Genomic DNA, 54602 nt, shown 5'->3' with positions numbered 1-54602 from the left:
TTGAGGTAAAGAAGTACATTGATGCGAATCAGCATTTACCTGGGGTTCCCTCAGCTGATCAGGTAGTAAAGGAAGGGGTTGATCTAGTAAAGATAAATGCTACGTTGCTTGAGAAGGTAGAAGAACTGACTCTATATAGTATTCAGCAGGAGAAAGCTAATCTGCTACTCCAGCAACAACAGCAACAGGATCGGCAGGAGTTAAAAGCTATGAAGCAAAAGCAGGCCGAATTAGAACAATTGTTAAAGCAAGTTTTAAACCGGAAGTAGCTAATTCCCTGGGTGGTCAGGGCGGAGGGCTTGGTAATATACTTGGCGGGTTGTTTGGCAGCCACTAAAGTTCGATTTCTATTGGCCGACGACTGTCCTAAATGACTAATCGGCGCTAGCTGCTAATCTAAAATTTGGAAACAGAATTAGCTCCTTCCAGCCGTTTTTGACTCTTTTCTCTATTGAGTCTACTAAGTAACCTAGTGTGAAAGCCCGAAATACCATCTGCTGCTGGGCTTTTTTATGCTCACTGCAACAGGTTGGCATGGCCAATGGAGAAGAGTGCCCAAGTTGAATATTGGTAAACTTGTATAGGCAATTCTAATAAAAAACGGCCTTGCTTCATTACCGTTTTGCGTTTCAAGCAATCACGTGATAATGGCGAATGTCCTGCCTGAACTGCTGTTTCAACAGTTGTAAAGCCATCCGATATCGCGTTTTGACCGTACCCAACGGCAAACAGAGTTGAGCCGCCACCTCTTGTTTAGTGTACTCCCCATAATACACCAGTTCGACGATTTGCCGATATTTGGGCGCTAAGTTGGTCAGTATGGATTGATGCAACATGCCTTCCGAAACAGGAAGGTCGCAAGATTGATTACTGTTTTTATCCAAATACTCGTTAGCTGAATGGCGCACCTTTTGTTTTCTCAATTCATCTAGCGCTACGTTTTTAGTAATAGCTAATAGCCAGGTAAAAAGGCGTCCTTGCTGGGGATCATAACTAGGAATAGTTGACCAAATTTTGATAAACGCATCCTGAAGTAAATCTTCCGCTCGTGCCTGATCTTTTATTAATCGTAAAAGCGTACCTAAAAGTGCCGGAGAATAGGCATCGTATAGCGTAGAAAATGCTGAAGGTAGTTTAGCCTGGAGATCTCGAACCAAGTCGGATTCCGCTTGTAAAGCAGCATTCATGCAACAAAAAGTGGGCTAGTGAACGTTAGAGATTTTAAGCTTAACAAGCCAATATTTAAATTGATATGGGCCATGTGAACGAGCTTTTATAGGTTAGATGAAAATGCTGATAGTGTCAGTATTTTTTGTAAAATTTCTGCTCAATAAGGTCGATTTTGATGATCTAATAGTTCTTGTTTCGTCTTAAACAAACTAGTCTGTAGCGGATCAACCTGCACCTTTACATTGACCCTAGGTAAGCCCACATGTTAGGCCATAGATCGCGCGCTACCACCACTAATTCATGCGTTTCTGATCGCTGTCGAATAAGAGCTGTATTAAGCAAGCTACCATTTAAGATAATTTGCATGATTCCCTGAAAATAGGGGGGATTCATGTGTGGTTCCAAAGGGATGATCGACCCATACGATATCCCCGACCATAAAGGGAACTTCGACGGGGCTAAGCGTAAGTTTCATCTTGTTGAATTTGAAAATGGGAAGACCGATTTGTAAAAATCAGAGTTCATAAATCATTTAACAATGATGGCTATCATCACCTTATATGATGGCTCTCATCCCTTTACATGATGGTTGACAGGTTTATTAGCTTACGTTTGCCACGTAATAATAATGCAGCCAATTAATCGGCTATTGGCAAGTATCATCCTTGACTAATCTAGTTTGTCGAAATAGAAATCGGGTATGGTAACAGTGTGAAACCAGTAGGTTCGTAAGCGGGCGACATAGGATTGCCAGTCAATGTAGGAAAATGGCTTGCTAGTAAATGCATTAGCTCCTCGCCTAAAGGCTTCGGCACGATTTTCCTCTGTTGAGTAAGACGAAAGGATGATGATCGGTAGCAAGGGACCTTGAGGGTGGTGACGCACTAACGATAAGAAATCAAATCCACCGGGTTCGCTCTGTAAGTCCAAGTCGAGAAGTACCAGCTTAGGTCCGCGACCTTTTAAAGCATCCAGATAAGCTATCGCTTCCTTGTAATTGCTGGTGTATATAATATTGGCTTCGGAAAAAGCATTTTTGGCTGCTCGATTTAGAACATCGGCTACATTCGATTCATCATCGACAACAAGAATAGAAAAATGTTCTGCCATAGAAAGGATTGTAACCAAGTGTTACAAATGTAGGCCAATCCCGCATCCTTCCTATCTGTAATGCCGTAGGGCACTTATTTTAATCTCCTTATCCCACTATAATTAAGATCTATCGTGTAAAAGTGCATGTGGCAATCCCACATCCTCATTATCAAATCGTTAGTCAAACATTCTGGTTTATCATATGTAGTAGGGAATCATACCCTAATTAAATATGCTCTTCTTTATAACCATACTGGAACAAGGCGATTTTCGGCATTTTCACTTTGAATACGACGAACTCGAAATTGGTTTTGACGTTTTAAATAGGCTTGTTGCCAAAGGGAATGTTTTAGTCAAAGTGACCATGATCGATGGTAGTAGCGCCATCCACCTCCCAGTAGAGGCCTTTGATGGGCAATGTGGTCAATCAGCCATTAAAGCATTAGAGCACGAGTGGCGCGCCATTTTAATGAGCCCGCTCAATCGAAATAACAATAGAGATTTAGACTATCTATCCTGATTATGTCGTTGCGTCCTTTTGTTTCAATACAGAAAACCTGATGAAAAAAGTATTTTTGTAAGCCTTGATAATCAAGGTGTTGAAATATGAATAGAAGACCTCTCTCTAACGTGGCTTTTTTTAACGTATAATCTTGATGGTACGTTTATAAAACCATCCGCTTAATCAATATTGCTTGTGGCGAGTTAGTAGAATACACACTAATTTCCCCAGTAGTCATGAAAAACGCCCATGATCTCATTAATGCCAATTTTAAAAACGCTAAACTACTCATCGTTGAAGATAATAACGATCAATGGCTAATCATTCAGCAGGCCATGCGCCAATGCATGAGTGAGCTAACAGCAGAGCGCGTATCTACCCTTGAGCAAGCAATGACCTTACTCAACGACTGGCGCTATCAAGAATGGGAAATCCCCAAACTTATTTTGCTGGATCTTTACTTGCCCACTAATGCTGATGGATGGTGGTTGCTCAAGCAGATTAGAGCCATGTCTTCGTCTATTGGTAAGCTTCCGATTGTCATGCTTACCTCCTCGGTTGACCCTATCGACATTAAGGACGCCTATCGCCTGGGGGTTTCGGCTTACGTAGTTAAACCAATCGAGTTCGCTGACTGGCTAACTTGTTTTCGTGAGTTGCGCACCTACTGGTTGGAAACCGTTACGCTCCCATCAATTCAGTATGAATTTTAAGCTGTCTGCCTATAAAGCCCTTTCAGGTATGCATTTTTTCTAGCTGCTCCTCGATAGACGGATGTTCCCTTAGATCAGGCTATTATTTCAATGGTGTACTTTTCTTCTTTAAGTGATAAACGATACCAGAAACTCGACGGCGGGAAATAGGTAACTGAACTTGATCCTGCATCACTACGTAGCTGGGGGAGCTTAGGGTCGAGGCAATCAAAAGCTCAAGCACATAAACCGGATTGATCAGGGAGCGTTTATGAGGACGCAGGAAGACGGGCCATTGTTCTTCAAACCATTTCAAGGTGCGGGCCGCTACAACAACCGTCCCATTCATCAAGTGAACATGACTGTAATTTTCATCCCCGGTCAGGTATAACACGGTCTGGGGATCAAAGTAATTCACCGGCTGTTTTTTAGGTAGTCTTTTTGCCATACACACGAACTTAGTCTGCAACCTAACGAATTGTGCGTGCAAATCACATGATGAGAATTTTAATAAAATACACCTATCTCAGAGACGACATTACCCATTCGTTGCTAAACAATCAACTCCGGCAATCAGGTCAGTGTTAATCGGCTAATAAATGGCTTTCACCTGGGCGAGGATGAGTGGAAAAAGAAGTAAAGCCAAATTAAGGCAAACAACTCATTACCTGCTCTATAGCATGTTTTATTCGATATAACCCTTCCTCATCTCTATTCTGGTCAGCCGCCCGTTTATTGATCGGCTAGAATTAACCATCAATAAGCCAGAGGTTTATTTACTTACAGGCCTGAGTTTACCTATTTCCCGGCGTCGACGGGTACTGCTTCGTCAGCATCTCTCTTTTCAGAAGTTATGAGTGACCCAGAGGCCTGATCCAACACCTATCCTTCATCCTCCAGGTTCTGCTGGTCTTCAACCGCCGGAAAGAGCAAGCCCTTCAGGTACACACAAAACTCGCCTAGTTCCCTGGTAGAAGCAGTAAATAGTACTCTTTGCTGCCAAGTCGTCAACTGCGGGTATAGGTACCGGAACTCCGTCGATCGGGTCAACCTGATCATAGCCCTGACGAGCAGCAACTTAACTGAAACCAGCTTTTTGGGGCCGGAATCAATCCCTGCTCGACCTGGAGAAGCCGCTCAAAGTCACCAGCTTGTTGAGCGTATTTAGCTCCCAGGCCTGTGATAATAAGATGCTCATAGGCACGGGCATAGCTACTTAACTTATCATTATTCATTCGCTGTTCCGTTTGAGGGGAAACCGGCTAAAAGCATAGGCTAGGCCCAAACCAAATAGCTAGAAAAGATTAATTGACAAGTTTATTAAGTGATGGCAAGCCTTCTTAGAAATCCCCAAATGTTATGCTCCTTTATGTACCCCTATCAACCTTGGTAACAATGGGGTTTTCATACCCCACTTGGGGTAACAGGATAGCCAGCAGGTTCAGGCAAAACTGGCCCAATTCCTGACTGGAAGAGGTCTCCAGAATTGTTTGCTGCCAGCCGGTCAGTTGCGGCTGGAACGCCTTGTACCGGGCAGTACGGAGAAGCTCGGTTAGGGCACCGATTAACCTATTTTTTACCCTGGGAAACTTCTTGGTGCCGGTGTACCCAGTCCGCTGATCTAGAATAAGCAGTCCGAGACCCTGGGCCTGGTGGGAAAAGCTGGGGCCAAGGCTTAGGCTAATCAGCTTATAATAGGCCCCGGAAAAAACTAGTAGCTCGTCGTCTCGCATACAGGTATTCTTAGAAAGATGGTGTGTTACCCGAAAGTAGCGACCTATGTCCTTTTTATCAACTTTATGTTTTTATTTGGACAATATAGACCTATTAATTTTGCGTATTGCTCCTCTAGGCGACCAACTGGTGACATAGGAAAGCCAATGGATGGCGTTAGTTGACTTACTTATGCCTGCGTGAACAAAGAGAAAAGCCTATTAACAATCATATAGAGGGCTGATCGCCATCATTGCCAGCCAATTTGGCAATACCCAATTTTACAAAGAGATAGATGATAAATTCTAGATAAGTGGCTCAGCATATGATTATTCAGATTAGTAAGCTCAAGGGGCCAAGTCCAGACTAACTTAATTCAAAATGTACATTTCTACTGGTTTGAGCTTGTTAAAACGCACGCTTACCTTCCTGTTATTTACCACAGAAGGAAAAAAAAATACGAGCGGGATGGTGCTTAGCCACCATCTTTTATAAGATGCTCATTAAGGCCGTCGCTTTTAGCTCATCGGATCGCTTGTGTTACTCTGTACCTGTCAGTAGTACGGGTTCGCTTTGGGATGGGTTTGGAGGCTGGTTAGTTCGGGTATGTTCCGGTTTGCTTATTGAACCCGCCCGTCGCCAATCTCGAATCAATTACGCCCCTTGCCGGATCATACAGCCAGGTAGTGACTTTCTGAGTAGTAACTGCCCCTCTCAATTATGTCTGAATCAGTTGGTAAAAGGGAGCCAATCCGGTCCCTTAGTTATAAACTGCATAAATCCCACGCTTTGAGACTAAAGTCTATACTACGTCAGTCAAGTTGATCAATACAGGTGACCCCTCCTAACAAGTTAGATCCCGATGAAAGTCTCACAAATCGGTACCTCAACATTGGTTACGCTAGTAGCTGCCGCTTTAATAATTGGCTGGCTTGATCCCACCGCTGCAAAGCCTATCCTGGCCCTGCTGGGGATCATTCTACTTTTATTCTACAAATTGGACGTTTATGTAACCAACCAGCACATTAAGTTTGTGTTTGGCATTGGCCTCATTCAACGCAGCATATCCCTCGACCAAGTTGTGGGCGTAAAAGTGGTCAGAAATTCGATATGGTCGGGTTGGGGTATTCGCGTAAGTTCAGCTTTTACACTCTATACAGTATCTGGTTTGGATGCAATTGAGTTGACGCTAAAAGGAAAAGTTCGTACAATACGAATCGGTACTAACGTGCCAGAGCTACTAAGTGCTTATATCAATCAAAAACTAGACATCATCAGCCCCAATTGAGATAAGGACAGGTAATATGCTTAGCCTTCCTAGGGTTGAAGCTGGATGGCAGCTAGGGAGGTAACTTGCGTTAAAAACAATTGAGCGATGGCAATTATGTGATGGCCCAATCGGCTCTGTTCTTCTAAACACAGCTGATCATATTGTAGCTGGCGAACGGGCTCCCATTTGAACAATTCAGTTTTAGCATCATAAATGCCCATTGGAGTACCGCCTTCCCTGATAAAAACCTGTTTAAGATAGTCATTTGCTTCAAGTTGAGTTTGGCAAGCAATATGCCTGTAGGCATCTTGGTGCAAATAGAGTACTATAAATCGATTCATTTTAGATGTTGTTGAGTAAAGACGACCTGTTTACCGTAACCCAGCTTAATCTCTTTAGTTTTAGGGATTCGCCTTGAAACGATGATACTCATTTTAGCCAATCACCTGATTGAACTGTTTTAGGGCTTGCTGGGTGGTTACTGTCGGGAATAGCCCTGGAACTGAGGTCCTCGTTTAAGCGAATCACCAAGTCACAAAGTGAGACAACGGCCAACCCCAGTATTTATAAAATGATTGACCAAATGTATTTTCATTTGCCACTTCGATCCAACAGCCTCAGTATAAGGATAAGTCTGCTGAAAGTTAGTTTGTGACAATCACGACTTCCAGCAAGTAGTAGCTTACCCACTGAACAAGCCTAATCAGAGCGCGTAAAATCGCTATACTAAAACCACGCGTGGTGATTGATCATGGCCAAACAAAAACACAGGATAGCGCATTGACCAAATTAGTTCAGGACGAACTGAAAGACATTTATTAGGCCAAAAAACATTTAGTGAAGAATTTACCTAAACTGGCCAAGGAGGCTACCTTGCCTAAATTAAAAAGTGCCTTTAAGAACCATCTAAGCCAAACGGAAGGTCATGTTAGCCGACTAGAACAGGTTTTTGAGTCCATAGGCGAAACCGCCAGTGCCAAAAAATCCAGGGTATGGATGGGCTGGTGAAAGAAGCAAAAGAACTGCTGGAATACACGAAGGCAGGCAAGATGACACGAGATGTGTCCTTAATTGCTGCGGCTCAGAAGGTAGAGCATTATGAAATTGCGACCTATGGCACGCTACGCACTTTGGCGGGTATATTAGGTTTCTTCAAGGCCGTTAAATTGCTGGAAGCGACCTTAACTGAGGAAAAGCAAACTGATGAATTATTAACCCAAATTGCATAAAGTTCCGTCAATGAACTCGCGTCGGCAGAAACCGAGTAAAATTTCGTTGACTATTTAATCAGGTAGTAGCTGACAAGGTCTAACTTTTACAGGGGATCTTGTCAGTTTTCCATTTAGAGCAATTTTTACCACCATAAATTATTGGATATTTATGGCGATGCGGCTATGATTTTAAGGCTGAAAGCTGCATAAATGTAGAATCTCCATTCATTGAGTGTTTGGTAGTGTCTCTGTTTGAAATATACCTATGCCATTAAAAAAGTGCTTTTGGATTACCAAAATTGGATCAACTGATCATGCTACGAGATATTGAGGAACTAGCAAACAAAATTGACTTATCAGACTTATCTTCGATGATCAGATAAGATTTAAAGACTGGCTAGTCGGACGGCCCCATACCGGAAAGCTTTGACGATCAGCGTTCCGGTGACTTTGAGCCGATTCACTCCGCTCTCCAGTAATTTCCCTTACCTAGACCATTTTCCCCTTGAGTAAGAAAAAGTCAACATCAGAAACACCAGACCAACCCACTCCGGCAGAGACAATTATTGTGGGCATCGGAGCCTCCGCAGGGGGCGTTGAAGCGCTGACCCAATTTTTTAAGCAGGTAACTCCCGATTCAGGTCTAGCCTACGTAGTGATCCTACACTTATCGCCCGATTATGACTCCCAGTTGACCCAAATTCTACAAGGAGTAGCCAGCATTCCTGTCCATAAGGTGGAGCAGCGGGTGCGAGTTATCGCTGATCACGTTTATGTGGTACCGCCCAGTAAGCACCTGCAAATGGAGGATGGGTACCTGATAGTGCTTCCCAATGCCCAGATCGAAGACCGACGGGCACCGGTGGATATTTTCTTTCGAACCCTAGCCGAGTCGCACATGGAGCGGGCAATTGGGGTGATCCTCTCGGGCACGGGAGCTAACGGCTCCATGGGCCTCAAGCGAATCAAGGAGCGGGGTGGTGCAGTCTTCGTGCAGAACCCCCGCCAGGCCGATTACAACGAGATGCCCCGTCATGCCATCGCTACTGATCTGGTGGATGATATACTGCCTGTTGAGGAGATTCCAGCCCGGTTGCGGGCATACGCTCACAACTGGGTCGCCTTGTTTATAGCCGGGGGAATCCAACCTAGTTCTGATGAGCCCCAGCAAGCCTTGCGGGATGTGTTTGCTCAGCTACGCCTGCACACTGGCCACGACTTTACCAATTACAAGCGCCCCACTATGCTCAGGCGAATTGAGCGACGATTAAACGTGCACAATCTGCTTGATCTGCCCACCTATGTCACCTTTCTGCGAGCGCATCCCGAAGAAGTCCAGGCTCTACTAAAAGATTTGTTGATCTCGGTTACCAATTTTTTTCGCGACAGACCCGTATTTACTACTCTGGAGCTGCAGTTAATGCCTTTATTAACTCATGCCAAAACCCAAGACGACACTTTGCGTATCTGGGTGGCTGGTTGTGCCACGGGCGAAGAAGCCTATTCTATTGCGATACTTTGCGCTGAACGGACTCTGGATGTAGTCGATGCCCCAACGGTACAGATCTTCGCCACCGACCTGGATGAGACGGCACTAGCAACCGCCCGCGAAGGGCTCTATACCCTCAATGATGCCGCCGACATATCGCCCGAACGACTTCGTCGCTTTTTTACCAAGGAAGGGGAGGTGTATCGCGTTCGCCCCGAGATTCGGGATATGGTATTATTTGCCCACCATAATGTGCTTAAAGATCCGCCATTTTCCCGACTAAATCTGGTGAGCTGCCGAAATTTGCTCATTTACTTTAATCAGACGGCCCAGCAGCGGGCGCTAGAGACGTTTCACTTTGCCCTTAATCCTGGGGGCTATCTGCTGTTGGGTCTTGCCGAAACCACCGAAGGAAAAGGGGATCTGTATGCCCCCCTCAACCGGGAGCATCACCTGTTCCAGAGTCGATCTGTGGTCAACCGCGCTTACCCCGTACCCGAGATTAGCGCTGGGATAGGCGCCATCCAAAAACGGGTGCCGGGAGTCAGCCAGGCCAATGAAAGTCCGGCGCACGGACGGCTGAGTTATGGCGAGCTGCATTACCAGCTTCTTGAGCAGTATGGTCCCCCCTCGATTCTGGTTAATGAGACTTTCGACATCCTCCACGTGTCTGAGCGGGCGGGACGATACCTGCAGATTGGCGGGGGCGAGCCGTCCAAAAATCTACTTCAACTCATCCAGCCCGACCTGCGGCTGGAACTTCGAGCGGCCTTTTACCAGGCCGTTCAACAGCGAACCCCTGTGGTGGTACCTTTCCTCTCAGTACGCTTAGCAGATCAGCCTCATCTTATTACCCTCCATGTTCGTCCCGTATTAGGTGAGGGGAACCCCGCCCGCGGGTTTATGTTGGTTCTTTTTGAGCCAACCCTTGAAGAAGCGGTCGAGCCAACCCGTGAGCGCCCTGCGGTTGAGCCCATGGTCCATCAGCTAGAAGAAGAATTGATTCGAGTTAAGGCGCAGTTAAAGCTGGCCAACGAGCAGCATGAACTGCAAGCGGAGGAATTGAAAGCGGCCAACGAAGAGTTACAGGCTATTAATGAAGAATTGCGCTCATCGGCCGAAGAGTTGGAGACCAGTAAGGAAGAACTCCAGTCAATCAACGAAGAACTCACTACGATCAACCAGGAATTAAAAATAAAAGTAGAGGAGCTATTGCTGGCTAGCAACAATCTGCAGAACCTGATTAATGCCACTGACATTGCTACCCTATTTCTGGATCGGAGTCTACGAGTCAACCTGTTTACGCCAGCGACACGGACTATTTTTAATTTGATCGCCACCGATGTAGGGCGGCCTCTAAGTGATATTACTGGTCGACTTGACTATACGCAGTGGCAAGCCGATGCCGAATCAGTACTGGCTACACTCCAACCCATCGAGCGAGAGGTAGGTACCACGGACGGGCGCATGTTTATGGGGCGCATGATACCTTACCGCACGGCTGACGACCGAATCAACGGCCTAGTGCTGACCTTTGTTGATATCACCCAGCGTAAGAAGTCTGAAGAAGCTAACTATTTTCTGGCCTCAATTGTCGAATCATCGCAGGACTCAATAATAACAACCAATTTTAGAGGTCTGATCACCAGTTGGAACCAAGCTGCTGAAGCGCTTTACGGTTACCCGGCACAGGAAGTCATCGGCCAACCGCTGACCCTGCTGTCTCTACCTCAAGATCTGGCCCATATACTAAACAATACAGAGAAAATAAAACAGGCTCAGCAGGTTGAAACCTATGAAACCGTCCAGATCACCAAAGCCGGGCAGATCTTGAACCTGGAAGTGGCGCTCTCGCCCGTAAAGGATGCTTTCGGGCAGGTCATCGGTGTCTCTACAGTGGCCCGGGATATTACCCGACGTAAGGCTACCGAAGAAATCCTGCGGGAGTCGGATCGACGAAAAGACGAATTTTTGGCTATGCTCGCCCATGAATTGCGTAATCCACTGGCCCCCATTCGTCATGCGTTGCAACTGCTGACGCTAAATGCAGAACAAAATGAGCCGATGCGTTCAGTTCTCGACTTGATGAGTCGCCAGGCAGATCATCTGGTTCGGCTGGTGGATGACTTACTGGATGTGAGCCGCATCAATCAGGGAAAAATTGTGCTGCAGCCAGCGCTGCTGGATATGGGAACACTAGTGGCTCAGGCTGTCGATAGTGTACAGTCTCTCTATGAGTCCCTTTCCCGTGAGTTATCGGTTTCTTTGCCAACCGAACCCTTGCATATAATTGGCGATGCCACTCGCTTGACACAAGTGATCACCAATCTACTCACCAATGGTGCCCGGTACACACTGGAAGGGGGCCAGGTTTGGGTTGATCTGGATTTAGTCAACAACCAAGTCCGCTTACGAGTGCGTGATAATGGCATTGGCCTGGCAGCTGACCAGCAGGAACGGATCTTCGAATTGTTTGCGCAGGTCGACAATTCCCTAGCTCGTTCTAAGGGTGGATTGGGTCTGGGACTGACGCTCGTCAAACGCCTGGTTGAGCTGCACGGTGGGCGAGTGGAGGTTCGAAGTGAGGGGTTGGGTAAAGGGAGTGAGTTCCTGGTTTACCTTCCTGGTTCAACGGGTTCTAGTCAAGGGCTGCCACTTACCCCTGAACAGAGCCTGTTAAGCACACCTGGTCGTCGGATTTTAGTGGTCGATGATAATCCTGATGCGGCTGATACCTTCGCCTTGCTATTGGAGATGAGTGGTTACCAAGTCGATGTTCGCTATAATGGCCAGCAAGCGTTGGAAGCGGCTGAGCATCTACAGCCCGAGGTGATCTTGCTCGATATTGGCATGTCTGGTCTAGACGGCTATGAAACGGCCCGCCTGATTCGTCAGCAACCTTGGGGTCGTGATCTGATTTTAATTGCCTTGACGGGTTATGGGCAAGCTGACGACAAACGCCGGAGTCGGGAAGCTGGTTTTACTGGACACCTGGTCAAGCCCGTTGGGCTGGAAGCGGTAACTGAGTTACTGGATTCGTTGTTGTCACTCTGAGAGTTGGATTGGTTGTGCTTATTAGCAGGTAACTAACTTTCATTCTATGGCTCGTGGTTCGGTTCAAACTGGCTATCCATTAGTTACGATCAGTTCTATTCTCTACCGTATCGATGTGGCAACCATCCAAGCCTCCTGTTAGTACATGTTATTTACATGCTACTAAATAAATTGATTTATTCCGTGTAATTATGAGATAATATTAGGAAAATAAACTTTATTGGTTAACCTTTAATGGGTCAATTCATCATTCTACTCGACTAGGTTGCCGATGAAACAGAAGCAAGCGCCCTTTTCTTTAGACTCGGCGGATGAAGAAAATTACAGGAAAATTCTGACGGAGTGGCTCCAGGCGATTGAGCAACTGGGTCACGGCTACCAGCAGGTAGATCTATTGTTAGCTGTGCGCTATTCGCCCATTTTTTCGTCGTCCCAACCAGTTCGACTCCAGTTAAGTCCCCAAATAGAATCTGATTTAAAGCAACTCCAACGAGAAGCTTGTGTGCTTCTAGACGAATTAAGTGCCCATATCCAAGGGCCAGATTATTCTCCTACTGTGCCACTTACGATTGGCCAACTTCGCCAACATACGGCGCTTCTAAATGATTGGAACCAGCGCATTCAAGCTACCCTCTGCCTCATCACGCCGTCCTACTCAGCGAACCGATGTGACCTTAATTAAAGCGCATCAATTCCATGGAAAAAACCACGAATACGTTTGAAACGCTGCTAGATAAGTATTTATTTAGGGTAGCTTCTGCCGTCATTGATCAGTTCGACTCCGCTCATCAGGACAAACTCATTCACTTGATGTTGACCTGCAATAAAAGCCGTATCGTTTCGCCCCCCCTGACGGCCGAGTTTGAACACCAGCAGACTACTAAGCACGCTAAGAAAATAAGGAACCAATCGGTTGAGGATAGCCTACGGGCGCAATGGCAGTCGGCTGTGAGCCTTCCCGGTAGGGGTTATGTAGCTTATCAACAGCGTCAGCTCGTTATTTATCAGACCCATATTGATTTAATGCTGCACTATATTGCACATCTGGGAAAACTACTTGAGCAGGCAACAGGAAAAGAAGAGGCTCAACCTAGTGAGTTGATCCGACTAATCCAGTATCAAACCCTTCAGGATCGGTACATTGTTAAGGTGGCCAAGTTGCGAGCCGAACAACAAAAAGTAGATGTCCAATTGAATTTATATTATGAATCTATTGCCCTAGAAACTGGTACTTCTCCAATTTAGCATCTATAGATTCTTTGGTTCCTATCGATTGTAATGTATTGATAAGCAGATTAAATAGAGTTAGTAAAATCTGTAAAATCCTCTTCGTTAATCTGGCTATTAGCCGTACCGCAAAGGCGGATATGTTCAGTCTCAAACTTTGAAGTTAACTAATAGTTGGTTTAGTAAGTGAGTGGCAACGTTCACGTTCCGCTGTAGCATGTCCACGTATTTTGCCCGATCATCGGTTTTGAGCGGTTTTTGTAACAAGCTTGCTGCTGTGGAGAGAATGCCGAAGGTACTGCGCAGATCATGTGCAGCCTTCAGCAGATGGTCAACGTGCTGGATAGCTAATTGGGGGTGGGTATCCAGCGTTTGTTGATGCATTTGTGGCTGCTGTTCTGCTCTGGTTTGCTGCAATTCATTAGCATACCAGATATAGGCGCTATTGACCTGCTGCGACAGTTGGAACAGTTGACTATATACTTGGGTGATTACCCGGGGCTGCGTTTGGGGATAGAGTTCAAGGAACTGCTGGAACTGTTCATTCAAGACGTCATAGAAATTAGCTACGGCTATAACCCATTCTGACAGGGAGTAGCCATCCTGCCAGTGATGAAGTTGACTGGCTCGTTCACTCAGATTTCTTGTCTGGAATCCGCCCATTATATGCTGGATGAAGCGGGAGAGTAGAACCCGTATTGCTTCCGTAAATTCCTTGCGGGAAAGACGGTTAAAAAAGAGAAGCGCTTCATCTTGTAAGCATTTCATTCGCCACCGCTCTACGATTGTCTCCTGTTGTACTGATAAATGGTTGGCCAACAGTCTAAGTTGCGTTTTGTCGTCTTCGGTTAGGGAACCCATAAGTTGGTCAGATTAATCAATGAGTCATTTAGGTATATGGATATTTGTTCATGTACAACGCAAAAGTTCCTCCAGGAGAAAGCCTTGTACAAAACGTATCTATTAGACGCTTTATAGCTACTCGCGGCCTCAATTCTATATATAACCTGATATATCAGTCCTCCACATATCCAGCGCCTGCTAGTCAATAACACTGACCAGCCCAACCAATGTAAGCTTTCTATCAACAGGTATAGTCCAGTGTGTAGTACTGGCTAACCCTACTCAACTATTATGTGTCACTAGTCTGATTTTGATGCGCTAACGGCTGGATTTTCGTCGTAAATAAACTAGTCTGGAGGGGAATAAGCTGAACGTTTAATTGTAAACCTAGTTCTTCTGTCTTAGTATTGGTAATGAGTCAATTAGGTTTCGTGCTTGGAGGAACCCCTAATCGTTTCAGGAGTTGGTAATGAGAAACCAACGCAGACTGAAAAGTTAGGTTCTCTATATATGGCAGGCCAAATTCACTAGCTGTCTGTTTGACGATAGGCGCAATAGCCGGATAGTGAATGTGACATATTTTGGGAAACAAATGGTGTTCAATCTGTCGGTTTAGGCCACCGCAAAAAAAGGTAACCAACCGGCTTTGTGGCGCGAAATTGGCCGTCGTTTGTAATTGGTGAATGGCCCAGGATTCATCAATGGTACCTTTTGAAGTCGGTATCGGAAAAGAGGTTCCTTCTACAATGTGGGCCAGTTGAAAGACCAGCCCTAATGCTAGTCCTTCCGTTAGGTGCATAGCCATGAAACCTATTAGAACTTGCCACCAGGAAATGTCAAGCACAACGATTGGTAACACCAGGAAAAATACATAATAAGCTGCTTTGTAAACAAACAAGCTAATATACTCCGTTTGGGGGTGGTGTTTGTTGTCAAGCGGGCCAATCTTCGCCTGAAAAAATTTAACGTAATCCTTACGAAATACCCAGGACAGGGAAGCAAGTCCGTAGAGGAAAAAGGCATAAATATGCTGAAAGCGTTGCCATGGTCGGTGCGGTTCATCCTTATGCAGCCGAACTAAACCCGGTGCCAGTTCAATATCTTCGTCATGTCCGGCAATATTGGTATATGTATGATGAACGACATTATGTGTTAGCTTCCATAGGTACGGGTTAGCTCCTAATAGATAAAAACTTTTACTAAGCAGCTGGTTGATCCAGCCCTTATTGGAGAACGCGCCATGAATGGCATCGTGGGATACGTTGAAGCCTACTCCGGCGGCACAAAGTCCCAGTAGCAGCGCCAAACCAAGCATCGCAAGTCCACTAAATTGATTAGACAGGATCAATCCATACAGCAGGCAATACGTGAGCAGAAAAAAAAAGGCTTTTTGCCACATGGCCCGGTTGGCGTGGGGAGACAGATTCCGTTGGGCAAAGTACTTATCGACCCGACTTCGGGCGGTGGCAAAGAATAGAGACTGCTGAACAGGACTGAATTTAAGCGCTGTTTTCGGTTGAGTAGCGACATGAATCATAGTGACAAAATTGCCCGGTTAAACCGATGCAACCAATGAGCTAAACCAGGCAAAGAAAGATAAATAATAGCCTGACTTCTGACGAATGTCACCCGAGGAGTTGACAATGGATGGACTGACTTGAGTCAGGCAGTGTAAGCAAACTTTAGATGGGTTTAGGTAAAAAAGCCTCTGAACCAGGTCCTCAACTCTTCGTCTTTATTCTAGTCAACAAGCCCTCTGTTGGCAGACCTTCTGTGTAAGCCAATCCGATTAGCCAGGTTAGAACATGTTTTTTAGCCGGCCAGGGTGGGTTAGGTTGCTGCCACGCTTTTGTCATTGTGCGCATCAGGATCGTTTCGGATCTTGAGGCCGATAGATTAGCTAACTTAATAAGGCCCCATAGCTTGGGCGCGTACTGATCATAAAAGAGTCTAAAGCCCTGAAGGTCCTTAATCGTTGGTTTGGGCGGATATAGATTCATGACTACCTTACATAGATGCCACAAAGATCGCCGAACTGGGTCGTAGCAACTAGGATAATGAGTAGACTCGACGAAGATAAAAGACAGGCCCAGGGATGATGACCATCAGATTCGGACATGCGTACTGTTAGGTATTCAGCGTTTTAAAGTAACCAGTTTGTCCATATCGAGTAGGGTGATCTGGCTGCCATTGATCTCGATCAACCCTTCAGTCCGTAAATCACCCAAAATACGAATGACTGTTTCGGTGGAGGCTCCTACTAGATCTGCCCAGTTCTCGCGCGACAAGCTCATTGGTAGGGACTGGTTATGGGGCCTATCACCGGTCGCGTAGCCTTCTGAGAACCGGGCATCGGGTTGGGAATAAAAGGTTCGCTCAACCAGCAGCAAGGCTTCGGCCATCCGTTTACGAACCGACTGATAGGCTCCCTTTAAGAGTTTATCCTGTAAGTTAGCGACTTCGCTGGCCAGCATCTGGCTAAACTGATTCGCCACGACTGGCTGATGATCAATCAGGGATTTAATGTCGATGGATGGAATAGTACAGACCAACGAATCCTCCAACAGTTCGGCCGTATCGGTGTAAGGCCCCTGAGTTAATAGGGCCTGGTAACCCACAAAATCTCCCGAGCCAATTAACCCCGTGATGAATTGATTGCCGGCCGCATCGACTTTAACCAGTTTGCCTTTCCCCTGGCTTATAAAATACACGACCGTCGGCCAGCTTCCAGCTATATACAGGCGGTGCTTTCGGTTATATTGCGTGGTTGGGTACTGATCACATAGGGAATAACGGGCGTTGTTCTCCTCCAGAATAGCTTGTCGCAGCTTCGTCAGGCGGTCGGGGTTCGCGGTCGGATCGGCTGATATAACGGGTCCTTTTTTTAGTCGGAGTTCTACCGCGCCCAGCAGGCTTATATCATCGAAAGGCTTAGTTAGGTAGTCGTCTGCCCCCAAGTTCATACCCACTCGAAAATCAGCGGCTTCAGCTAATGCCGTTAGAAAAATAAACGGAACCGTGGCTAAGTCGGGATCTTTGCGAAGGATATGGAGCACGCCGTATCCATCCAGGTCAGGCATCCGGATATCGCACAGGATTAGATCTGGTCTGGTTTGGCGGGCTTGTTCGATGCCTTCTTTGCCATTGGCCGCTTGTACCACCTGGTAAGGAGCCAGCTGGAGAATTTCAGCAATATTGGCCCGCATGGTCGGCGTATCTTCGATGACTAGAATGGTTTTCATGGGAGAGGAGGGGAAAGTGGAAGTTGAACGGTAAAAACTGTTCCTACATCAAGTTTGCTGAAGGTGATCCGTCCGCCCAGCAAATCGACGCAGCGTTTAACTGCGTATAAACCCAGACCTATCCCGTCGACGTGATTGACATTGCGAGCTCGGAAAAAATTTATAAATAGCTTGTCTTTATCCGCATCGGGAATGCCAATGCCTTCGTCCTTGACCGCTAGGCTCAGTTGATTGTCCTTAACGCTTGTAGTAAGCTCAATTTGTTTGTTATCCGACGAGTATTTACTAGCGTTGCTCAGCAGATTAATTAGGACTTGTTTAAGTAATTGTCCGTCGAGCGACATAGTTGGCGCGCCTGATTGATGGGAATAGATAATGCGCTGATCAGGTTTGATCATGGACCGCATATGGTCGACGACTTCCTGGCAAAAGGTGATGATATTCATTGGGTGCGGGTTGGTACGTTGGCTTGACTGTTCTAGCTGACTCAAGGAGAGAAAATTCGTTAACAAGCCAGTCAGGCTTTGCACGGCCAGTTTAATGTGCTGCACATGGCGTTCCCGTTTTTCTCCATCATCTGGCCCGTTATAACGTCCGATCAGGGAAGCCGAGGAGAGAATCAAACCCATAGGCGTACGAAATTCATGGGAGGCCAGGGTGATAAAGTTTGACTTTAGCTCATTAAGCTGTCGCTCCCGGATGAGTAACTGCTCCGTTTTCTGGCGGGCAATTACCCGTTCCGTGACGTCGGTACACACCACTAAGATGCGATCAAGGTTCCCCTTTGCGTTGATCAGAGGTTCATATACAAAATCAAAATAGCTTGTACTGAGCTGGCTGTTGCGCAGAAGTTGCGTGGGAACTTCTCTGCCTTCATAGGTTTGTTTTGTCCGGCACACACCCTCTAATAGGGTTTCAAATCCCTGACCAGCTAATTCGGGTACTGCCTCAAGCAGCGGCTTCCCGATGAGTTGGTCCCCAGTTCGACTCGTGATAGCGCAGAAGAGTAGATTGGCCAGTTCAAAACGAAAATCCGGCCCTTCACCAAGAATGGCTATGGCTACGGGTGCCCGTTCAAATAGAGTTTGGAGCCGGGTAGCGTTTTCGGCCATAAGCTGTCGTTCTTCCCTAGCTTTGGTTACCTCCGTGGCCACGACCATAATGCGGTCAACATCCCCCCCTGGACTGCGGAGGGGCTCATAAACAAAGTCGAAGTAGACCGTTTTCAACTGCCCATTACGGTAAAGTAGCGCGGGCTGATCGGTCCCCGTAACTGCTACGCCGGTCTGGCGCACGGTATTCAGCATGGCCTCGAAACCCTGCCCTTTGGATTCAGGAGAGGCCACAAACAGGGGCTTTCCCAATAGTTCGTCCGGGGTATGATTCCAGAGTTGACACAACACTGGATTAGCTCTTTCTATAATATAGTCTGGTCCGTACCAAATACCCACACCCAAGGGTGTTTGCCGGAACATAGCGTCTAACACCCGCTCATTGGTCTCAATCTGCTGACGGGCTCGTACCATCGTGGTGATGTCGGTGAGAATAACGACAACCCCTGTAATGGTCTCTATACCAGTGGACTGATCGGTTGTCCGACGCGGCTGATAAATCTTGTCTACATAAATCGTTTCTTGCTGGCCGCTTCGAATTAGCACCACGGGCATTTCACGATTCACATAGGGTACCCCACTCTTTAGCACCTGCATGACTACCTCCTGGATGCCTTGTTCACCCAGCTCAGGCATCGCATCCAGCAGTGGTTTGCCAATTAAACAATCGGAGAGTCGGCCTACTAGGTCGCAATAGAATGGATTGGCCATTTCAAGGATAAAATTGGGTGCTGGTCCAATGATAGCTATCCCAACGGAGGCTTGCTCAAATAAAGTAGCCAGATTTCGTTCGTGTTCCCGCCCGGCCCAAATCAGCTCCCCTTTTTGCCGCTCAGCCAATTTGGTGTCGGTTGTCTCAGTAACCAGGCAAAAAACGCCCCCGATGCCGCCTGTTTCGTTATAAATCGGGCTATGAGAAAAACTAAAATAGGCTGTCTGGAGAACGCCGTCTCGATTGATCATCAACCGTTGATTAGTTGACCCTTTGGTCTGGCCCCCAGTGCATATGGCATTCAGCGTAGGGCCCAGGGTAGCCCATAATTCTGGCCATACAGCCTGGGCTTTACTTCCCAGCGCCTGAGGGTGTTTTTCGCCCAGTATGAGTCGGTAGGCGTCATTGTAGAGCATAATCAGGTCATCTCCCCAGCAGATTAGAATCGGGGAAGGCATGTTCAGGCATATACCTAAGGTTGACTGTAGGCTCTGGGGCCATTGCTCGGGTGAACCAAGATTGGTATTGGACCAGTCTTGGGTACGAATACGTTCACCCAGCTCTCCGCCCCCAGCCAGAAAGGCAGGCGTAGTGGATTTTTTTGCTCCCATTGTCCTTCATTAATCAGCTTACCAACTAGGCCAGGGGCCACACCTTTTCTTAAATTCGTCACCTAGTGACCCTATGTAAACATACACAAATCCACATATAATTGGTTTGAGTAATTATCGATTGATTACTCGGTTGCTGAAGCTAAAAACAGCTACGAATCGTCCGGGCAATCTGATCCAGGCCTGAATAGGAGACCGGCTTTTCCAGATAACGGCTGGCACCGGCCTTGTACGCAGTCACTATTTGTGCCGGTTGGGCGTCAGTAGAAAGGATGACCGCTGGAATGTGTCGAAGTAACGGATTAGCCTTTAAGGCCGTCAGGGTCTCCAGGCCGTTTAGTTTGGGCATATTCATATCCAGAAGGATTACCTGAATCGGTTGGGCTTTGGGGACCCGACTCCAGTTACCCAGCAACTCCAATAGTTCAGCCCCGTCGATGGCTTCAACAATAGTCACTGAGGGATAGACGTGCTGGAGGGACTGGCGCATAAAATATCGGTCATCAGCATCGTCGTCGGCCATATAGATCACGATGTTTGCTTCGTTCATCAGGAAAGCTCATTATGCGGTAAAGGAACGTCAGCCAAAGTTGGTTAAGCGCGAATGGATTACCTATGACGATGGATAGGTACGGACATGATTGTTTAAGGCCTAGTAACTAATGTTGGTGATGGGGACGATTTGGGTAAGTGTCATATTGCAAATAGATGATTGCCAGAAACAACTGGTGCCTGGCCTTGTATCTGGTCCGAAAATTATTCAGACGTTTAACTGAACAGTGGCCAGAGAGGAGAGAAGTGTCCCAAAATAGCCTTTTTCGCGTTCAATAAAAGCGCTCACTTTACTGATGCAGCGCTTTGTATTTGTCGTAGCTTTTCTAGGCGATTGCTGCCAATTCCTCAGAATGGGCTATGAGCTTAATCGCTTATCATTTCATCATAGCGACAGCGTGGCCCTCTTTTTACTTTCAGCTGAAAATGTACAATTATAAGAAAGCGATAAATTGATCGAGTAATCAGATGGCTGTTTAGGCTAGACTCCGATGCTTTTGCTCCATCAGGGTTGCCCATCGCCATGTTATCATCACGAGTTGACGTCGTGTCGGCCGGAACGGGTATAGAAGGTTGCTTACATTGGTCGAGTGAAATGACCAGCATCAGCCCAATAAAGAGACGGGAGAAATGACGCATCCTCAGCTATTAGATTTGATTGGAGCCATTGACGCTCGTTAAAGCAAAAAGACGGTTTGTGTAAACCAGAGTGTAAACCAACAAAAAAGCAGCTACGATTTTTAACGTAACTGCTTGATTATTAAGTGACCCCGGACAGGTTCGAACTGTCGACCCATTGATTAAGAGTCAATTGCTCTACCAGCTGAGCTACGGAGTCAAATTCGTGATGGAATAACTATAGGCGTTAGGTGAAAAGTTTCACCGCCTGGTAAAAAGAACGCTATTCATTTTCGTGCTTCTTGACCAATTGTACGACTTTCCCGTTCTCAACAAGTTTGGTTTTGAGAATAGTCTGTTTCGGAATCGCAAATAGTAACATCGGCTGACTCGTGAATGACTGTGGATTATGCGTTAATGTAGTATCAGCTATACGAATGTATCGAACAGTTAAAATGGAATCCTGTACAAATACTTTGCTAACAGAAAGCTTTGGGGGCTTGTTCGTTGGCGAAAGGGCAACCCCTATTACCATTTCTTTCGCGAAATTTATTACATCGGGTCGTTTATTCGTGGCGGCTGGTTTAACTACCTGATCAAATGTTTCGGCCTGCTCGAATACAAATAAAGTAGGCTTTCCTTTGTTGATAGGAGCATCGTTACTCAGAAAATAGCCATTGAGTAAACGGTACGTTAAATTAACCTGAGCAAGCGTAACTAAACTTAAAATCAAGCTAATTGTAAAGAAGACAGATACGCGTATACGACGATTAACAGAAGAAAAAAGAGACATAATCAAACATAAACTATATAGAAATACGATTCTTTAGTAACGTCTGATTGTTGAATTCGGTACGTATATGAACAGAAAAAGATAAGTACCTAATTGACTATAATGAGGCTCTTATACGATTTATAGCCAGATTAACTTTAGAAAGTGTCTTGGTCGATGATCAAACGGAGTTGGTTTGAATCGTTTTTTGCGAGGTAGGTACCGATAATACGTTGAGCCAACTCGAAGTGTAGTTTCTCTAGATAGAGTGCTGGGAATGAGATCATCTTCCAGGGTATGTAAGCTTCCTTGAGTATGACTGGCAATGGTATAATAATCAGACTGAAAGGCCAATGTTGTGTCGCTGCCTGTGGTTCCGCAAAGCACGACATGAACAGGCTTATGAAGCTTATTGAGCAATGCCATATCTTTAACGGTGCTGATGTTGTCGGCCATCAGAATTAGATGTTTCGCTTCTGGGAATGTTTGCTGAGCAACCAGTAGTGCTTCTACATCATTTTCGGCATCATCGTCATTATGAAGCGTATTGCGGGCAGCATCCACCATAATCGGTAAGGCATTTGCTAAGTTAAGGTCGCTAGTGACAAACATGCGACCTGCTGGTCCACCGGCTCGGGTTTGTTGACCCAGGCTATCGCAATCTGTAAAAAATACTATGCCTTTAATAGTTGGATTACGTGCATTTTTTCTGAACCAGGCAAACAATTGTGTACTGTAAGGATACATGCTTGTAGTAAGGTCGCAGATGATTACCGCATCGGGCCACGAGCGTAGATTGCGAGCCAATGTTTGGTAAGAGGTTGAATCCGAACCAAAATCGCCGGTTAGCATTTGTTGCTTTATAGTCGTTTCTTCTGGGCTAAACGCAACACGTTGAGATTGCTGAAGTTGTTCGGTTAGATAGGTTGGCAAGAGCTGTAGCTCATTACGAATAGATAGTAAAGCAAGTGAGGATATTGCGGCTGGCTCAGTTGCCTGAACTGAACGAAATGGGTTAGCCTCCGATACTATTGACAATGGTTTAGACTTACCCAGATTGTTCAGTAAGCGACCGGATATTGGTGAATTAGTCTTCTTTATAGAATCAGTATGATCTGTAGATTCTATCTTGCTAATCAGCCTATTTGCGTACACCACTTTATCGTCCTGTTGACGAACGGCAAACCAACTGAGGAAGCCCAGCAACAATAGCCCCACACCTCCCCAGGCTCCCCGGCGCTTCCACCGACGGCGACGTAGGGTACGCTGCAGTTGCACCCAATCGGTCGGATTATAGTCGGGGCGATAGGTATCCATTGACTGACGTACCCAGTCATGGAGTGGTTTATCGACTTGCTCGCTCATGATTAGTGGGAAGTTGGGAGGTCAGGGCTTGTCGTAATAATCGGTTTGCTTCAGATAGGTGCGCACGCGATGTACTTTCGGCGATGCCGAGTTGGTCAGCAATTTCGCGGTGTGCATAACCTTCCAGTACATACAAGCTGAAAACCATACGGTATGGAACGGGTAATTGATGCAACACAGTCAGAATATGCTCCACCGAAAGTTGTGCAAAAATAGCTTCGTCATTCAGGTATGGTTCTTCAAGGCTATACTCAACAGATTCAGTTGACGTTTCCAGGGCCCGCTTCCGGTTTCGGCGGTAATAGTCAATAGCGGTATTGACCATAATTCGCCGTAGCCACGGTACGACAACTGCTTCATTTTTGAGTTCATCCATATGTCGAAATGCTTTCAGAAAACCATCATTGAGCATTTCACGGGCGTCTTCGCGATCGCTGGCATAAGCCAGACATACAGACAGGGCATAGCTGTAGAAGCGTTCATAAAACGCTTGCATCGCAGCCTCCCTACCCCGGCGGCAATCTTTGAGAATATCAGTTAATGGGCGTTCTGTCAAGTTGAAAGAACCGTTGAGTATGAATTACTGGCAACCTGAATCCCTAGACGTATACTGCCCAATCCGACAACTGCTTTGTGGATTAGCTGCGACTACAAACTCAATCAGCCGATGAATACACTGATTACAAACGCATCTAAAAAATGGAGAATTGTTTTCATAATGCTTTAAGTTGTTACCAAAGACAATCTCTTTTCCTGACTGGCTGTAAAGTCATAGACGAACAATGCGTAGAAAACGCTGGCGGGAAATGTATTTTTTTGAATGCGATCCTTATAAATAGAAAATCGGGTTAGTTTGAATAAGCTAACCCGATCTTGAAGGAAAATATAGCCTCGACGTTAGTTCTGAGCAGCTGTTGAGCTAATTGGGTTGTGGATATTCATTCCGGCTACATTAAAGCAGGAATTTTGATTATCACTTTTACACTCAAATAAATCGAAAGATTCAACCCCCTTATCCAACCGCTCGAAGTAAAGAATGAAAGGAACTTTCTCATCATTCTTGATCTCGCGGGACTCGGGTGTCATGGGAATGCCTTCTGTTTTAATGAGGGCATAGGTCTTTTTCCCATCCGACGAAGCCAGCACCGCTTTTGGATTAAATGATATGCTACTAGTGCCGAAATAATTGTTGTCTCGTCCGTTTCGATCTTTGCCAAATGTTAGGTATAAAACCGTGTAGCTGGCTGTCAATTTAATATCAGTTACCCGGATATCGGGGTCTTGTGAGTGGCCGAGCCCCCCTTGTGGATCAGGATAAAGACGTGGCTGCACAGCCGCCAATGGCTGATAAGGCTGATAGTATTCAGCACCATCGGCTGGGGCATTAATTGCCGATGGCCGGTTCGATACACAAGCAGAAACAAGCAGGAGAAGGGCGTAGAAGGCTTTCATACAGGTAAATTACTGGCTTTCGACCTAATAACCAAGAACTCACTTCATCTGTTTTTCGACTGATTCAACCGATAGTGCATCCCAAATTCGATCATATACATCAATGGCCGACAGGGACTTACCTACATTTTTGCTACTGACAAATACTGGATGGTGTTCGGGGGCAGTGCCAATGCGTCCGTGTGATCCCTTGACGAGTGTAGCATCCAACGAAATTACATTCATCAGATAGCGGAAGCCCAATAACTTGCGACCTAGTTTATAGCCTGCTTTGAGTTTGATGAGTGGATTAGTCTGATCCATAAACATCTCTACTGGGTCGTAGCCGGGCTTTTGGTGAATAGCTACCAACCGGGCATAATCCGGAGCGCGGGCATCATCGAGCCAATAGTAGTATGTAAACCAGCTTTCAGCGTCAGCTACCACAACAAGGTCGCCAGAGCGTTCGTGGTCGATGTGGTATTTCTTCTGTTGCTCTTTATCCAGAACCAGTTCAATTCCCGGCGTCTTCTCCAACAATGATCGAACCTTATCGAAAACCGACGGGTCGTTGATATACACATGAGCAATCTGGTGATCGGGTGTGGCGAAAGCGGGGGAGGCTCCACCATCGAACATTTCCAGACCGCGCTCTTCCCGATACCGGATCATACCCGCTTCGCGTAGAATTCGGTTGATGTGAATCGGCTTGCTCACGTTCGTAATCCCGTATTCTGATAGTACGATTACTTCGGCGTTTTGCTGTTCATAATACTGGATCAGATCACGGCAAACGTCGTCGATCTCGCGCAGGTCATTCGCAATTTTCGAAAAATCCTGCCCCAACTTTTGCAGACAATAATCCAGATGCGGCAGGTAAATAAGCGTCAGCGTTGGGTTATGCCACTTATCGACAAGCATAGACGCATCGGCAATCCAGCGCGACGATTTGATCGTTGTAGCAGGCCCCCAGAACTGGAACAACGGGAACGTACCAAGCTCTTTCTGAAGTCTATCGCGAAGATCACCAGGATGAGTATAGCAATCGGGAATTTTCAGACCATCTGACGGGTATTGGGGTCTAGGTGTGGCAGAAAAATCGGCAGTAGAATACATATTGTACCACCAGAACATCTTGGAAACGGTGAAATTTGGGTCCAGTTTTTTTGCGCGTTCCCAGATTTTTTCACCTGCAACCAGCTTGTTCGACTGCTTCCAGAACTTCACTTCCGAATCGGTACGATCATACCAGCCATTGCCAACAATGCCCGTTTCGCTCGGCCACTTCCCGGTCACATAGGTAGACTGCACCGATGTGGTTAGTGCCGGAAGCATAGGATCGATGGTAGCCTGGTGTTTATTGGCAAACCATTGTTTAAGAAAGGGCGTGTGTTCGCCAATCAGCGAATACGACAGGCCAACAACATCAATGACGACAGTTTTTTTCATAAAAAGAGGTTTAGTTTAACCGCAAAGAGCGCAAAGGCTAACGCAAAGAACGCTAAGCAATTATTTTTGCGCTCTTTGCGAAACCTTCGCGCCCTTAGCGGTTAAGTTGGTTAATTTTTTAAAACCCACTTCATTTCGCGTTCAATCGAATCAACTATGTCTTTCTTTAAATCCGTTGGCAAAACATCCCAGGTATAGGTTTCTACCTCCATCTGATTCGTAAATTTGCTGGTGGCCTGTAACTTACGAATGGCAAGAATATCGTCTTGTGTCGATTTGAGCACACCGTATTCGGAAATAAATATCGGGACATGGAAATGGGCACGCCATTCCACATGGTTGTCGTCGAAGGCGGCTAGTGCATCGGGCAGATCTGCAAAACGTAACAAGTCTCCCGATCGTGTACGTGCTACTACCTGATGTAGATACGTAGGTTCATTGAACTGGGCAAATGCCTGCTTTACAGTTTCGCGCCCTTCAGGATCGTCTGGAAACTCAGCTTTCAGTGCGGCACTGATCTGTACTTTACCAACGCGCAGTCCATATTCTTTCAATTTGGCGAGTACTTCGGCTGGTTCTTCGTAACCAATCGCAAAATGACACACATCGTAACACAGTCGAACGTGTTCGCAGATTGCGTTTTCGGCCTGCTCGTCGGTCAGCCCAAACTGTTCACTGATTTGCTCTATGCCCATCGGGAGCAAGTAGTCTGTAAACCAGGCAATGAACTCATCGGTTGTTTCTAGTAAGCCGTCGGGTTCAGGTTCCAGATCAAGATGCATCAACCGGTCTGTCTGTTGCCGTAGCCGCATCAGATCAGCCACCACTTCGAGCACGTTTTGAGTCGTTTGCGAAAAAATATAATCGCGGGCAGCAGGTTGACTCCACTCAAACCAGAGACGATAGGAGAGGGGTGAGGTTGAAACTCCTCCCTGAATCGCGTTACCTAATTCATTAACCGGCAGTAGAACGGATAAAATCCGAAATAGCCGTTTCGTGTATTCCACCCGCGCTTCAGTTGTCCAGTCAGGTGTGTGCACCTGATCTTTAACAACAGTATGGTGAAATCCGCCAAACGGAAAGCCATTCATCGTGAACACGTAGCAGTCGTTACTGGCTAGCCAGCGCTGAAAGGCTATTAGGTTTTCTGGCAATTCCAGTTCTTCACTGGCTATGTTAGACAGGCGCAAACCGATACCAAAAGGCTCATCTGGCGACAGCCGCTGCTTTAGTTCGGGAATGGCCTGTTGCAAAGCCGCAAAGTGATCGGTCCACGTTTCGCCCGCATGGATATTGGTGCAATAGCCAAGATGGCCAAGAGCAAGGTTGTTCATACGAGTTGTGCCTGTTGTTCCTGCGCTTTAAGCGTAGCAATCGCCTGCCGAATGAGATCTGGATTCATTTCATGTACTTCAACGCCTTTTCCAATAGCTTCCAATAGCATAATGGTAAGCTGCCCACCTAAATGTTCACGAAATTCGGCGAGGCCTTTCAATACACCAGTGCTGTCGTTGGCGTCAAGCATAGGTTGATAGAGCGAGAAACCAAGCGTTCGTAACGTAGCCAGAATACGGTTTGTGTCAGGTTCGGTAAGCCAGCCGAGTTGATGCGAATACAGGCTATCCATAGCAATTCCAATAGCAACAGCCTCGCCATGCCGAAGTTCAAAATTGGTCAATTGTTCGAGCTTATGCGCGCTCCAGTGCCCAAAATCTAACGGGCGTGAAGAGCCCATTTCGAAGGGATCACCGCCAGAAATATGGTCCAGGTGCATCTGGGCACAGCGGTGGATCAGGTAATCCATTGCCACCGAATCGCGCGTTGCTAACGCCTGCGCATTGGCTTCGATCCAGTTGAAAAAGCTAGCGTCTTTGATAAGGGCTACTTTAACCGCTTCTGCAATTCCGGACCGCCAGTCCCGGTCATCGAGCGTCGCCAGGAAAGCACTATCATTAAAAACTGCTACGGGAGGAACAAACGTACCCAAGAAGTTTTTCTTTCCCCGATAGTTGACGCCGTTCTTTACGCCCACGCCCGAATCATTTTGCGACAATACAGTTGTTGGAATGCGGACATGACGAATACCCCGATGCGAAATAGCAGCCGCATAGCCAACTAAATCCAGGATTGATCCACCGCCAATGGCCACTATGTATGAATGCCGATCAATGCCATACTTATCCACAGCATCCACAATTTTCTCCACAAAAACTGGCTCATTCTTGGCTGTTTCGCCACCGGGAATAATCAGTAAGTCAGGGATAAATTCAACAATGTCAGTATGTTGGGCGAAATAGGTACTAATGTCAGATTGAAGATCAGGATGGGCATCAATAACCCCTGAATCAATGACGAAGAGAAGCTTTTTCTGGACATCGTTGGTAGACTGCTGTCTGAAAAAATCGGATAGCAGTGAGTTGGCCTTCTTGAAAAGCTGACTGGTAAAGAAAACAGTGTATGTGAACCGAACACTGAACGACTGATGCAAATGATCCATGAACTAATAAAGACAGCTGAGTAACACTGTCTTTATCTATCAAAAATACAATCGAATCGTTAATGGTTCCTTATAAACAGCCTTGTAATGGAGAAAATAAGCGATGATGCAGGGTGCAAGGGGCATGGAGCAGGGCTATGCGTAAGAGTTTTCTATGCTCCAGGCCCCATGCTCCATGCTTACAAGTAAAGCACCCTATATTTAAATGCTCCATAAAGCCGCCAGTACACGGATAGAAATGGGGTGGCCAGAGCTGTTATTACGACGTGTTTAATCGTTGCCCCCGTCAGGGGATCTGGGGGTAAATGCCGTATAATTAAGTCTGCCGACAGGATGGCCCAAATACTCAGACCAATCATGGCCATAGCTCCATGACCCATTACCAGCCCTGCTAAACCCATGCCAATGCTGATAACCGAGATATAATACTGGAGCACCTGCCGCCGGAAAGACGGGATTCGTTCCCGAAACAAATTGGGATGTCGTTTATAGAGCAATGCATCGTAACTGTTGTTTCGCTCATCGCGTAACAAGCCATACCACGGACACGGTCGAATGTGGTGCACAACTACGGCTTCGGTACATTTCCCAATCGGAATACCCGCCCGAATGAATTTGAATTGTAGATCGCTGTCTTCGCGCCAGGCTGTGTCAAACGCTTCTTCGAAACCACCCACGCGCTCTAGGCTTGACTTTCGACAAAAGCAGTTGGCCGACATAAACTCGGCTCTTTTTAAAATCGTGGCTGTTCTGTCGAGAGAAGTAGGTTGATTCGGTAAGTAAACACGTAAGTGTCCACTCATTACCTGCGCTCCGCGCTGAAAATAGGGCAGTGCCGATGCTAGCCATTCGGTTTCGGGTAGGCAATCGTCGTCTGTAAAGGCAATAATGTGCCCACGAGCTGCCCGCCAACCCCGATTTCGGGCAGCTGCCAGACCGCGTCGCTCAGGTTGTCTGAGATAGCGTACTTCGAGCGGGCCACCGTCGCGGGCCACCTGTTTTGCAAAAAGCTGAACGGCCATTTCAGTCTCGGGCGAGTTGCCCTCGTCCACCACAATAATTTCGAACTGATTACGCTGGAGCCGTTGACGCCCTAACGCATCGAGACATTTAAGAAGTAAGGCCGGTTGCTGATACGTTGGGATCACAACCGAGAATTCAGGTAGCATAAAAACGGGTAATGAGAAATAGAGTATATAAGCTAAGCCGTTATAATTCGTACAAAACAACTGTTGCCAGAGCGGTACAGGTCGATCTGACAATTCGTTTGTTTATAGGGTTACAGGCCTATCCAACGCATTACAAAAACCTAACCAAAATTGAATTAGGGTTATTTGGTCGGCTAGTATTTGCTAATAAGTATCTGCTAAATAGGCGATTATATATTGGCAATTAGTTTTAGCTTGAATGGAGCCATAGAATTGGTACATACGAACGATAAACGTTCGGCAGCCGGTTTATCTTTGCAGCATCAACTTTCTTATCCTTACTATGTCTCGTATTGCACTTATTACCGGCGCCACATCTGGCATTGGCCGTGCCACCGCCGAAGCTTTTGCTGACCTCGATTTTCGGTTGATTCTTTGTGGCCGTCGGCAGGAGCGTTTAGACGAATTACAGGAACGCCTGAGCCAACAAACGGCGGTTACGACCCTTACATTCGATGTACGTAACTGGCTGGAAGTCGACGATGCCATTCGTACGCTACCTGAGGAATGGCAGGCGATTGATATACTGGTGAATAGTGCCGGGAATGCTTATGGTATGTCGCCCATTCAGGATGGGGAGCCTGACGATTGGGATCTGATGATTGACGGAAATGTGCAGGGGCTACTCTACGTCTCGAAAGCAATTATGCCGGGTATGGTTGCGCGTCAACGCGGTCATATCGTAAACTTAAGCTCAGTTGCGGGTAAAGAAACCTACGCAAACGGAGCTGTGTACTGCGCCAGTAAAGCCGCCGTTGAAGCCATTAGCACAGGCATGCGATTGGATTTGACCCAGCATGGTATTAAAGTGACGAATATTGCTCCAGGTGCGGTTGAAACGGAATTTTCGGTAGTGCGTTTCAAAGGTGATGCTGAGCGGGCAGCTAAGGTGTATGCCGGATTTACACCCCTCACGGCCGAAGATATCGCCGATACAATTGTCTTTGCTGTAACCGCTCCGGCTCACGTTACCATTGCCGATATGACGATTCTGGCGGGTGCACAGGCAGCTCCTACAACGATTTATCGGAAACAAGGATGAGTCACCATTTGTACTTTTTGGCCTATAAATACAAATTAATATTCATTTAATAACATAAGTAGCTTGATGGTGTTTTATTTGTCATTGATCAGTCAAGGCTTATATAAACACCATCATGAAAATTCTACGGTCCTTATTCGCACTAGTTGCCCTTCCATTACTTTTTAACTCCTGCAAAAAGGAAGACGCTCAACCGCAGACAATTGCCAATGTTCTTACGAATGGGGATATGGAAGCATCGCCCTATAACGACTGGGGTTCTTATCTGGGAAAAAATTCGACGACGAACCCAAACAAATACGTCGTTGAGTACACGACAGAAGCCGCTTCATCTCCTGCTCACTCAATAAAGGTTAGCTCCGACGCGGTGAAGAATGACACGACCTATCAGTACATGCAGCAATTTTTTAAACTGACGGATAGGCCCATTCCGGCAGGAGCTAAGCTAACACTGAAAGCAAAAATTAAGACCAGCGGTATTCAGGGCAATGGAATTTCGATAGCTATGGGCGGTAATCAGGCTATTGCAAATGCTTCTGGCCAAATTACTAAAGTTAACTCCACATTCTACACATCAACGGAGGGGGTAATGTCTATTACAGGAACCAATGATTTCAAGGAGTACACGCTAACCTGGACTGCGCTCCCCGCCACAACGACTCACGTGTATGTACTTCTGGCTTATCTACCCAAAACCACAGGTACGGTTTATTTTGACGACGTAGTGCTGGCTGTCAATTAACGTAAAACATTCTTGCTCCCCATCAGAATCAACCATAGCTGTATTTGACCGATGACTACTGTCAAAATCAACATGTTCTATGTAGCAGCCTTCCTATTGTTGGGTTGCTTGGTTTCTTGCCAGAAAGAGCAGGAACCTGGTACTACGTCGGCAACAGCACAGGCCTATGTAGACAAAATCGTGGGGGAGATGCAGAAATATTCTATCAACCGGAAAACCATCGATTGGTCTTCGTTTACACAGCAGGTAAATGCTAAACTACAAGGTGCCCAATCAATTGCCGATACGTATCCCGCAATTCAATTAGCGTTAACGCTATTGGGCGATAATCACAGCTCTTATACAACGGCTACGGGGACCTTGTTATATGGAACCAGATCGATAAGCTGTTCAGATGGTGCACCAACTCCCGTGCCTGCTAATCCAAAAATTGGCTATGTGAAGGTTAGTGGGTTTTCGGGCAGTGGTACTGCTGCAACCGTTTTTGCCGAATCCATTCAGGCAAGTATAAAGCAGGCAGATACCGATTCGATTCGTGGCTGGATTGTCGACTTGCGGGGAAATACGGGTGGCAACATGTGGCCCATGCTGGCTGGTATAGGGCCTATTTTGGGTGAAGGTGTGGCTGGCTATTTCATTGATCCAGACGGAAATGCCACCTCCTGGGCCTATCAGAAAGGAGCTTCTATCATAGACCAAACGCAACAGGTTTCAGTAGAAACACCCTATACATTGCGCAAGTCTAATCCTAAAGTAGCCGTACTGACAGACCGAGCTACAGCTAGTTCGGGAGAAGCGATAACGATTTCCTTTAAAAATCGTAGTAATACCCGCAGCTTCGGCACATCTACCTGCGGCCTGTCTACAACCAATTCTAGCATGGTTCTTAGTGATGGGGCGATCCTGAATTTAACACAGGGGACATTAGCTGATCGCACTAAAACGCTTTATGGACAGCAGGTTCAGCCTGATGAAACCTACTATTCGGCAACTGCCGTGGATAAAGCTGTAGCCTGGGTGCTCCAATAAGCTTTTTTTATACTTTCCAGATGGCATAAAACCAATCGATTATCCATGAAAACTACCGCTTTCATTTGTCTATTTTGCCTGGTGACTTTTCTTGGTCAGGCTCAGTTAGCACCAGCTAAAATTTACCTTGTCCGAAATGGATTACAGAGTTTAGGGCCCCTTCAATTTTTGACAACACTCAATCCTGACAAACCTATTAAAATAAAAAACAATGGCTACGTCCTGATCGAAACAGATGCAGATAGTTTGGGAATCATCAGGGAAGCGACCTATTCTGATAATGACAACCAGTTGACTACCTTAAAACGAAAACCGATTTTTGTTACGTTTGAACAAGGGAAATCGTACTACTTCAAGATAGGAGGTGCTGCTTATAGTTCACATTTCGACGTAGAGGAAATGACCGAGCGTGCCTTTTTGCTTTATGTCGGACTAAATGATCTAGGTAGTAATTTTACTAAATACACGTTGAGTAAATCGGGTGGCCTGGTAAAGAACACACAATAAGGACATGGTTATGGCAACGGAACGAATTCAACTCGCAGTCGATACGCCTTGTCAACAGAGTTGGCAAGAAATGACATCCACAGAACTGGGCCGGTTTTGTGCCCATTGTCAGAAAACGGTAGTGGATTTCTCCGACTTGACCGATAAACAACTTATTGATTTATTAGCTCAGTCTACAGGTTCGACCTGCGGTCGTTTTCGACTCAATCAGCTTAACAGAGCGATACAGGTTCCTGTCCCAGCATCTCCTTCACCCAGACGTTTTTTTAGTTTGCTGACAGCGGGGTTATTAGGCTATCAAACGGTTCAGGCCGAAACTCCTCCCGCACTTACAACTCCATCCACTATACAAATCGATCAAAACGTCACGAGCACAACTGAATTGCCAGCCAATAACGAGACTACATTGGCAGACTCGTTGCGGATAATTACCGGAAGAGTTATTGAGAATACAACCAACACAAGTCTTGCGGGTGTAAATGTTAGTCTTAAAGGAACATCAACAGAAGTTCTTACCGATTCCGCGGGGCACTTCCAACTACAAGTCCCAACCGAATATCAGGGTGAACAGATTGTGATAGTGGTGGCAATGATTGGGTTCACAACGCAGGAAATACAACGTCGCCCCGATCAGTCTGAGCCACTCTCAATTGCGCTAAATGAGGATCAAAAGCTTCTAGGCGAAGTAATTGTTGTTGGAGGCTACAAAAAACTGTCATTCTGGCAACGGCTACGGAATCGTTTGCGGAGTGGCCAGTAACATTTTTAATACCTCTGGTTCAACACGATGAGTACCATCAAAAGCGGTGATTTTTAGCGTAGGTACATCGGTTTGCAATCGGTTCAAATAGCCGTTTATATCCTTCAGTTCCAATAGATACTCATCCTGACGACCATATACATAATGTGTTTCGGTAGTATCGAGCGTAGCCGGGCTAATCAGGTCAGCTACGCCATGAGGCAGATAACCAGCCCACAAGATGAGTCGGTCGACATGAACGTGACCATCCTCCAGCCATCGGCAAGCCGTAGCGGCACCCTGCGAAAATCCTAATACCGTAATGTGCAAACCCGCTCGTGTTGGCTGGTAACCATCCATAATTAGGTCGTAAAGTGAATTTAGGTACAGAACATAATCGCTGATTTCGTGGTCGCGATCTTCCCGAGTCATCCACGAGGCACCAATCCGCTGGTAGTTACCATCTGTATATGACCGAGACAAGCCCTCCGGTACCACGATCAACGTTTGGTCGTCGTCCAAATCAGTGAACTTACGACCGAAATACTGCGCCAGCTGGCCAAAACCGTGTAAGCAGAACCAGATATTTTTTGTCTCAGCGGTTAACTCGCCAATCGTATAATAGCGGGCAGTGCGCTGAACAGGCAGGTGATGTTCTATCATAAGTTCTGTACGATTATTTCGACGGAAACAGCATGCAGGTTGTTGTGGCATGGGCGTAGAGTTTGCCTTGCTCATCCACGATTCTACCTTCGGCGGTTGCTACCGATCGGCCTGGGTGTACGAGTGTGCCAATAGCCAGTACTTTGCCTGTTTTGATCGTTAGCGGACGGATGAAGTTCACTTTTAGCTCAAGGGTTGTATAGCCGGTTCCAATGGGCAAGGTCGAGTGGATAGCACAGGCCAAGGCCGAATCGAGCATGGTACAGAAAACACCCCCATGAACGGCACCGATTGGATTGTAATGAAATTCCTGCGGGACAATCGAGAAAATGGCTTTACCTTCTTCAACGGATTCAAGTCTCATATCAAGCGTATTGGCAATGGCTGGTGCAGGATATAACCCATCCATCATTCCCTTTAAATACTCGATACCCGACAGTGTGGCTCCCACTTTGGCACCAATAGTTTGATCTTCCCACGAGTAGGTCCGTGTGCGTTGAGTTTCGTTTTGCTCTGTAGTCATATTACCGCTGAAATCGTGATTGTTGCTTATCCTGTTTACGTTGCTCGTAATGTTGCTTATCGGCGATGTAGCATAACCGTTCGAGTTCAGCATGCACAACGGATTGTTTATCAAGCCACTGAATTTTGAAAACATGGTCCGTCTGACCGTTAGCCGCTACTTCTGCCCGAATGATTTCAAGTTGTTCATCCGTGATTTCAAAGCGCGCATAGAGCGTTTGGCGACCGGGTTTGCGAAATCGAATACTAGCCGATTTATCCCAGACAACGTATTGATGCCCCAGAATGCGCAAGAGCATAACCATATAAAACGGATCGGTGGCGGAGAACATGCTGCCACCAAATATGGTACCGACGTAGTTATAGGTCCAGATGTTTTGGCGCAACCGCACATGCACTTCCCGCCAATCGCTCGACCAGAACAAAATTTTACCGCCGGTCCCGAAATACATCGGATACCAGTTCAACCCTGTCCGAAACAACCAGGATTTGGCTGACTCCTTACGATTGGTTTGTAGAAAAGCCGGTCTCATTTTAGCTAATCAGAGAAAATTCCTTCCCCTTTTTGATCGCCTGGGCAATTTGTCCGGCGTGGTAGGAATTATGATGCATCAGAAAAACCAGTACCTGCATGCGTGGGACTTCACCGAAAGGGGAGAGGATGATTTCAGTCCATTGATCGTCGCTAGTCTGCTGAATATGATCGGCAATCATGGCGTAACTATCAGTTACTGTTTGCTGAATCGACACTAAATCAAGCGGTTGACCTTGATCTGAAACCCCACCACTGGCCTGAATTGGGATACTGATTTCGCGCCCGAAAAGTATCTTGGCCATCCGGTGCATCGACTCAGCTGTGTGCAAAGCAATGAAACCTGCTGAAGCCGTCTCTGGTGTTAGCCGATTGCGATAATTATCGATGGTTAGCTTACGAATTGGACCCTGCGCGGAGGTTTGGCTCATTTGCCAGATTTGGGATAAGAGTTCAGTTGTCATGCTTAATTCTTTTGCAAGGAAATTACTTTAGCAGAGAAAATAGAAAGCCCTTGAACAGCATCCGAGTCCAGTTCTTCGTGAACTTGGTGATTCAGAACTTTCCAGATTTTATGGCAGCGTTTGGCCAGCAACCTTCCTTCTTCGGTTAAAAACAGACCACTACGCAGATTATCGGTCAGCCAGCCTTTTTTTTGTAATAACTGCACATCCCGACTCATCGCCGACTTTTCGATCTGCAATCGTTTCGACAGCTCAGCCTGTCGTACACCCGGTTGCGCGAAGATGTGCATGAGCAAACCCGCCTGCGCGAACGTAACGCCTTCATGCGTAAAAGCGTCGTTATAGCGTCCGGTTATAATCCGTGCCAGCATTCGCAATCGGCCTGCAATGCAATAGGTTTCGGCGTTCATGGCATAAAGATTAGAAAGAGAAGTTGTATATGCAACTTTGTTTGTAAAAAATTAGCCTACTGAGAGTTAGCAGGCTAATTAGACTAGTTTCCTGTCTGTTTTCTCAGGCATCCTGCGTATTTAGGGGCTGATGGGTTGTTTCATTCAAAGCCACTTCTTTGGGCGGATGCTGACTCCAATAAGTGGCCAACAAGGAGCCATTTGTGTTCATGATAGGACCAAAGAGAGCAGGAGCGAGACCTACCGTAGCTACTTTGCCCATTTGTACAGCAATACCTGATGCTAATCCGCCATTTTGCAGACCTACCTCGATCGCGATAGTTCGGCAGCTTTGTTCATCCATACCAAATAAACGCGCCGACCAGTAACCCAGCATAAAACCGGTGAGGTTATGAATTAATACACAGAGGACGAGTGTCCAACCCACCGTTAACAGACTGTCGCGTCCGGCGGCTGCAATGATGGCAACAATAAGTATTATACCACCCATCGACATCAGCGGCATCACGCGATTCAGCATCATCGCCGATTTGCGAAAAATGCGATTCAAAATCAGCCCAACTATAATTGGTGCAATAACGATCTGCATAATCTCGACCATCATTTTCAGGAACGAAATCTCGATGAATTGCCCAGCCAGGAGTTTCATCAGGGCGGGCATCAGAAACGGCGCTAACAGCGTTGATAATGTCGTGACTGTAATGGATAAAGGCACATTGGCTTTGGCAATGAAGCACATTACGTTTGATGCTAACCCACTAGGCGAGCAGCCAATAAGCACCACACCAGCTGCAATTTCGGGTGGAAAGCTAAAGGTATTAGCGAGCGTGAAGCCCAATAATGGCATAATGAGAAAGTGACACGCTACACCGATAAACACGGCACGAGGTTGCTGAATAACACCTTCGAAATCTTTAATTGACATGGTAGTGCCCATGCCAAGCATGATGATTTGTAGTAAAGGAACAATGAGCTTCTTCAGTGGAAAGTCGCCAATAGTAAGGAACAATCCTGGGAAGGCGAAGGCTATCCCTACAAACGCAATGAGGAGCGCAGTAAAAATAAGATTCCGATAAGACGAGCGATCGTTGGTTTCAGCTTTCATCTACTGTAGAATGAATAATGCAGAATGGATAATGAATAATAAAAAGCTCATTTGAGTCAAAACATACCTATCTCAAGCTACTCCCAAATGATCTATTATCCATTAGTCAACCAACGAAGCAAAAACGCCTTCTTTTAGTGAATAGGTGGAGGTTCTGATTTGTGTAATACCATAAGTTCTTAGCACATAATCGATCAAACAAACAGCGACTACGATCATATCAACCCGAAGTTCAATCATGCCCGGAATTTCCATTCGTTCCGCGTGATTCTTCGTGATGAGTACTTCGTAAGCACGATAAAACTCATTGATGGGTAGTGTGAATGTAGCTTGATTGGGGTCGGGTAAGTGGCCTCGTTCGTGCATGTACCACATATCAACCAGTGTATCGAATGAACCCGACGAGCCAACTAATATGGACGGTTGGTACTGATGAATGGCATTGGCCAGCGGCAGCAGTTGTTCCTGGAAATAATCATGCAGTCGTCGAATACTGACAGAGTTTATTGGGTCAGTCGTCATGAATCGTTCACGGAGCCGTTGTCCACCAATTTCGAAACTCTGTTTCCAGAAAATTCGCGATTGATTGCCCAGAATAAACTCGACGCTGCCTCCACCGATATCGATCACCAGAGCCGTTGACTCATCGAGTGCTCCAGCCGCCCGAATACCCTGGTAAATGTAGGTCGCTTCCTGATCGCCTGAAATAACTCGAATTTGAATGCCCGTTTCCTGTCGAACGCGGTCGATAAACTCCTGTTGGTTTCGAGCTACCCGAATGGCGCTGGTGCCAAGAGCTACCACCTTCTCAGGGGGTATATTATGCTGATCGAGCACCTGTCGAAAGTAGGACAGCACGCCCAATGCACGTCCAATTCCTTCTTCGGTGATAATTCCCTGATTGATACCGGCCTGCCCAATTTTGGCTGGGAGACTTTCACGGAATAGTATTTTAGGTGTATTGCCTTCTATTTCAGCGATGAAGAGATGGAACGTGTTGGTGCCTAAGTCAATAATGGCTTGTTTCATAATTGCAAATTTATTACCTTTGCCACCCGGTTTTTAGCTAAAACACAATATTTAACAATGCTTATCATTAACGTAAAAGACAACGAGTCGATTGACAAGGCCCTGAAACGCTTCAAAAAGAAGTTTGAGAAGACGGGTGTGTTACGGCAGTTGCGGTCGCGGACGGCTTTCCAAAAACCGTCGGTAAAGCGTCGCACAGAGATTATTAAGGCCACGTACAAAGAAAGAATGTACGGCAACCACACCGAGCAATAGGATTTTAATCCGCCGGTGGTGCGTAGTTGGCTGGAAATAATTTGCTGAATGCGCAGTCAGCGATAATAACCGCCAACCAGGGCATAGGAGCAGCAAGCAGGGATGTTTGCTGCTTTTTTATGACCGGGATTTAGCAGATTTTATGATTTCACTGATTTTGCTTCAGGATTAGCGCGTAGATTATTAACGGAATTTATAGTTTCGCTAATCAGATTTAGGGTCTTCTAAATCATAATCACAAAGTCGGTATGTTTGTTGAACAAAATCAGATGAATCCACAAATCAGATGAATCCCGGTTCTGACTTCCTCCAGCACATTCGTTACGAAAAACGGCTGAGCCACCATACGCTTACGGCTTATGCGAATGACCTGGAGCAATTCACCTTGTTTCTGGCCACAGAATGCAACGTTGATCAGCCTGAACGCGCTGATTTTCGGCACATTCGGTCGTGGATTGTGAGTCTGGTCGAGGCTGATTTGGATAAATCGTCGGTGAACCGGAAGATTGCCACCTTACGAAGTTTCTATAGTTTCCTGGTTCGTCGGAAGGTAATTGAGCTTGACCCGATGACGAAAATTCAGGCGCTGAAGGCTAGCAAACGGCTACCGCAGTATGTGGAAGAAAAGCCAATGGAGATGCTGCTCAACGACATCGAATTTCCTGATACGTTCGAGGGTATCCGAGACAAACTGGTGCTTGAATTACTCTACGGCACGGGTATTCGATTGAGTGAGTTAACCGGCCTGAAAACCGTCGATGTGAATCTCTACGACAAAACCATTATGGTGTTAGGGAAGCGCAATAAACACCGGCTCATTCCCTTAACACAGCCCTTATTTGAGCTTATTCAGCAATACAATCAGCTAAAAGAAACGGAATTCTCGGGTCAGGCCGACCAAACTATTTTAATCGTCAGTGATAAAGGTGTTCCCGCGTATCCGGTTATGATTCAGCGTATTGTAAAGAAAAACCTTGCCCTCGTAACCACGCTTGAAAAGAAAAGCCCACACGTATTACGTCACTCGTTTGCCACCCATCTCCTCAATCGGGGCGCTGATTTGAATGCCATTAAAGATCTACTAGGACATAGCAGCCTGGCCGCCACCCAGATTTATACGCATACCAGTCTTGAGCAACTTAAGAAAACCTACGATCAAGCGCATCCGAAGGCAAAGAAATAAAGAAGATCATTCCCTGAACTCCTGGTTTAAGTACTATTTATGTTTTTAGAAAAGATCAAATCTGCAGAATCAGGGGTGTTGCTTTACGGCATCACTCCACCTAAAGTCGGTACTCCACCTGAGCGCGTTGCTGAGATTGCTCAAAAAACAATTGAGCGACTGACTACCTTAGATATCGATGCTCTTGTAGTGTATGACGTCCAGGATGAGGCAGCGCGAACAAAAGAAGAAAGACCTTTTCCATTTTTAAATGCGCTTGATCCGCTCGATTTTGCTTCCAACTATCTGGGCTCTTTAAATATCCCGAAAATAATTTACCGTCCTGCCGGAAAATTTTCTCCCCTAGAGTTATCCGATTGGCTGGAAGAACTACACAAACAGAATTTCTATCCGGTTTTTGTCGGCATACCTGCGCCAGATTTTCCTGTAAAAACTAGCCTTCCAGAAGCTTACAAGATCTGGAGTAAGCATCAGGATACATCCGTTATCGGTGCCGTAACCATCCCTGAACGACATAACCTACTAAACGATGAGGACGTCAGGATACTGGATAAAATGAGTTGTGGAGTATCTTACTTTATTTCACAATGTATTTTCAATCTTGATTACGCGAAGCAGGTTATTGAAGACCTTGTGCTCAATTGTAAAGGAAAGAATATCTCCCCCCCGACAATTATCTTTACGATTACCGCCTGTGGATCGACAAAAACGCTCCATTTTATGGAATGGCTGGGAATTCACGTACCGGATGAATTGAAGGAAGACCTCAAAAAATCGGACGATATTCTTGAAAAATCGGTAAAGATATGTCTTGATATTGCCTCAGAACTTACCACATATTGTATGGAGCGCTCCATTCCCTTTGGCTTCAATATCGAAAGTGTGGCTATTCGGAAAGCAGAGATTGAAGCGTCTATCAGTATAGCGGGTGGGATAGGCCAGATGCTGAAGAATAAAGGGGTAAGGAAGGCGTCAAAAGATTATGAAGCGCAGGTTGTCAAGTAGACTTCGTTCGGCTCGGTAATAAATAACTGCGTAGTCGAATTTATAGCCCCTATCAGCCCACAACTTTAGTTGTGGGCTGATAGATATTTAACTACCTCGTTCGGTGCTCAACTTATTTACGCGCTTTAGGTGCTGGCTCCGGTGCTTTCAGATATGGTAATAACTTGGCTGCGAATTGACGGTATCCTTCGGCGTTGGGATGGAGTCCGTCGCTAAAAAAAGCTTCGTCAATTTTTCCATCTGCCTTAAGAAATACAGTGCCTGGTTGGATAAACGTAGCGTTCACTTCTCCAGCCACCTGCGCAATACGCTGATTTAAGGCTGCGATACGCGTTTCCATCTGCCGACGGGGTAATATTCCAATCATCAAAATAGCTGCATTGGGCTGGCGCGCCTGCATAGCACGTACCAGAAATCCAAGTCCGTCGCTGATCTCCGTGTCAGAATTGGATTGAAGGTTATTCGTGCCAATCATCAGAACAATCTGAGCGGGCGAATAGCCGTCGAGTTCACCGTGATAAGTTCGCCACAGAACATTTTCGATGCGGTCCCAACCATAGCCCATGTTCTGAACACCCAACGGCTCCATACTGGCGTTCCAACTGTCAATGCCATTAGCAAGGGTTGATTTGGGTTCGCCACCCCAAAAATGTGTGATGGAGTTGCCGAAGAAAACAATGCGTGGTGGCTTGCTTTTCAGGCGCGCCAAGATGTCGTTGTGGCGGGTTTCCCAATCATAATTGCGGGCGTCGCGGTACTGTGTGAGTGGCTTCATAGTTGAGATTTCGCCGATAGGTTCGTTCAGAATCGGGCGGATACTGCGTTCATAAGCATCGGCATATTGCTGCATGCCCAGATCGGTTGGATGGGTTCCATCCACCATAGCATCGTTAGTCAAATTGATCGCCGATTTGGGTAACATATACAGCTTCTGGACGCCTTCACTTTTCAACTGGGCAAACGCTTGCTGCATTAACTCATTGACCTCCGTATACAATTGCTTCCGAGTCGGATTAAGGCTTCCCTCTGTATAGCCAGCATGCTCGACCAGCAGAATCGGCGTTGATGGCTTTTTTTGCCGTAACGCTTTCACCGATTCGCTAATTCGGGTTTTTATCTCATCGGGTTTGATGCCTACAGATGCCACCAAATTTGGCAGGCAATCTAGTACGTATAGTTTAGCATCGATTTCAGGGAGCAGATCTACGACTTCTTTTTCAAGTCGCCCGTTGCCCGAAAATCCCAGATTGATAACGGGTCGATCCAGCTTGCGACCTAAAATGGCGGTCCAGGCCATACCTGGTCGCGATGCACAGGCGCCCTGAGCAATAGATGTTCCGTAGATGACGATGGGCTTATCGTTTCGAACGGGCAAAGATGTTAAGGTCACGCCCTTCGGCACACCAATTTCAAGCCAGGTAACGGAGTTATAAAGGGGAAGGTAAAGTCGGTATTCCCGCCCTTTCTGATGGTAGGGATCGTTGGGTTCCAGGCCAGTAAATCGGTACTGAATTGTATCGCCAAATGCATATTTCCCTGCGCACCAAAGGGTATTGCCGTCACTATTGACTGCGTATAAATCAACGCCACTAACGCCTGTCGCAGGCATATGAGGCAGCGCCTGCTTGCCTGACACAGTATACCGAACAACTAGCTGATCGGTACTGGCTCGAAATCGAATAAGAAGGCCGGCTGCGTTATGTGATAAATTCCAAACCTCTTTTCGTACACTTTTTTCGGCTTGGGCGGGTAGACGATCATACGGGTTTTGAATCGACTTGCCCGACCAGGCTTGTCCTTCAATCACAGGCACATCAGATTGAGCCGGATTCCACCAAACGTACTCTACCGCCTGCTGAGCGAAAACGGTTAGGCTAGGTAAATAGAGGAAGACGAATAAACTAAGTACTATTTTTTTCATAATCGGACGTAGCGAATAGGCATTTGGGCGAATAAGCAGTTATAGGAATACATAGCCTGACTACGTAAAGCTGAGTATAGTCATCTACTAATGTGTTTTTGATAAGGTAGAGTACTAATTACGCAAGTATTTTTGCATCATGAATATTTCCCAGATGAGCCAAACGCTGTTTTATCTGATCGAACAGCAATCCAACTCCGAAAAAGCGGTTAATTACCTGCGTCAGCAGGTCGATGCCTTTCATGTTAATCCGCAGGTTTCGGTGTTCTATCGTGTATTCACAGCTCTGCCTCGCTTTGTAGGTAAACAACAGATTGAAGTACCTGAGGATATGGCTTTTGCACTGGAGCGTATTCGCCCAGGTTTTACCGTAACAGGTTGGACGATTGACCGACTGGCGCGGGTTTGGTGGCTGCTTCAACTGCCAGCCGATGACAAGGATGCCTATCTCAATACCATTAGTCAGTTATTTAAAGCGGCTGAGATGAACGAATTAGTGGCCCTTTATTCGGCGCTACCTGTGCTGGCTTATCCCGAATCCTGGAAATTTCAGGCAACAGAAGGTATTCGAAATAATATTGCTGATGTACAGTCAGCGATTATGCTGCATAATCCTTTTCCTGCCGATTACTTTGACGAACCCGCCTGGAATCAGTTGATAATGAAAGCGTTTTTTACTGACAAAGATGTCACGAAAATCATCGGACTGAACGAACGCAATAACGCCCGACTCGCTCAAACGTTGGCCGATTTTGCTGCCGAACGTCGAGCTGCCGGGCGCAGTTTGCCTGCTCATATGGAAGAGTTAATGAGCTAGTTGTTTTAAGTTCAATGTTTCATGTTCAAAGTTCATCCAGCAAACCTGGAACATGAAACCTGAAACAAATTAATACCACCTATACACAATCCCCGCTGACAACATCAGCGATGGGGCTGAGTTTTTCAACAAATCATAGTTGAAGAATACATTCTGATACTGTGCCTGAATTTCGGCACCAAAACCCTGCTCACGTCGACCATAATATTTTAATCCAATGGCAGGTGCAATGGCTCCTTTGAAGCCACTTTTCTGATCGGCCAGTGGCCCGAAGTAGTTTGTGTAATCGACAAAGGCACCCCCACCAGCCATCTGCACATAAGGTCGAATGGCAGCTGAATTATCGGCGAAATAGTAAGAGAGCGAAACCATAGCCGGAATCATGGACAGAGTGCGGGTTTGAACCGCCGAAATAGACTGATCGTCATACTGATACACCTGTCTCGGTAAGCGCTGGTGGGTATACTGATAGCCTGTCTTTAGGCCAATTGAAAACCGTTGCGGAAACAACCATTCAGCATCCAGCGCCAGGTTGGTTGGCGAAATTTTGTCGATATAGCCTTGCTGACCGCCCATTGGAAAAGCGACACCATACCGAGCTGAAATGTTAAACGTGACGTACCGGTCATAGATAGATGACTCAGGCGTGTATTCATTTTTATATTGCGCCCAGGCCGACGTTGTCAGGCCAAGCAGCGCGATTACTGCGATGATCCGTTTCATAGTGTCTTAGCGGGTTACCTGTAAATAAGGCGATTGATTAAAAATGGCAGTAGTGGCCAGATCGACAGCCTGCGTATCCGTAACGTCTGTCCCCCGGATAGTAGCGTCAAAAATGACATTTAGCTGTTGCTGGCCGTCGCTCGTGGTGGCCCGATTTTTCAAGTCAACGATCTGAATTTCCCAGTATTGGTCTGTGACTTGATAGGTGTAATAGCTGGGATAATAAGGCGAATAGCCATAACCGCCAAACCCACCATACCCCCAATAGCTTGAATAATAGGAATATGGGTTTGAGGCAATACCCGTATACTGATTATTGACCCGAATAATGGCCACGCCCAAATCAGCACTATCACCTTTTGCTACTCGTTGAAATCCCCGGCTTGTTAGAGCACTCGCTACGTTCGTTACAAATCGGGTTGAAATGGTATTCTGCGCCATTGCATAGGCATCATTCGATTCGACAATGACCGAATCGGGCAGGCTGAACGTTTTATACTGACCGAAGTTTACAGAGCGATCATAGTTTGTAATATAAACAGGACTATCGGCTGGGCTTAAATCATTGACTGCATTTTCGCGGCAGGCTGTTAAACCTCCACCTGCCATCAGCAACAGTAGTATGACCCAAAGGCTCCCTTTTCCTGACTTGTGTTCTTGAAGCGTATTCATGATTACATTTGTTGTCTGTCTATAAAACGAATAGACTACACTGAAGTTTACGGAAGTTGAATTAAAATGTGGGTAAAAATCATCTGGGATGGGGTTGTATTTTTTGAGAACTTTGTTCCCCTATTACCTGCCGTATTTACTAAATACGATTAACCAAGACGGATTATGGATTTTATGGATTCCATTCGGGGCATGTCGTTTTTCGATATGCACGTTCACATGACCTCCCGAACTACTGACGATTATCAGGCCATGGCCGATGCGGGCGTAGTCGCCCTGATTGAGCCAGCTTTCTGGCTGGGTCAGCCTCGTACGGGTGTTGACTCGTTCCGGGATTATTTTGCTAGTCTTGTTGGCTGGGAGCGGTTTCGGGCATCGCAATTTGGTATTCGGCACTATTGCACCATTGGGCTTAATTCGAAAGAAGCGAATCAGGAAGAATTAGCTGAGCAGGTTATGGAAATCCTGCCGTTGTTCATCTATAAAGAGGGTGTTGTTGGTGTAGGTGAAATTGGTTTCGACGATCAAACAGCCGCCGAGGATAAATACTACCGGGCACAACTGGATTTAGCGAAAGAGGCTGGTTTGCCAGTGCAAATTCATACGCCCCACCGCGACAAAAAGCAGGGCACTAGTCGTAGTATGGATATCGCTTTAGAGCATGGTCTGGAGCCGGGTATGGTCATTGTCGATCATAATAATGAAGAAACGGTGCGTGAAGTACTTGACCGGGGTTTTTGGGCTGGCTTTACCATCTATCCATTTACCAAAATGGGGAACGAACGGATGGTAGAAATTGTGAAGCAATACGGACCTGAACGTATCATGATCAACTCAGCTGCCGATTGGGGTATCAGTGACCCGCTTGCCGTCCCAAAAACGGCCGCATTGATGAAACAACGCGGTATTTCCGACGAAGCGATTAAACTCGTGACGTTTACGAATGCCGTAACCGCCTTTGCCCAAAGTGGTCAATTGAGTCTGGAAGAATTGACCCAGCCAATAGGTATCGATCAGAGCCAACGTTATAATGGCAGCTCAATTCTCCGAGGAGGACAAGCGCCAAGAGTAGACAAAGAATCAACGATAATTAAATAAAGAGTGAAAGAATGAATGAGCGAAAGAGTGAAAATGGCTTGCGTCAACTTTTCGCTCATTCATTCTTTCACTCTTTCGCTCATTCATTATGCTAAAAGCACTTCTTTCCCTGACCCGCCCGGCTAATCTGGTTACAGCTATTGCCGATGTCCTGGCAGGGATGGCTATTGCAGGGTATTTTCTGATCCCTGATTCGTCTGCGGCTCCGGCTGGCTGGCTTTCGCTGGCAACAGTTGGCCTTTATGGAGGAGGAGTCGTTTTTAATGATGTTTTTGATGCGGAATTAGATGCGATCGAACGCCCTGAACGTCCTATTCCAAGTGGAACGGTCAGTAAATCTGCTGCTGTGGGGCTAGGAATTGCCCTGCTGATAGTTGGGATTGGGGCATCATTTATGGTTAACCAGACGGCTGGTTTTCTGGCTATTGCGATTTCTATCGCGTCGCTGGTTTATGACCGCTTCGGGAAACATCACAACTGGCTAGGACCGGTTAATATGGGACTGTGCCGGGGCCTGAATTTGCTGCTAGGTGTAAGTATATTGCCTGATCAAGTCATGCCCTGGGTATGGGTAGGCCTGGTCCCGATTGCCTACATTGCAGCAATCACGATGATTAGTCGGGGAGAAGTGCATGGCGGTAGTCCGACTACATTACGCTTTGCTGGTATATTGTATGCGCTTGTGATTGGCTGTGTAGCCGCATTGGCTCAACGTCAACAACAACTGGGCACAGCTTTGCCTTTTCTGGCGCTGTTTGGTTATTATATTTTTCCACCCCTCTGGCGTGCGGTGAAAGAGCCCGTTGGTAAAAATATTGGTCTAGCAGTAAAAGCAGGCGTATTATCGCTGATTGTAATGAATGCCGCCTGGGTAGCGGCATTTTCAAACTTCCCAATGGCCTTTCTGGTATTCTGTTTATTACCCCTGTCGCGATTTTTAGCGAAGGTATTTGCTGTAACGTAGTTTAATAAACTGAAATGGGGTTAGACATACGCCATATCCTGGAGATATGGCGTATGTCTAACCCCATTTCAGTTTATTAAACTACGCGTTTGCTGGCGTGCAGAATTCTTCCAGCGCCATTTCGAGGTGCTGAGCAATCATCTGCGCCGAACGACCTTCAATATGGTGCCGCTCAATAAAATGCACTAATTCGCCATCTTTGAAAATGCCAATTGCTGGCGATGATGGAGGATAAGGCAACAGATATTCCCGCATTTTAGCGACGGCTTCCAGATCGCCACCAGCAAATACAGTTACCATTTTGTCTGGCTTGATAGGGCTGGCTGCTAAAGCCGCTTTTACACCCGGACGAGCTGCACCCGCTGCACAACCACATACTGAATTCACCACAACAAGCATGGTGCCTTCGGCATTTTCCATTGTGTTCACCACCGCATCGGCAGTGGTCAGTTCTTCAAACCCAACGCTGGTCAGGTCTTCCCGCATCGGGACAAGCAAATGAGGAGGATACATAATAATAGTTTGTAAGTTGTTAAGTCAGTAAGTTGGCAAGTCAGCGAGTTATGAGTGCGTCAGCTATTTACTGACTTACCACCTTACTGACTTGGCAACTGTAATCACATAAATCCCAGTTCTAATTTAGCTACTTCCGACATAAGTTCGGTAGAGTAGGGGGGATCGAAGGTCAGTTCAACACTTACATCGCTGACACCATCAATAGCCCGCACTTTTTCTTCAATTTCAGCGGGGATAGAACCTGCTGAAGGACAAGAAGGCGAGGTCAGGGTCATCAGAATGTAGACGTTATTGACCGGAAATATCTTGATATCGTAGATTAATCCCAGTTCGTACACATCCACCGGAATTTCGGGATCATATACACCTTTAAGGGCTAATACGACTTGTTCTTTTAATTCTTCGTCTGTCATTTTCTTGCTTTCGTCATTAATGACTGTTTTCTGATACAGAATAGGCTCGGCCATAAGCTTTCATGCGTTCTATCATCGAAGCCAATCCGCCAGCCCGCAACGATGTAATCAGGTTACCCATACCAACTCGTGGAATGAAATACAAGTCGGCGTTGGCAATATCTTCGGGTTTTTCACCCGATAAGACTCGAATGAGCAGACCAACTAAACCCTTGGAAATCTGAGCTGTTGGTTCGCTATCACCGTAAAAATACAGTTTGTCCTCCTTCAATTCAGCATCAACCCACACTTTCGACTGGCAGCCCATAATTCGGTTCTGATCGTTTTTCTGAGCTTCAGGCATCGGTGGTAATTTTTTGCCCAAATCGATAATATATTGCGTCTTGTCGAGTTGATCATCGAATAAATCAAACTCCTCAATGATCTCGTCCTGCTTTTCGTTGATTGTCATAATCATAACTTGCCTAAAGGTCTACCCATTGGGCGAATGGCAAGTATTTTCAGCGTTTCTTCTTGTGTGCTATAAACCAATCTATACCTACCCACAAACACTTCGCGGATAAATGAAATATAAAAGTCTGGCACCATTCGTCCCATTTCAGGGAATTGAGTGATCAGATTTAATTTTTTCTCTAACTCATCCGTCCACTCATCGGCTACAGCAATTGATTGATCAAATAGGTACTCATAAATTTCCCGGACTTCTTCTCTGGCTGACTCTTTCCAAGCAATCATGCTTTTTTGTTTAACTCAGCCAACTTCCTCTGTTTTACGTCCTTCAGTTCCTGCATGACCTGATCATGAGTAACTTCGGTCGTTTCCCGGAGCCTGCTTTCAATTAATTTTATAAACAGAATACGCTCGATTAAGTCTTCGGAAGATACTTTGTCGGGCAATTCATTGAGACTAGCAAGAACCTGATTTTTGTCTAATAAAATTTCGTCAGGAAACATAGTAGTAAGATTTAGACATCACAACATCATTTTCTGAACCCGACGCAAACCCTGTAAAAGCCGGTCAATTTCATCTCTGGTGTTATAAACCGCAAATGAGGCCCGCGTAGTTCCGGCAATACCAAAGCGTTGCATTAACGGCATAGTACAGTGATGACCCGTCCGAACGGCGATGCCCTGCTGATCTAAAATTACGCCAATATCCTGGTGGTGAATGCCATCTAAAACAAAGGAAATGACACCAATTTTATGTTTTGCCTGTCCAATAATACGTAGTCCGTCCAGCTCAGTTAATTGCTCAGTTGCATACTGAAGCAGATCGTTTTCGTGGGCTGCGATATTCTCTTTCCCCAAACCAGCCATGTATTCGAGAGCCGTTTTTACGGCCACCACATCAGCGATATTGGGGGTTCCCGCTTCGAACTTATAAGGTAGGTCGCTATAAGTTGTTTTAGCAAACGTAACTTCTTTAATCATCTCACCACCACCTCGGTACGGTGGCATAGCATCTAGAATATCCTTCTTGCCATAGAGCACACCCATGCCCGTAGGACCATAGAGCTTATGGGCCGAGAGAACATAGAAATCAGCATCAAGTGCCTGAACATCAAGTTCAAGGTGTGAGCTGGCTTGAGCGCCGTCGATCAGGACAACAGCCCCAACTTCGTGGGCTTTATCGATGATGAATTTGACGGGGTTGATGGTTCCCAACGAATTGGAAACATGAACACAGGAAACAAATTTGGTTTTCTCTGACAGCAGTTTTTCATACTCATCCAGCAGCAATTCACCCTCGTCATTGATGGGAATAACTTTCAGAATACACCCTTTTTCTTCACAGAGCATCTGCCAGGGAACAATGTTGGAGTGATGTTCCATCGTCGAGACAATGATCTCGTCACCCGCTTTCAGAAAATTCCGTCCGTAACTCTGAGCCACCAGATTGATTCCATCGGTGGTGCCATAGGTAAAGATGATTTCCTGCCAATGTTTGGCGTTCAAAAAGGCCTGAACAGCCCGGCGTGATGCTTCGAAGGCAGCTGTTGCCTGCTCGGCCAGATGATGAATTCCCCGGTGAATATTAGCATTGTAGCCCTCGTAGTAGCGCGTCAGGGCATTAATGACCGGAAGCGGCTTCTGGTTGGTAGCTGCATTATCGAAATAAACCAAAGGGCGACCGTTGATTTCCCGGTCGAGTATCGGGAAATCCTGGCGAATGCGCTGAATATCAAGAATATTATCTATGGCTGGTTGCATGGAGTATTCGCGAAGAGAGGAATAAACTAAACATAACGCTGACAAAAGAGTCACCCGTAAAACGCAAATCGAGTACAGTTAGGTTCGATCCTGTGTCTATCGTTTTCGTAAAACAATAACCTGATTTCGTAAGGTCTTATTTACTCGAAAATTATCGTCGGCTATTAGAACCAGTGTTTGGTGTTGCTCGTCAGCCCAGGCCATCGCTTCCAGATTGCAGACTGTACCGGGAAACTGACGGTTAAAATCGAAGGCCAGTTCTTTGGTTAACGTGTGGGTTTGCTCATTTGACGTTGCTACGTATAAATTGGCTGTAACTCGCTTTTGGCTGGCGTCATAGCATCGTTCCAGTACCAACACACGCTGGTCATCGACTGCCAGTATTTCTGAAATGCCACCCACGCGTTCTTCACCCTGTGCAAAGGGACAGCGATTGATCGGATAGGCAAATCGCTCGACGACGGGATCAGCCGACAGTGGATTTGGGTATCGAAAAAACGAGATGGTATCCTGGCTCATGCGCGTTTCGCCTTCCCAGCCCGCTTCGGGCGCTACCCATAAAGTCCCTGTTGACGTAATAGCCAGCCCTTCAAGTCCTTTGTTAGAACCGGGCAGGGGAATTTTCATTAAAATTTGACTGGCACTATCTCTCACCGTCTTCCCATACAGCAGCGACGTAACGAATTCGTGTTCATCCGTCCAGAAATAACCACCATTGCGATCGTAACGGACACTTTCAAACCAGAACGGATTTTTTTGAGCTAGTTTCAAGTGCGAGCTGTCTCGTAAATCGCGGATGTTTTTGATACCGTTGAAGACAAAATGCCAACCTCGGTCACTCACAAAATGCCACTCGCCGGTAGAAGGAACAATTTCAAGGCCTGAAATGCCCCGTAGGCTATCTCGAACCAGCGGTAGCGTCAACGAATCGCCCTCAAAAGTGAATTGCAGACTTTGCCCAAATGCGGCATCACCCGATGCAATACCAATGGTCAGCCAGCAGGCAAGTACAAGTAACAGTCTCATAAGTTTGTGTACGATAGGTTATGACGCAAATCGGTCAGTCACACAGCAAAACTGGTTGACTGACCGATCTTATTTACAGCCTCATAGGGCGATTACTTCGTTAATTTCTCCGTAACAACCCGCTCCAGGTATTCGCGGATGGGTTGAATTTTGATTTGGCTAATTACGTCCTGCGAGAACGCATATAATAATAACGTACGGGCTTCGTCTTTCGGAATACCCCGCGAACGCATGTAAAATAGCGCTTCATCGTTTAGCTGACCTGTAGTTGTACCGTGCGAACATTTTACATCGTCGGCAAAGATTTCCAACTGTGGCTTCGTGTTCATCGACGCGCCCGGAGACAGCACTACATTCTTGCAGGACTGATAGGCATTGGTTTTCTGAGCATCAGGTCGAACAAAAATCTTCCCATTAAACACCCCTGTACTATTGTCATCCAGAATACCCTTATAGAGCTCGTTACTGTATGAATTCGGCATAGCGTGGTCAACGAGCGTGTGGTTGTCCACATGTTGCCGTCCGTTAGGCATATACAAACCATACATGAAGGCTTCAGCATGCTGACCGTTAAGGACAATATTCAGGTTATTGCGAACAAAGTGGCCGTTAAGGGTAATGGTAGCCGAGTAGAAATGACTGTTGTCTTTCTGACTTACCTGGGTAGTACCAATATGATACGCCTTTTCGGTTTCGTTCTGTACCTTGTAGTACTGCATCCGGGCATCGCGGTCGAGCACGATTTCTGTGACTACATTGACAAAGCTTGCTCCTTCACCGAGTGTTCGGTACGATTCTGCCATCATAACCTCCGCGTTTTTGCCAACAACAATCAGGTTACGAGGTTGAGACGTACTGTTTTTGGTGCGGGTATCCGTAATGAAACGAAGGATGATGGGCTGCTCAACCGTAGTATTGGCGGGTACTCGAACGACTACACCATCAGTGGCCAGCGCTGTGTTTAAGGCTGTAAAGGCATTGGTTTGATAATCGGCATAGTGGGCAAAATGTGCTCCAATTAGCTCAGGTTCAGCTTTAATTGCCTCCGCGAAACTTGTTATTTTTACCTGTTCGGCCGGACTAACAAGTCGCGAAAGTTCAGGATGATAACGACCATTGATGAAGTACAGCAGGTTTCCGTCGAGGTTCGGAATTTCCAGCGGGGCCAGATCGTCAGCGGTCACTGTCGTGGTATCATCAAGGTCGAAGGGTTGTTTGAGCAAACCACTGACACTGGAGTATTTCCATTCTTCGTTTCGGGTAGTTGGAAAGCCAAGCTGATCAAATTGTTTCAGAGCTGCCCGCCGGAGTTGATGGATCGGCGCTTTTCGCTCGCCGTTCATGCGCTCCTCGTTGTCCCGGAAAGCCGCCAGCAACTGGTCTTTAAAATCGTTATAGGATGCGTAAGAGGGAGTCATTTCTTTAATGTATGATGTATGATATAGAATGTATGATGTATGATATAGGATGTATTAAGCAAGCGAATTACATCCTATATCATATATCCTATATCAAACTGCTGCTTCGGCTTTAATCCAGTCGTATCCTTTTTCTTCCAGTTCAAGAGCTAGCTCTTTCGGTCCCGATTTCACAATGCGACCTTTATACAATACGTGAACATAATCCGGTACGATATAGTCGAGCAAACGTTGATAGTGAGTTACTACAATCGTGGCCCGATCTGGCGAACGAAGTTGATTAACACCGTCGGCGACAATCCGTAGCGCATCAATGTCCAGACCTGAATCGGTTTCATCCAGGATCGCTAATTTCGGTTCGAGCATAGCCATCTGGAAAATTTCATTCCGTTTCTTCTCCCCTCCCGAAAATCCCTCATTTAATGATCGACTCAGTAATGATTGATCGATGTTGACCAACTTCATTTTCTCTTTCATCAACTTCAGAAATTGCACGGCATCGAGTGGATCCTGACCACGATACTTACGAATTTCGTTTAGGGCCGTTTTTAGAAAGTTAGTTGTGCTAACTCCCGGAATTTCGACGGGATACTGAAACGCTAGAAAGATACCTTCAGCTGCCCGCTCTTCGGGAGCCATATCCAGCAAATCTTTACCATCAAATATTACACTTCCACCCGTTACATTATAATCTTCTCGGCCTGCCAAAACGGAAGCCAGGGTACTCTTGCCCGCTCCATTAGGACCCATAATGGCATGAACCTCACCAGGGTTGACTTCCAGATTGAGACCTCTTAATATTTCTTTTTCGCCTATTGAGGCTTGTAAATTACTGATGGATAACATAATAAGTTATATCGTGACGGGCAAACAAAGCCGCAAAGTTAACAGATGAAATGGTATCTGGTCTGGTTGGATAACAAAATAGGGCGTTTAAAAGTTGACCGCCCTGATTCTTCTTGGCACATAATCACTATTCCTTGCTGAAAATGCCAAAACCCGCAGCCTCAGCGCGGGTTTTGGCATCTATCTACTTGTTATTAAATAAGCTGCTTAAGTGAAACTATAATTGGAACTACTGAGCAATACAAAAAAGGATGCATTGCTCAGTAGTCTAGCTTATTGTGGATTTCCAGCTCGTCTAACTCCTTTTGTCTGTTTAACAACCATTGGTATACAGCTAGTTGTTGGACAAGTACAGTCCGTAGGTAACAGCATTACGGTCAAATCCTTAAAACAACCTGATGTTGTATAGATTCGTACAGTGTAGGCTTGTGTTGTCCCAGGATTGGCCAGATTGCTGACGATTATACCATCTGCCGGAATTGCTTGAGCTGAGCCTGATAAGACGACTGCTGGATTAAAGGCGGCTCCTCCTGAATACTGATAAGTATCTCCAGTTGTGAATCCAATTAACACGATCTTGCCATTTTGTAAAACCGTAGTACCCGAACATGAAGCAGGCACTGCTGTCGCTACAGCCGTCAGACTACAAGCCACTGAACAGGAGGCTGGAGCGGTATAGGTGGTGCTGGCGGTCTGGCTCAGATAACTGACCGTCACGGTGTGAGACCCTGTTCCACTAGGTAAGCCACTCAGTGAATACGGGATCGAGGTGGCTCCTGCACTGACCGAAAGGGTGGTGGTGCTGGCTCCATCGGTGATAGTGAGAGAGCCTGTTACGGCATTGGTCAGACTAATGAGACCGGTCGTATTGTAAGTGTTAGTGCCAGGTATACAGACTCCTGGGTCGGTGACGGCTAGT

The 54602-nt window shown here is 46.3% G+C and carries 58 protein-coding genes, 1 tRNA gene and 2 pseudogenes; 19 read left to right on the top strand and 42 right to left on the bottom strand.

The genetic code is table 11. From position 1 onward, the window contains the following. Positions 1–269: pseudogene (locus tag GO755_RS41130) on the top strand (hypothetical protein); the annotation flags it as partial. Between the two features lie 360 nt (positions 270–629). On the opposite strand, the gene GO755_RS39680 reads toward GO755_RS41130, so the two are convergent. From GO755_RS39680 to GO755_RS39670, 3 genes are all read right to left on the bottom strand, one after another. Then, the gene (locus tag GO755_RS39680) at positions 630–1187 is read right to left on the bottom strand and encodes an RNA polymerase sigma factor (RefSeq protein ID WP_157590996.1); all 558 of its coding nucleotides are present in this window, start codon (positions 1185–1187) and stop codon (positions 630–632) included. Between the two features lie 220 nt (positions 1188–1407). Then, positions 1408–1563, bottom strand: coding sequence for a hypothetical protein (locus GO755_RS41695; protein WP_227687282.1), 156 nt, complete (start codon positions 1561–1563; stop codon positions 1408–1410). Positions 1564–1839: 276 nt separating this feature from the next. Then, positions 1840–2280, bottom strand: coding sequence for a response regulator (locus tag GO755_RS39670; RefSeq protein ID WP_157590995.1), 441 nt, complete (start codon positions 2278–2280; stop codon positions 1840–1842). Between the two features lie 214 nt (positions 2281–2494). Between GO755_RS39670 and GO755_RS39665 the strand changes: the two genes are divergently transcribed. Both GO755_RS39665 and GO755_RS39660 read left to right on the top strand, forming a co-directional pair. Continuing rightward, positions 2495–2782 carry a hypothetical protein gene (locus tag GO755_RS39665; protein ID WP_157590994.1) on the top strand — a complete coding sequence of 96 codons (288 nt, stop codon included), beginning with the start codon at positions 2495–2497 and terminating at the stop codon, positions 2780–2782. Positions 2783–3000: 218 nt separating this feature from the next. Continuing rightward, positions 3001–3477, top strand: a complete 477-nt coding sequence (locus GO755_RS39660; protein ID WP_157590993.1) for a response regulator — start codon at positions 3001–3003, stop codon at positions 3475–3477. 82 nt (positions 3478–3559) lie between these two features. Here the strand turns inward: GO755_RS39660 and GO755_RS39655 are convergent, their stop codons facing one another. The 3 genes from GO755_RS39655 to GO755_RS39645 form a co-directional block, all read right to left on the bottom strand. Then, entirely contained in the window at positions 3560–3904 is a 345-nt protein-coding gene (locus tag GO755_RS39655; protein WP_157590992.1) for a LytTR family DNA-binding domain-containing protein, read from the bottom strand. Between the two features lie 607 nt (positions 3905–4511). After that, positions 4512–4691, bottom strand: a complete 180-nt coding sequence (locus tag GO755_RS39650; RefSeq protein WP_157590991.1) for a hypothetical protein — start codon at positions 4689–4691, stop codon at positions 4512–4514. Positions 4692–4823: 132 nt separating this feature from the next. Next, positions 4824–5189 (bottom strand): hypothetical protein, encoded by a 366-nt coding sequence (locus GO755_RS39645; protein ID WP_157590990.1) that lies wholly within the window; start codon positions 5187–5189, stop codon positions 4824–4826. 842 nt (positions 5190–6031) lie between these two features. Here GO755_RS39645 and GO755_RS39640 point away from each other — a divergent pair. Beyond that, a complete protein-coding gene (locus GO755_RS39640) occupies positions 6032–6457 on the top strand; it encodes a hypothetical protein (RefSeq protein ID WP_157590989.1) in 426 nt (141 codons plus the stop codon). A gap of 29 nt (positions 6458–6486) precedes the next feature. Here GO755_RS39640 and GO755_RS39635 read toward each other — a convergent pair whose 3' ends face one another. After that, positions 6487–6780 (bottom strand): hypothetical protein, encoded by a 294-nt coding sequence (locus tag GO755_RS39635; protein ID WP_157590988.1) that lies wholly within the window; start codon positions 6778–6780, stop codon positions 6487–6489. A 496-nt stretch (positions 6781–7276) separates the two neighbouring features. Here GO755_RS39635 and GO755_RS42270 point away from each other — a divergent pair. The 4 genes and pseudogenes from GO755_RS42270 to GO755_RS39615 all read left to right on the top strand — a co-directional run bounded on the left by GO755_RS42270 (position 7277) and on the right by GO755_RS39615 (position 13438). After that, positions 7277–7668 (top strand): annotated as a pseudogene (locus GO755_RS42270) (DUF892 family protein). 487 nt (positions 7669–8155) lie between these two features. After that, positions 8156–12193: a CheR family methyltransferase gene (locus tag GO755_RS39625; RefSeq protein WP_157590987.1), complete on the top strand. Its 4038-nt coding sequence runs from the start codon at positions 8156–8158 to the stop codon at positions 12191–12193. 271 nt (positions 12194–12464) lie between these two features. Next, positions 12465–12875, top strand: coding sequence for a hypothetical protein (locus GO755_RS39620; protein ID WP_157590986.1), 411 nt, complete (start codon positions 12465–12467; stop codon positions 12873–12875). 14 nt (positions 12876–12889) lie between these two features. After that, a complete protein-coding gene (locus tag GO755_RS39615) occupies positions 12890–13438 on the top strand; it encodes a hypothetical protein (RefSeq protein WP_157590985.1) in 549 nt (182 codons plus the stop codon). A 132-nt stretch (positions 13439–13570) separates the two neighbouring features. Here the strand turns inward: GO755_RS39615 and GO755_RS39610 are convergent, their stop codons facing one another. From GO755_RS39610 to GO755_RS39540, 15 genes are all read right to left on the bottom strand, one after another. Continuing rightward, entirely contained in the window at positions 13571–14281 is a 711-nt protein-coding gene (locus tag GO755_RS39610) for a hypothetical protein (RefSeq protein WP_157590984.1), read from the bottom strand. A 400-nt stretch (positions 14282–14681) separates the two neighbouring features. Beyond that, the gene (locus GO755_RS39605; RefSeq protein WP_157590983.1) at positions 14682–15800 is read right to left on the bottom strand and encodes a fatty acid desaturase family protein; all 1119 of its coding nucleotides are present in this window, start codon (positions 15798–15800) and stop codon (positions 14682–14684) included. Positions 15801–16398: 598 nt separating this feature from the next. Then, positions 16399–17505, bottom strand: coding sequence for a response regulator (locus tag GO755_RS39600; protein ID WP_157590982.1), 1107 nt, complete (start codon positions 17503–17505; stop codon positions 16399–16401). Next, on the bottom strand, positions 17502–19940 hold the full coding sequence (locus GO755_RS39595; protein WP_157590981.1) for a PAS domain-containing sensor histidine kinase: 2439 nt from the start codon (positions 19938–19940) through the stop codon (positions 17502–17504). Before GO755_RS39595 ends, GO755_RS39600 begins: the two co-directional genes overlap by 4 nt. 142 nt (positions 19941–20082) lie before the next feature. Next, entirely contained in the window at positions 20083–20490 is a 408-nt protein-coding gene (locus GO755_RS39590) for a response regulator (protein WP_157590980.1), read from the bottom strand. A 368-nt stretch (positions 20491–20858) separates the two neighbouring features. Next, positions 20859–21131, bottom strand: a complete 273-nt coding sequence (locus tag GO755_RS39585; protein ID WP_157590979.1) for a hypothetical protein — start codon at positions 21129–21131, stop codon at positions 20859–20861. A 126-nt stretch (positions 21132–21257) separates the two neighbouring features. Then, positions 21258–21330, bottom strand: a tRNA-Lys gene (locus tag GO755_RS39580). Positions 21331–21393: 63 nt separating this feature from the next. Beyond that, entirely contained in the window at positions 21394–21843 is a 450-nt protein-coding gene (locus GO755_RS39575; protein WP_227687281.1) for a hypothetical protein, read from the bottom strand. Between the two features lie 180 nt (positions 21844–22023). Continuing rightward, positions 22024–23247, bottom strand: a complete 1224-nt coding sequence (locus GO755_RS39570) for a hypothetical protein (RefSeq protein ID WP_157590977.1) — start codon at positions 23245–23247, stop codon at positions 22024–22026. Further along, positions 23228–23803, bottom strand: a complete 576-nt coding sequence (locus GO755_RS39565) for an RNA polymerase sigma factor (protein WP_157590976.1) — start codon at positions 23801–23803, stop codon at positions 23228–23230. Before GO755_RS39565 ends, GO755_RS39570 begins: the two co-directional genes overlap by 20 nt. Before the next feature lie 341 nt (positions 23804–24144). Then, positions 24145–24699, bottom strand: a complete 555-nt coding sequence (locus GO755_RS39560; protein WP_157590975.1) for a hypothetical protein — start codon at positions 24697–24699, stop codon at positions 24145–24147. Positions 24700–24738: 39 nt separating this feature from the next. Next, the gene (locus GO755_RS39555) at positions 24739–26127 is read right to left on the bottom strand and encodes an alkaline phosphatase family protein (protein WP_157590974.1); all 1389 of its coding nucleotides are present in this window, start codon (positions 26125–26127) and stop codon (positions 24739–24741) included. 110 nt (positions 26128–26237) lie between these two features. Then, positions 26238–27461, bottom strand: a complete 1224-nt coding sequence (eboE, locus tag GO755_RS39550) for a metabolite traffic protein EboE (RefSeq protein ID WP_157590973.1) — start codon at positions 27459–27461, stop codon at positions 26238–26240. Next, positions 27458–28624, bottom strand: a complete 1167-nt coding sequence (locus GO755_RS39545; RefSeq protein WP_157590972.1) for a 3-dehydroquinate synthase — start codon at positions 28622–28624, stop codon at positions 27458–27460. Before GO755_RS39545 ends, eboE begins: the two co-directional genes overlap by 4 nt. A 179-nt stretch (positions 28625–28803) precedes the next feature. Then, positions 28804–29793, bottom strand: a complete 990-nt coding sequence (locus tag GO755_RS39540; RefSeq protein ID WP_157590971.1) for a glycosyltransferase family 2 protein — start codon at positions 29791–29793, stop codon at positions 28804–28806. Between the two features lie 322 nt (positions 29794–30115). Between GO755_RS39540 and GO755_RS39535 the strand changes: the two genes are divergently transcribed. The 5 genes from GO755_RS39535 (at position 30116) to GO755_RS39515 (ending at position 33912) form a co-directional block, all read left to right on the top strand. Further along, on the top strand, positions 30116–30874 hold the full coding sequence (locus tag GO755_RS39535) for an SDR family NAD(P)-dependent oxidoreductase (protein WP_157590970.1): 759 nt from the start codon (positions 30116–30118) through the stop codon (positions 30872–30874). 115 nt (positions 30875–30989) lie between these two features. Next, entirely contained in the window at positions 30990–31616 is a 627-nt protein-coding gene (locus GO755_RS39530; RefSeq protein WP_157590969.1) for a hypothetical protein, read from the top strand. Between the two features lie 51 nt (positions 31617–31667). Beyond that, positions 31668–32645 (top strand): S41 family peptidase, encoded by a 978-nt coding sequence (locus tag GO755_RS39525; protein ID WP_198175064.1) that lies wholly within the window; start codon positions 31668–31670, stop codon positions 32643–32645. A gap of 45 nt (positions 32646–32690) precedes the next feature. Continuing rightward, positions 32691–33152 (top strand): hypothetical protein, encoded by a 462-nt coding sequence (locus GO755_RS39520; protein WP_157590968.1) that lies wholly within the window; start codon positions 32691–32693, stop codon positions 33150–33152. A gap of 10 nt (positions 33153–33162) precedes the next feature. After that, entirely contained in the window at positions 33163–33912 is a 750-nt protein-coding gene (locus GO755_RS39515; protein ID WP_157590967.1) for a carboxypeptidase-like regulatory domain-containing protein, read from the top strand. Here GO755_RS39515 and GO755_RS39510 read toward each other — a convergent pair. The 7 genes from GO755_RS39510 to GO755_RS39480 all read right to left on the bottom strand — a co-directional run bounded on the left by GO755_RS39510 (position 33883) and on the right by GO755_RS39480 (position 38616). Continuing rightward, on the bottom strand, positions 33883–34554 hold the full coding sequence (locus GO755_RS39510; protein WP_227687280.1) for an alpha/beta hydrolase: 672 nt from the start codon (positions 34552–34554) through the stop codon (positions 33883–33885). The genes GO755_RS39515 and GO755_RS39510 overlap by 30 nt on opposite strands. A gap of 13 nt (positions 34555–34567) precedes the next feature. Beyond that, positions 34568–35077, bottom strand: a complete 510-nt coding sequence (locus tag GO755_RS39505; protein ID WP_157590965.1) for a PaaI family thioesterase — start codon at positions 35075–35077, stop codon at positions 34568–34570. A gap of 1 nt (position 35078) precedes the next feature. Beyond that, positions 35079–35609 carry a DUF4442 domain-containing protein gene (locus GO755_RS39500; RefSeq protein WP_157590964.1) on the bottom strand — a complete coding sequence of 177 codons (531 nt, stop codon included), beginning with the start codon at positions 35607–35609 and terminating at the stop codon, positions 35079–35081. A gap of 1 nt (position 35610) precedes the next feature. Continuing rightward, on the bottom strand, positions 35611–36072 hold the full coding sequence (locus GO755_RS39495; protein WP_157590963.1) for a DinB family protein: 462 nt from the start codon (positions 36070–36072) through the stop codon (positions 35611–35613). A 2-nt stretch (positions 36073–36074) separates the two neighbouring features. After that, positions 36075–36482 carry a MarR family winged helix-turn-helix transcriptional regulator gene (locus GO755_RS39490; protein ID WP_157590962.1) on the bottom strand — a complete coding sequence of 136 codons (408 nt, stop codon included), beginning with the start codon at positions 36480–36482 and terminating at the stop codon, positions 36075–36077. A gap of 103 nt (positions 36483–36585) precedes the next feature. Beyond that, the gene (locus GO755_RS39485; RefSeq protein ID WP_157590961.1) at positions 36586–37587 is read right to left on the bottom strand and encodes a bile acid:sodium symporter family protein; all 1002 of its coding nucleotides are present in this window, start codon (positions 37585–37587) and stop codon (positions 36586–36588) included. 102 nt (positions 37588–37689) lie between these two features. Continuing rightward, the gene (locus GO755_RS39480) at positions 37690–38616 is read right to left on the bottom strand and encodes a Ppx/GppA phosphatase family protein (RefSeq protein ID WP_157590960.1); all 927 of its coding nucleotides are present in this window, start codon (positions 38614–38616) and stop codon (positions 37690–37692) included. 57 nt (positions 38617–38673) lie between these two features. Here GO755_RS39480 and rpsU point away from each other — a divergent pair, with 57 nt between their 5' ends. The 3 genes from rpsU to GO755_RS39465 all read left to right on the top strand — a co-directional run bounded on the left by rpsU (position 38674) and on the right by GO755_RS39465 (position 41059). Further along, complete coding sequence (gene rpsU / locus GO755_RS39475) at positions 38674–38871, top strand: 30S ribosomal protein S21 (protein WP_093830837.1); 198 nt, start codon at positions 38674–38676, stop codon at positions 38869–38871. A 286-nt stretch (positions 38872–39157) separates the two neighbouring features. Then, a complete protein-coding gene (locus GO755_RS39470; RefSeq protein WP_157590959.1) occupies positions 39158–40054 on the top strand; it encodes a tyrosine-type recombinase/integrase in 897 nt (298 codons plus the stop codon). 39 nt (positions 40055–40093) lie between these two features. After that, positions 40094–41059: a methylenetetrahydrofolate reductase gene (locus GO755_RS39465; RefSeq protein ID WP_157590958.1), complete on the top strand. Its 966-nt coding sequence runs from the start codon at positions 40094–40096 to the stop codon at positions 41057–41059. A 112-nt stretch (positions 41060–41171) separates the two neighbouring features. Here the strand turns inward: GO755_RS39465 and GO755_RS39460 are convergent, their stop codons facing one another. Continuing rightward, the gene (locus GO755_RS39460; protein WP_157590957.1) at positions 41172–42980 is read right to left on the bottom strand and encodes an SGNH/GDSL hydrolase family protein; all 1809 of its coding nucleotides are present in this window, start codon (positions 42978–42980) and stop codon (positions 41172–41174) included. A 139-nt stretch (positions 42981–43119) separates the two neighbouring features. Here GO755_RS39460 and GO755_RS39455 point away from each other — a divergent pair, with 139 nt between their 5' ends. Beyond that, on the top strand, positions 43120–43797 hold the full coding sequence (locus GO755_RS39455) for an EboA domain-containing protein (RefSeq protein ID WP_157590956.1): 678 nt from the start codon (positions 43120–43122) through the stop codon (positions 43795–43797). 69 nt (positions 43798–43866) lie between these two features. Here GO755_RS39455 and GO755_RS39450 read toward each other — a convergent pair whose 3' ends face one another. Beyond that, complete coding sequence (locus tag GO755_RS39450; protein ID WP_157590955.1) at positions 43867–44520, bottom strand: porin family protein; 654 nt, start codon at positions 44518–44520, stop codon at positions 43867–43869. Positions 44521–44526: 6 nt separating this feature from the next. Further along, positions 44527–45192: a DUF4136 domain-containing protein gene (locus GO755_RS39445; RefSeq protein WP_157590954.1), complete on the bottom strand. Its 666-nt coding sequence runs from the start codon at positions 45190–45192 to the stop codon at positions 44527–44529. A 165-nt stretch (positions 45193–45357) separates the two neighbouring features. Between GO755_RS39445 and GO755_RS39440 the strand changes: the two genes are divergently transcribed. Together GO755_RS39440 and eboC are read left to right on the top strand one after the other, a co-directional pair. Continuing rightward, positions 45358–46290, top strand: a complete 933-nt coding sequence (locus GO755_RS39440) for a TatD family hydrolase (RefSeq protein ID WP_157590953.1) — start codon at positions 45358–45360, stop codon at positions 46288–46290. An 88-nt stretch (positions 46291–46378) separates the two neighbouring features. Then, entirely contained in the window at positions 46379–47254 is an 876-nt protein-coding gene (gene eboC / locus GO755_RS39435; RefSeq protein WP_157590952.1) for a UbiA-like protein EboC, read from the top strand. An 81-nt stretch (positions 47255–47335) separates the two neighbouring features. Here the strand turns inward: eboC and GO755_RS39430 are convergent, their stop codons facing one another. From GO755_RS39430 to GO755_RS41125, 10 genes are all read right to left on the bottom strand, one after another. Then, the gene (locus GO755_RS39430; protein WP_157590951.1) at positions 47336–47767 is read right to left on the bottom strand and encodes a BrxA/BrxB family bacilliredoxin; all 432 of its coding nucleotides are present in this window, start codon (positions 47765–47767) and stop codon (positions 47336–47338) included. A 104-nt stretch (positions 47768–47871) separates the two neighbouring features. After that, positions 47872–48183: a DUF59 domain-containing protein gene (locus GO755_RS39425; RefSeq protein WP_046576286.1), complete on the bottom strand. Its 312-nt coding sequence runs from the start codon at positions 48181–48183 to the stop codon at positions 47872–47874. Positions 48184–48199: 16 nt separating this feature from the next. Next, on the bottom strand, positions 48200–48634 hold the full coding sequence (locus GO755_RS39420) for a SufE family protein (protein WP_157590950.1): 435 nt from the start codon (positions 48632–48634) through the stop codon (positions 48200–48202). A 2-nt stretch (positions 48635–48636) separates the two neighbouring features. After that, positions 48637–48918 (bottom strand): type II toxin-antitoxin system RelE/ParE family toxin, encoded by a 282-nt coding sequence (locus GO755_RS39415; RefSeq protein WP_157590949.1) that lies wholly within the window; start codon positions 48916–48918, stop codon positions 48637–48639. Next, a complete protein-coding gene (locus GO755_RS39410; protein WP_157590948.1) occupies positions 48915–49136 on the bottom strand; it encodes a hypothetical protein in 222 nt (73 codons plus the stop codon). Before GO755_RS39410 ends, GO755_RS39415 begins: the two co-directional genes overlap by 4 nt. 18 nt (positions 49137–49154) lie before the next feature. Continuing rightward, positions 49155–50393 carry a cysteine desulfurase gene (locus GO755_RS39405; RefSeq protein ID WP_157590947.1) on the bottom strand — a complete coding sequence of 413 codons (1239 nt, stop codon included), beginning with the start codon at positions 50391–50393 and terminating at the stop codon, positions 49155–49157. Between the two features lie 96 nt (positions 50394–50489). Further along, entirely contained in the window at positions 50490–51419 is a 930-nt protein-coding gene (locus tag GO755_RS39400) for an esterase-like activity of phytase family protein (RefSeq protein ID WP_157590946.1), read from the bottom strand. A gap of 92 nt (positions 51420–51511) precedes the next feature. Next, positions 51512–52837, bottom strand: coding sequence for a Fe-S cluster assembly protein SufD (gene sufD / locus GO755_RS39395; protein WP_157590945.1), 1326 nt, complete (start codon positions 52835–52837; stop codon positions 51512–51514). A 93-nt stretch (positions 52838–52930) separates the two neighbouring features. Beyond that, on the bottom strand, positions 52931–53683 hold the full coding sequence (gene sufC / locus GO755_RS39390) for a Fe-S cluster assembly ATPase SufC (protein ID WP_157590944.1): 753 nt from the start codon (positions 53681–53683) through the stop codon (positions 52931–52933). Positions 53684–53956: 273 nt separating this feature from the next. After that, a partial coding sequence (locus tag GO755_RS41125; protein WP_198175063.1) for a hypothetical protein occupies positions 53957–54602 on the bottom strand: 646 nt, incomplete at its 5' end.

It is taken from the genome of Spirosoma arboris, from assembly GCF_009754945.1.
Lineage (GTDB): Bacteria > Bacteroidota > Bacteroidia > Cytophagales > Spirosomataceae > Spirosoma > Spirosoma arboris.
The sequence above is the reverse complement of the archived record's forward strand: the minus strand, read 5'-3'. Positions and strand labels throughout refer to the sequence as shown.

Bases quoted from the DNA above. Each gene is read 5' to 3' on its own strand.
- GO755_RS39680 (WP_157590996.1), bottom strand. From the start codon at position 1,187: ATGAATGCTGCTTTACAAGCGGAATCCGACTTGGTTCGAGATCTCCAG.
- GO755_RS41695 (WP_227687282.1), bottom strand. From the start codon at position 1,563: ATGAATCCCCCCTATTTTCAGGGAATCATGCAAATTATCTTAAATGGT.
- GO755_RS39670 (WP_157590995.1), bottom strand. From the start codon at position 2,280: ATGGCAGAACATTTTTCTATTCTTGTTGTCGATGATGAATCGAATGTA.
- GO755_RS39665 (WP_157590994.1), top strand. From the start codon at position 2,495: ATGCTCTTCTTTATAACCATACTGGAACAAGGCGATTTTCGGCATTTT.
- GO755_RS39660 (WP_157590993.1), top strand. From the start codon at position 3,001: ATGAAAAACGCCCATGATCTCATTAATGCCAATTTTAAAAACGCTAAA.
- GO755_RS39655 (WP_157590992.1), bottom strand. From the start codon at position 3,904: ATGGCAAAAAGACTACCTAAAAAACAGCCGGTGAATTACTTTGATCCC.
- GO755_RS39650 (WP_157590991.1), bottom strand. From the start codon at position 4,691: ATGAATAATGATAAGTTAAGTAGCTATGCCCGTGCCTATGAGCATCTT.
- GO755_RS39645 (WP_157590990.1), bottom strand. From the start codon at position 5,189: ATGCGAGACGACGAGCTACTAGTTTTTTCCGGGGCCTATTATAAGCTG.
- GO755_RS39640 (WP_157590989.1), top strand. From the start codon at position 6,032: ATGAAAGTCTCACAAATCGGTACCTCAACATTGGTTACGCTAGTAGCT.
- GO755_RS39635 (WP_157590988.1), bottom strand. From the start codon at position 6,780: ATGAATCGATTTATAGTACTCTATTTGCACCAAGATGCCTACAGGCAT.
- GO755_RS39620 (WP_157590986.1), top strand. From the start codon at position 12,465: ATGAAACAGAAGCAAGCGCCCTTTTCTTTAGACTCGGCGGATGAAGAA.
- GO755_RS39615 (WP_157590985.1), top strand. From the start codon at position 12,890: ATGGAAAAAACCACGAATACGTTTGAAACGCTGCTAGATAAGTATTTA.
- GO755_RS39610 (WP_157590984.1), bottom strand. From the start codon at position 14,281: ATGGGTTCCCTAACCGAAGACGACAAAACGCAACTTAGACTGTTGGCC.
- GO755_RS39605 (WP_157590983.1), bottom strand. From the start codon at position 15,800: ATGATTCATGTCGCTACTCAACCGAAAACAGCGCTTAAATTCAGTCCT.
- GO755_RS39600 (WP_157590982.1), bottom strand. From the start codon at position 17,505: ATGAAAACCATTCTAGTCATCGAAGATACGCCGACCATGCGGGCCAAT.
- GO755_RS39595 (WP_157590981.1), bottom strand. From the start codon at position 19,940: ATGGGAGCAAAAAAATCCACTACGCCTGCCTTTCTGGCTGGGGGCGGA.
- GO755_RS39590 (WP_157590980.1), bottom strand. From the start codon at position 20,490: ATGAACGAAGCAAACATCGTGATCTATATGGCCGACGACGATGCTGAT.
- GO755_RS39585 (WP_157590979.1), bottom strand. From the start codon at position 21,131: ATGCGTCATTTCTCCCGTCTCTTTATTGGGCTGATGCTGGTCATTTCA.
- GO755_RS39570 (WP_157590977.1), bottom strand. From the start codon at position 23,247: ATGAGCGAGCAAGTCGATAAACCACTCCATGACTGGGTACGTCAGTCA.
- GO755_RS39560 (WP_157590975.1), bottom strand. From the start codon at position 24,699: ATGAAAGCCTTCTACGCCCTTCTCCTGCTTGTTTCTGCTTGTGTATCG.
- GO755_RS39555 (WP_157590974.1), bottom strand. From the start codon at position 26,127: ATGAAAAAAACTGTCGTCATTGATGTTGTTGGCCTGTCGTATTCGCTG.
- eboE (WP_157590973.1), bottom strand. From the start codon at position 27,461: ATGAACAACCTTGCTCTTGGCCATCTTGGCTATTGCACCAATATCCAT.
- GO755_RS39545 (WP_157590972.1), bottom strand. From the start codon at position 28,624: ATGGATCATTTGCATCAGTCGTTCAGTGTTCGGTTCACATACACTGTT.
- GO755_RS39540 (WP_157590971.1), bottom strand. From the start codon at position 29,793: ATGCTACCTGAATTCTCGGTTGTGATCCCAACGTATCAGCAACCGGCC.
- GO755_RS39535 (WP_157590970.1), top strand. From the start codon at position 30,116: ATGTCTCGTATTGCACTTATTACCGGCGCCACATCTGGCATTGGCCGT.
- GO755_RS39530 (WP_157590969.1), top strand. From the start codon at position 30,990: ATGAAAATTCTACGGTCCTTATTCGCACTAGTTGCCCTTCCATTACTT.
- GO755_RS39525 (WP_198175064.1), top strand. From the start codon at position 31,668: ATGACTACTGTCAAAATCAACATGTTCTATGTAGCAGCCTTCCTATTG.
- GO755_RS39520 (WP_157590968.1), top strand. From the start codon at position 32,691: ATGAAAACTACCGCTTTCATTTGTCTATTTTGCCTGGTGACTTTTCTT.
- GO755_RS39515 (WP_157590967.1), top strand. From the start codon at position 33,163: ATGGCAACGGAACGAATTCAACTCGCAGTCGATACGCCTTGTCAACAG.
- GO755_RS39510 (WP_227687280.1), bottom strand. From the start codon at position 34,554: ATGATAGAACATCACCTGCCTGTTCAGCGCACTGCCCGCTATTATACG.
- GO755_RS39505 (WP_157590965.1), bottom strand. From the start codon at position 35,077: ATGACTACAGAGCAAAACGAAACTCAACGCACACGGACCTACTCGTGG.
- GO755_RS39500 (WP_157590964.1), bottom strand. From the start codon at position 35,609: ATGAGACCGGCTTTTCTACAAACCAATCGTAAGGAGTCAGCCAAATCC.
- GO755_RS39495 (WP_157590963.1), bottom strand. From the start codon at position 36,072: ATGACAACTGAACTCTTATCCCAAATCTGGCAAATGAGCCAAACCTCC.
- GO755_RS39490 (WP_157590962.1), bottom strand. From the start codon at position 36,482: ATGAACGCCGAAACCTATTGCATTGCAGGCCGATTGCGAATGCTGGCA.
- GO755_RS39485 (WP_157590961.1), bottom strand. From the start codon at position 37,587: ATGAAAGCTGAAACCAACGATCGCTCGTCTTATCGGAATCTTATTTTT.
- GO755_RS39480 (WP_157590960.1), bottom strand. From the start codon at position 38,616: ATGAAACAAGCCATTATTGACTTAGGCACCAACACGTTCCATCTCTTC.
- rpsU (WP_093830837.1), top strand. From the start codon at position 38,674: ATGCTTATCATTAACGTAAAAGACAACGAGTCGATTGACAAGGCCCTG.
- GO755_RS39470 (WP_157590959.1), top strand. From the start codon at position 39,158: ATGAATCCCGGTTCTGACTTCCTCCAGCACATTCGTTACGAAAAACGG.
- GO755_RS39465 (WP_157590958.1), top strand. From the start codon at position 40,094: ATGTTTTTAGAAAAGATCAAATCTGCAGAATCAGGGGTGTTGCTTTAC.
- GO755_RS39460 (WP_157590957.1), bottom strand. From the start codon at position 42,980: ATGAAAAAAATAGTACTTAGTTTATTCGTCTTCCTCTATTTACCTAGC.
- GO755_RS39455 (WP_157590956.1), top strand. From the start codon at position 43,120: ATGAATATTTCCCAGATGAGCCAAACGCTGTTTTATCTGATCGAACAG.
- GO755_RS39450 (WP_157590955.1), bottom strand. From the start codon at position 44,520: ATGAAACGGATCATCGCAGTAATCGCGCTGCTTGGCCTGACAACGTCG.
- GO755_RS39445 (WP_157590954.1), bottom strand. From the start codon at position 45,192: ATGAATACGCTTCAAGAACACAAGTCAGGAAAAGGGAGCCTTTGGGTC.
- GO755_RS39440 (WP_157590953.1), top strand. From the start codon at position 45,358: ATGGATTTTATGGATTCCATTCGGGGCATGTCGTTTTTCGATATGCAC.
- eboC (WP_157590952.1), top strand. From the start codon at position 46,379: ATGCTAAAAGCACTTCTTTCCCTGACCCGCCCGGCTAATCTGGTTACA.
- GO755_RS39430 (WP_157590951.1), bottom strand. From the start codon at position 47,767: ATGTATCCTCCTCATTTGCTTGTCCCGATGCGGGAAGACCTGACCAGC.
- GO755_RS39425 (WP_046576286.1), bottom strand. From the start codon at position 48,183: ATGACAGACGAAGAATTAAAAGAACAAGTCGTATTAGCCCTTAAAGGT.
- GO755_RS39420 (WP_157590950.1), bottom strand. From the start codon at position 48,634: ATGACAATCAACGAAAAGCAGGACGAGATCATTGAGGAGTTTGATTTA.
- GO755_RS39415 (WP_157590949.1), bottom strand. From the start codon at position 48,918: ATGATTGCTTGGAAAGAGTCAGCCAGAGAAGAAGTCCGGGAAATTTAT.
- GO755_RS39410 (WP_157590948.1), bottom strand. From the start codon at position 49,136: ATGTTTCCTGACGAAATTTTATTAGACAAAAATCAGGTTCTTGCTAGT.
- GO755_RS39405 (WP_157590947.1), bottom strand. From the start codon at position 50,393: ATGCAACCAGCCATAGATAATATTCTTGATATTCAGCGCATTCGCCAG.
- GO755_RS39400 (WP_157590946.1), bottom strand. From the start codon at position 51,419: ATGAGACTGTTACTTGTACTTGCCTGCTGGCTGACCATTGGTATTGCA.
- sufD (WP_157590945.1), bottom strand. From the start codon at position 52,837: ATGACTCCCTCTTACGCATCCTATAACGATTTTAAAGACCAGTTGCTG.
- sufC (WP_157590944.1), bottom strand. From the start codon at position 53,683: ATGTTATCCATCAGTAATTTACAAGCCTCAATAGGCGAAAAAGAAATA.